The organism is Chelatococcus caeni, from assembly GCF_014196925.1.
In the GTDB taxonomy this organism is placed as follows: domain Bacteria; phylum Pseudomonadota; class Alphaproteobacteria; order Rhizobiales; family Beijerinckiaceae; genus Chelatococcus_A; species Chelatococcus_A caeni.
The window spans coordinates 280,891-336,073 of sequence record NZ_JACIEN010000004.1 but is presented as its reverse complement, the minus strand read 5'-3'; the positions used below and the strand labels follow the sequence as shown (position 1 = coordinate 336,073).

Here is a 55,183-nt window from a genome sequence, read left to right as displayed (position 1 = left end):
CCGCGCTGAGCGTGCTCCTGCCGGTCTACAATGGCGAGCGCTTCCTGGCCGCCGCCATCGAGAGCGTACTTGGCCAGACCTTCGAGGATTTCGAGTTCATCATCATCAACGATGGCTCGGGGGATGGCAGCGGAGAGATCATCGACGGCTATGCCGCGCGTGACGGGCGGATCCGCGCCTTTCATCAGGAGAACCGGGGGCTTGTCGCGACGCTCAATCGCGGGATCGAGCTCGCCGTCGCGCCTTTCATCGCGCGCATGGACGCCGACGACGTGGCCCTGCCGCGCCGCTTCGAGCTCCAGCTCGCGCGGTTCGAGGGACGGCCGGAGCTTGCCGTCGTCGGTGGCTTCGTCAACATCGTCGACGCTGAAGGCCTGCTTCTGCGGGTTGGGGATTATCCCACCGGCGGCGAGACACTGACGCGCTTCCTCACGTCGGATGCGCCGCCGCTCGCCCATCCCACAGTCGTCATGCGCCGTGATGTCGTTGTTCAGCTTGGCGGCTACCGTCCGCAATACAAGCATGCGGAAGACTACGATCTCTGGTTGCGCATCCACGATGCGGGCTATTCCATCGAGAACGTTCCGGTTCCGGTCCTCGATTACCGGCAGCACGACGCGAATGTCTCCTTCGTGCATCGGCGCCAGCAGGCTCTCGCGACCATCATTGCCCGTCTCGCCCACCGGACACGCGCTGCCGGCCTCGCCGATCCCACCAACGATGTCGACGTCATCGATGACACTACGATCGAGCTGATCCCGCCGCATCTGCGCAGCGACATCGAAGCGGAACTGTTTACGCACAAACACAACATGCTCTCCCTTGCCGACCTCGCGACGATCGAGCAGGCCCTGCGCGACTATGCTGAATTGCCTGTCGAAGCACGGCGGGATCCGCGTCTGGCGCATTTCCTGATGCGTGCTGCGCGCGGTTTGTGGGCGCAGCGGCGGCGGGGGGCTTCGCTCGGGCTGCTGGTGCGTGCGCTCGTGCGGCATCCGAGCGTCGCGCTGCAGCTCCTGCATGGAAAATTGCAGCGGGCCGGGGCAAGCGCTATTTCCAGGGGCGGCCGCTAGCCCGGCCTTGGCATCGGGGCAGGGCTGGCTTAGTAGCCTCGCAAGGCTGATGGAACCTTTCAAACCGATGCATCCCTCCGAGATCAGCGTCGTCATCCCCACCTACAACCGGGCGCACTGCATCGTGCGGGCGCTCGAGAGCGTCTTTGCGCAGTCGCTCGCGCCCGGGGAGATCATCGTGGTGGACGATGCCTCGCACGACGACACGGCGGCGGTGCTCGCGCCCTATGCCGGGCGGATCCGCGTCATCCGGCACGAGACGAACGCCGGGGCCTCGGCGGCGCGCAACACGGGGATCGCCGCGGCGCAAGGCACGTGGGTGGCGTTTCTCGACAGCGACGACGCGTGGCGGCCGGACAAGCTCGCGCGCCAGCTCGCGTTCATGGCCGCCCACGGCATCAACGTCTGCTGCACCAATTGTGATCTCATCTGGCCCGACGGGCAGGTGGAGCCGGCCTACCGGCCCTATCCGCCGCGCATGGAGATCGGTCACTACGTCTGGGGATGCTTCACCTGCCCGGGATCGACGCTGATCGCGCGGCGCGACCTCATCGCGGCCGTCGGCGGCTACGACCTGCGCTATCCGCGCTACGAGGACTGGGACCTGTTCCTGCGCCTCGCCGACCATCCGCAAGTCGTGCTCGGCTTCCTCAACGACTATCTCGCCGATGTCTGGCGCGACTCCTCGGCCAACACCGCCCTCGTCGACAAGGGCCTCGACCCGATGGTGGACGACCACCTCGAGCGCCTGTCCCGGCGGGAAGGGGCGCTCGGCCGGTCCTTCCGGGCCGCCATCGCCTTCGCGCGCTCGTCCAACGAGACCTCGCGCGGCCGATACCTGGCGGCGGTCGGGCACCTGATGGAGAGCTTCGTGCTCGCCCCGGTGCGCAACGAGGCCTTCCGCATCATCCTGTGGCCGTTCCTCAGGCGCAAATGCCTCGGCACGATGCCGCGCTGACGAACCTCGTGGGAGGCGGTTTCAGGCGCGCATCCCCGCGATCAGGGTTCGGACCAGCTTGGCGCCGACCTCGACCAGAGAAAAGGCGCGGTTGCTGCGCAGCCACTCGTTGAGAAGGCCGCCGAAGACGCATTGCAGGGCGCGGGCGGCCGTCTCCGGCTGCCAGCCGGGCGCCAGCGTGCCACCGCGCTCGGCGAGCTGCATGATGCGCAGCAGCCGGTCGGCGACGTCCCGGTTGATCTCCTCCACCTGCGCGGCGACCTCCGCCATCGGGCCGCTCGTCGCATAGGTGCGCGAGAGGATGGCGTGGATGCGCTGGCGGCGCTCGTCGGCGGCAACGATCTCCAGGATGGCGACACCGGCGGTCTCCAGGAGGCCGAGCGGATCCTCGTGCCCGTGCGCCAGCGCGTGCTCCAAAAGGTCCTCCTGCGGCAGGCGCGTGCTCTCGCGCAGGGCCTTCAGCACCTCGGCCTTGTCCTTGAAGTGCCAGTAGATGGCGCCGCGCGTCACGCCGGCGCGACGTGCGATCTGCTCCAGCGTCGCGCGTTCGGCACCGTGCTCGAAGAAAACCTCGGCAGCCGCATCGAGCACCGCCTCGCGCGTCTGTTCCGCTTCGGCCTTCGTCCTGCGCATTCATAATCCCCTGATCCGACCTTCGGCCTCTTTACAGACATTCATGAATGTATATATGCTGCACCGCAATGTCGACCAGCTCCGTCCGGTGATCCGCCATGGCCATTCCTACAGCTTTTCCCTCGTCAATCGCAAAGCCGCTCGCAGCGACCCTGGTGGCTGCGCTTCTCGCGGCCGCGCCGATCGGGCAGGCGGGGGCCCAGCAGGGCGCGCCGCCGCCGCAGGTCACCGTGGTCGAGCTCGCGGCGCGGGATGTGCCGCTCACCTTCCAGTACGCCGCCCGCATCTCCGCCTTCCGCGAGGTGCAGGTGCGGGCGCGCGTCGGCGGCATCCTGCTCGAGCGCAAGTTCACCGAGGGCGCCCGTGTTAAGGCCGGCGACATCCTCTTCGTCATCGATCCGGACCGCTACGAGGCGGCATTGGCCGAGGCTAAGGCGCGCCTGCAGCAGGCTGTCGCGCAGCATAACCAGGCGGTGCGCGACGCCGAGCGGGCGGCGAGCCTTTACGAGAAGAACATCGGCAGCGAGAAGGCGCGCGATGATGCCGTCTCCAACGAGGAGCTGACGCGCGCCGCCATGGCTGCGGCCGAGGCGGCGGTCAAGACGGCGCAGCTCAACCTCGACTATACGCAGGTGACGGCGCCGATCAGTGGCGTCACGAGCCTTGAGGAGGTGCCGGAAGGCAGCCTCATCGGCACCGGGTCGGATGCGAGCCTTCTGACCTCCATCACCCAGCTCGATCCGGTCTACGTCAACTTCTCCTTCTCCGATGCGGAGGCGGCCGACATTCGTCGCCTGCTCGCGCGGCAGGAGGAGAGGGGCGGGCATTCCACGGAGCTCAAGGTCGCCATCGCCTTCCGCGACGGAACGGCCTACGAGCGCGAGGGCACCATCGACTTCACCGCGAGCAGCATCGACGTCTCCACGGGGACGCTGCGCGCCCGCGCCGTCGTCGCCAATCCCGAGGGCCGGCTCATCCCCGGCCAGTTCGTGCGCGCGACGATCAAGGGGCTCACCCTGGACGGGGCCATCGTCGTGCCGGAGGGCGCCCTGATGCAGGGGCCGAAGGGGCAGTTCGTCTATACCGTCGACACCGAGGGCAAGGCGCAGGCGCGTCCGGTCACGACCGGCGCGCAGGTCGAGGGCGGCTTCGTCATCCTCTCGGGCCTTGCGGCGGGCGACAGGCTCATCACCGAAGGCGTCATCAAGGTGCGTCCCGGCGCGGCCGTCGCCGCGACCCCGCCCGTGACCAAGGCCGATCTGGCAGCAAGACAATGAACCGCTTCTTCGTCGACCGGCCGGTCTTCGCGGCCGTCATCTCCATCGTCATCGTGCTCGCCGGCATCGTCGCCATCCGCGTCCTGCCGATCGCGCAATATCCCGAGCTGCTGCCGCCACAGGTCGTCGTCTCCGCGACCTATCCGGGCGCGAGCGCGGAAACCGTCGCCCAGACGGTCGCCGCACCGCTGGAGCAGCAGATCAACGGCGTCGAGGGCATGCTCTACATGCAGTCCTCGAACTCCTCGAGCGGCCAGATGCAGCTCACCGTCACCTTCGCGCAGGGGACGGATCCGGACCAGGCCACCATCGACGTCAACAACCGCGTGCAACGGGCGACCTCCTCGCTGCCCGAGGCGGTGACGCGCCTTGGCGTCACGGTCGCCAAGCGCTCGACCTCGATCCTCGGCCTCGTCGCCATGTATTCCGAGGATGGCCGCTACGATTCCACCTATGTCGGCAATTATGCGCTGCTCAACGTCATCGACGATCTGAAGCGCATTCCCGGCGTCGGCGATGCCTCGCTCCTCGGCCAGCTCGACTATTCGATGCGCGTGTGGCTGCGGCCGGACAAGCTCGCTCAGTACAACCTGACACCGTCCGACGTCGCCGCCGCCATCCGCGAGCAGAACGCCCAGTTCGCCGCCGGCCGCTTCGGCGACGAGCCCAACGACAAGACGGTGGCCTTCACCTATTCGGCGACCACGGCCGGGCGCCTGCCGGACGCCACCGCCTTCGAGAACATCATCCTGCGCGCGGACGCGAACGGTGCGGCGCTCAGGCTGAAGGACGTGGCGCGCGTCGAGCTCGGCGCGGAGAGCTATGCCGTTCAAGGCAAGCTCAACGGCACGCCGGCGGTGCCGATCGCCGTCTACCTGCAGCCCGGCGCCAATGCGCTCGACACCATGTCGGCGATCAAGACGCGGCTCGACGAGTTGCAGCAGGGGTTCCCCGACGGCATCACCTATCGCATTCCCTATGACACGACGAAGTTCATCGAGGGCTCGATCGAGGAGGTGATCCACACCTTCGTCGAGGCCATCGTGCTCGTGGTGCTCGTCGTCTTCCTCTTCCTGCAGAACTGGCGGGCGACGCTCATTCCCGTCATCGCCGTGCCGATCTCGATCATCGGCACCTTCGCCGGCATGTATCTGCTCGGCTTCTCCATCAACCTGCTCACGCTCTTCGGCCTCGTGCTCGCCATCGGCATCGTCGTCGACGACGCCATCGTGGTGCTGGAGAACGTCGAGCGCATCATGACGAGCGAGGGCCTGAAGCCGCGCCAGGCCGCCATCAAGGCCATGGGCGAGGTGACCGGGCCGGTCATCGCCATCGTGCTCGTCCTCTGCGCGGTCTTCGTGCCCGTCTCCTTCATGGGCGGGCTCGCCGGCGAGATGTACAAGCAGTTCGCCGTGACCATCGCCATGTCGGTGACGATCTCCGGCATCGTGGCGCTGACGCTGACGCCGGCGCTCTGCGCCCTCATCCTGAAGCCGGGGCATCACGAGCCGGCGCTGCCCTTCCGCCTGTTCAACCGCGCCTTCGAGCGGCTGACGGACGGCTACGCGGCGGGCGTCACTTTCCTCGTGAAGCGCTTCGTCATCGGCCTCCTCATCTTCGCGGGTGTGTGCGGCGGGGCGGCCTATCTCTTCGCGACGGTGCCGGGCTCGCTGGTGCCGGACGAGGACCAGGGCATGCTCTTCAGCGTCGCCATCCTGCCGCCGGCGGCCTCGCTTGCCCGCACGGAGGCGGCCATGGAGGCCGCGACGACCAATATCGGCAACCATCCGGCGGTGGAGAACGTCTTCTCGGTCGCCGGCTTCGACCTCCTGTCGTCCGGCAGCAAGACGAGCGCCGGCACCGCCTTCGTCACGCTCAAGGACTGGAGCGAGCGCAGGACGCCGGAGCTCGACGCGCGCAACCTCGCTGGCCCCTTCATGGGCATGAATGCCGGCATCAAGGATGCGATGGTGCTCGCCTTCAACCCGCCGCCGATCATGGGGCTCAGCACGACCGGCGGCTTCGAGCTCTATGTCCAGGATCGAACCGGCGGCGGCATCGACGCGCTGGCGGCCGCGACCTCGAAGCTCGTCGAGGCGGCTGCGCAGCGGCCGGAGCTCACCAACGTGCGCACCACCTTCAGCACCAGCGTGCCGCAATATCGCATCGACCTCGACCGGGAGAAGGCGAAGGCCCTCGGCGTGCCGATCAGCTCCGTGTTCGAGGCGATGCAGGCGACCTTCGGCAGCCTCTACGTCAACGACTTCACGCTCTACGGCCGCAACTACCAGGTCAACCTGCAGTCGGAGGCGCCGTTCCGCCAGTCGCCGGACGACATGCGCCACGTCTTCCTGCGGGGCGACAACGGCAGCATGGTGCCGCTGAGCGCCCTTGCCCGGGCGGAGCGCATCATCGGGCCGGACCAGCTCGAGCGCTTCAACGCCTTCAATGCGGCCAAGGTGACGGGCGATCCGGCGCCGGGCCATACCTCGGGCGAGGCCATTGCGGCGATGCTGGCCGCGTCGCAGGAAGCGCTGCCGAGCGGCTTCCAGGTGGCCTGGACCGGATCGGCCTACCAGGAGCTGGCGACGAGCGGCACCGGCGCGCAGGCCATGATCTTCGGCATCATCATGGTCTTCCTGATCCTCGCCGCGCAGTACGAGCGCTGGAGCCTGCCGTTCGCGGTCATCACCGCCGTGCCCTTCGCGCTGCTCGGCGCGCTGCTTGCGGTGTGGCTGCGCGGGCTGACGAACGACGTCTATTTCCAGATCGGCCTCGTGACGCTCATCGGCCTCGCGGCGAAGAACGCCATCCTCATCGTGGAATTCGCCGTCCTGAAGCGCGAGGAGGGGATGAGCGCGGCGGAGGCGGCCATCGCCGCGGCGCGCCTGCGCTTCCGGCCCATCATCATGACCTCGCTCGCCTTCATCCTCGGCGTCGTGCCGCTCGCCGTCAGCTCCGGCGCCGGTTCGGCCAGCCGGCACTCCATCGGCACCGGCGTCATCGGCGGCATGCTGGCGGCGACCTTCCTCGCCACCTTCCTCATCCCGATGTTCTACCGCCTGATCGCCTGGAAGGCGCCGCGCGAGGAGGCTGAGAAGGACGATGACCATGTCATCATCGAAGAGGCCCGGCCGCCCGCCGCGGATACCACTTCCACGTAGCCCGCCGACCGTTCGTCACGGGCCATCACATGGCGAATCTCGTCTCTCGCGAAGCTGCGATGCCTCATAGAAGGGGACATTGGTATCGTCCGGCACGCCGAAGATGACCTCGACGCCCGTGGCCTGTCGGCATATCCATGAGGATCGCGGCACCGCGCATCCTGCTTCATCAAAGCAGCGATCCAGGGCATCGGGATCGCTGTTGGTCCTGCTTCGCGGCTGGCTGTTGCGGCAAGCCCGCAGGTCCGAGCGGCTGCCGACCGCATAAACGACGCCGCCGCGATCGTGTGTGATGATCTCTCCACTCCGGTTCGGGTGGAGAAACTCGCTGGCGCTCGGTTTGCAGGCGGATCGCTGGCGATCCTGGCCTCGCGCCCCCTCCGGAAGACGAAGCGATCGCTTGTGTTCAGCAGAACGGTGCAACCGCACGGGCTCCATTGTGCGCTGCAGCAACGATTCAACTTGGCACTCTATTCATCATACGTATTATGTAGCCAAGGCCGCACAGGTGGCCGCATTCAACGCGTGGGAGGAATGGATGAGCGAGATCCGGGGCGAAGCGCGCTCAAGGCGGCTGTCGGCGTGAAGGCCGAAGAGCCTCGTCGCATCCCCGCCATGCGCTCCCTGCACCAGGACGCCGTGGACCGGCTCGCCGGCTGGATCGTCGCCGGCCGGTTCGACGTTCACGATCCCCTCCCGAACGAGACGGAGATCGGCGCCGAGCTCGGCGTCAGCCGCACGGTGGTGCGCGAGGCCATGCGGACGCTCGCCGCCAAGGGCATCGTCAGCGTGCGGCGCCGACACGGCACGCGCATCGAGCCGCTCGACCGCTGGCACCTGTTCGACCCGCAGGTGATCGCCTGGCGACTCGAGTCCGGGGTCACCCGCGAATTCGTCAATGATCTAATCGATTTTAGGCTCGGCATCGAGCCCTATGCGGCGGAGCTCGCGGCGCGCAATCCCGATTTCCCCGCGGCGGCCCTCGATGAGGCCTTCAAGCAGATGACGGCAGCCGCCGTCCACGGCGAGGGGGATTATCACGCGGCGGACCTCGTCTTTCACGAGACCATCCTCAACGGCTCGCGGAACCAGTTCCTGCGCCATCTCGTGCCGATCGTCGCCAACGCTCTCAAGCTCTCGTTCCATCTCTCGGTGGTGGACATGGAAAGCGCGCGCAGGGCGCTGCCCCTGCACCGGGCCGTGGCCGACGCCATCATCGGCCACGACGGCGAAGGTGCCCGCCGGGCACTGACGCAACTCATCGAATCGGCGCGGCAGGACATCTACGTCGCACTCTCGACACGACATCTGGAGAATATCGTCCATGCAAGGATTGATCGACCGGACGTTCCGGCTGCTTGAAGTCCTCCTCGTAGGGCTTCTCGTCTGCATGGTCGTCATGGTGTTCGGCAACGTGGTGCTGCGCTACGGCTTCAACTCCGGCATCACGGTGTCGGAGGAGCTGTCGCGCTACTTCTTCGTGTGGCTGACCTTCATCGGCGCCGTCGTCACCTTTCGTGAGCGCGCCCATCTCGGCGTCGAGACCTTGGTCGGTATCTTTCCGCGCGCTGGCCAGCTCATCTCGATGATCCTGTCGGACCTCATCATCCTCCTGTGCTGCGTCGTCTTCTTCTGGGGCACCTGGAAGCAGTATCCGATCAACGCCACGATGACCGCGCCCGTCACGGGGCTGCCCCTCAGCTACGTCTTCGGCATCGGCTTCTTCACGGCGGGCGGCATCGGGCTCATCACGCTGGCGCGCATCCTGCGCGCGCTGACCGGCCGCATCACCGAGGACGAGATCCGCCTCTTCGCCGGCCACGGCACCAGCGAGATCCGGGAGCACGCCGAATGACCATCGTCGTCTTCCTCGCCTCGCTCCTCGGCTCCATGGCGATCGGCACCCCGGTCGCCTTCGCGCTCATCTTCTGCGGCATCGTGCTCATGACCTACATGGGCATCTTCAACACGCAGATCGTCGCCCAGAACATGATCATGGGCGCGGATACGTTCACGCTGCTCGCCATCCCCTTCTTCCTGCTCGCCGGCGAGCTCATGAACACGGGCGGCTTGTCGAAACGCATCATCGATTTCGCCGTCTCCTGCGTCGGGCACATCCGCGGCGGGCTCGGCATCGTCGCCGTCATCGCGGCCGTCATCATGGCGAGCCTCTCCGGGTCGGCCGCCGCCGATACGGCGGCGCTGGCGGCCGTCCTCATCCCGATGATGCGCGACGCCGGCTACAACGTGCCGCGCGCCGCCGGCCTCATGGCCTCCGGCGGCATCATCGCCCCCGTCATCCCGCCGTCGATCGCCTTCATCATCTTCGGGGTCGCCGCCAACGTCTCGATCATCCAGCTTTTCATGGGCGGCATCGTGCCTGGGCTCATGATGGCGATCGCGCTCCTCATCACGTGGAACATCCTCGTGCGTCGGGAGAAGGTTGCGGTGCTGCCGCGCCAGCCTGCCGCGGCGCGCCTCAGGGCGACCGCCCGCGCCGGCTGGGCGCTCGTCATGCCGCTCATCGTGCTCGGCGGCATCCGCTTCGGCGTCTTCACGCCGACGGAGGCGGCCGTCGTCGCCGCCGTCTATGCGCTCTTCGTCGGCATGGTGATCTACCGCGAGCTCAAGCCGCGCGATCTCTACGGCGTGCTGCTGCGCGCGGCGAAGACGACCTCGGTCGTCCTCTTCCTCGTCGCCTCGGCGCTCGTCTCCGCCTGGCTCATCACGAGCGCCAACATCCCGGCGGAGATCGGCGAATTGATCCAGCCGCTCATCGACCGGCCGAAGCTGCTGCTCTTCGTCATCATGCTGCTCGTGCTCGTGGTGGGCACGGCGCTCGACCTTGCACCGACGATCCTCATCCTGTCGCCGGTGCTCATGCCCATCATCAAGCAGGCGGGGATCGATCCGGTCTATTTCGGCATCCTCTTCGTGATGAACACCTGCATCGGCCTCATCACGCCGCCGGTGGGCATTGTCCTCAACGTGGTGAGCGGCGTCTCGCGCGTGCCCCTCGGCCAGGTGATCGGCGGCGTGGCGCCGTTCCTCCTGGCGCAGGTCGCCGTGCTGTTCCTGCTCGTCATGTTCCCTGAGCTCGTGCTCGTTCCCCTGTCCTGGCTGAGGTAGGCCCGGGTCGGTGCGAGACATTGTCTGTAACCCTATCGGGAGGAAGAAAATGAAGACGCGTATCCTCGCCCTCGCGGCCGTCAGCCTTCTGGCGCTCGCCCTGCCTGCGACAGCCGAGATCAAGGACCGCAACATCCGCGTGTCCAACGGCGTCAATGCCGACCATCCCGTCGGTGACGGCGTCAAGGCCATGACGCAGTGCGTGACCGATAAGTCCGGCGGCAAGATCAAGCTCACCGCCTTCTGGGGCGGCGCGCTCGGCGGCGACCTGCAGGCGACCCAGGCCCTGCGCTCCGGCACGCAGGAAATGGTCATCACCTCGACCTCGCCGCTCGTCGGCATCGCGCCGGCGCTCGGCGTGTTCGACCTGCCCTTCCTGTTCGCCAACGAGAAGGAGGCGGATGCCGTCCTCGACGGCGAGTTCGGCAAGCACGTCAGCGACATGCTGCCGAACTACGGCCTCGTGAACCTCGCCTATTGGGAGAACGGCTTCCGCAACCTGACGAACTCGAAGGTGCCCGTCGAGAAGTGGGAAGATCTCAACGGGATGAAGGTTCGGGTGATGCAGAACAACATCTTCCTCGATACCTTCAAGAACATGGGCGCCAACGCGACGCCGATGGCCTTCGGCGAGGTGTTCGCCGCGCTCGAGACCAAGGCGATCGACGCCCAGGAAAACCCCTTCGTCACGATCGACACCTCCAAGTTCTACGAGGTGCAGAACTACCTCTCCGTGACGCGCCACGCCTACACGCCCTTCATGGTGCTGTTCTCGAAGCCGATCTGGGACACCTATTCCCCGGAGGAGCAGACGATCCTCAGCGAATGCGCCGTGGTCGGCCGCGATGCGCAGCGCAAGGCGAGCCGGGAGCTCTCCGAGAAGTCGCTCGCCAAGCTGAAGGAGGCGGGCATGAAGGTGAACGAGCTGTCGCCGGACGAGCAGAACCGCATGCGCGAGAAGGCGCAGGTCGTCTACGAAAAGCACGCAGGCTCGATCGGCGCGGACGTGGTGAAGCGTATCCAGGACGCGCTCGCGGAAGTGCGCAAGAACTGACTGGCCTCTGAATCGGACGGGGAGGGCGGCGAGCCGCCCTCCCTGCCGGGGCCGATCACACACCACGACCGGGAATGTCGCGATGAAGATCACTGCCGTCGAGACGCTGCGGCTCGGAGAGTTCGCCAACATCGTCTGGATCCGCCTGCATACGGACGAGGGGCTCGTCGGGCTGGGCGAGACCTTCATGGGCGCGGCCGCGGTGGAAGCCTACGTGCACGAGACGGTGGCCCCGAGGCTCCTCGGCCGCGATCCCCGGCAGATCGAGGCCATCAACCGCGACCTTATCGGCTATCTGGGCTGGCGCGGCGCCGGCGTCGAGACGCGCGGCAACTCGGCCGTCGACATCGCGCTGTGGGACCTGTTCGGCAAGACGCTCGGGGTGCCGGTCTCGGTCGCGCTCGGCGGGCGCTCGCGCGAGCGGGTGCGTACCTACAACACCTGCGCCGGCTATCGCTACATCCGCGATGCCCGCGCCCAGGCGGTCGCCAACTGGGGCACCGGCGAGTCCGAAGGCCCCTACGAGGATCTCGACGCCTTTCTGAACAACGCCGATGAGCTCGCGCTCTCGCTCCTCGAGCAGGGCATCACGGGCATGAAGATCTGGCCCTTCGACATCGCGGCCGAGCGCACGGGCGGGCTCGACATCTCGGCGGAGGAGCTGAAACGGGCGCTCGAGCCGTTCGAAAAGATCCGCAAGGCGGTGGGCGAGCGTATGGACATCATGGTGGAGTTCCACTCGCTGTGGCAGCTCCCGGCGGCGCAGCGCATCGCGCGGGCGCTCGCCCCCTACGACACGTTCTGGCACGAAGATCCCGTGCGGATGGACTCGCTGGAGACGCTGAAGGCCTACGCCCCGCACTCGCGCGCCATGATCTGCGCTTCCGAGACGCTCGCCTATCCTCACGCCTTCCGCGACTATCTCGCCACCGGCGTGGCGGGCGTCGCCATGCTCGACCTCTCCTGGTGCGGGGGCCTCTCCGAGGCGCGCAAGATCGCCGGCATGGCGGAGGCGCACCACATTCCCGTCGCCCCGCATGACTGCACGGGGCCGGTCGTCTTCATGGCTTCCTGCCATTTCTCGCTGCACGCGCGCAACGCCATGATCCAGGAGAGCGTGCGCGCCTTCTACACGGGCTGGTATCGGGAACTGGTGACGGACCTGCCGCGTGTCGAGCGCGGCGAGATCACCGTGTCGGATGCGCCGGGCCTCGGCATCGAGCTGCTGCCCGACCTCGCAGCGCGCCCCGATGCCGTGGTCAGGATCAGCCGGCCGGACTGAGCCTGCGCTCTCGGCGCGGGATGGCCGCGTGGCCCCAGGTGCTAATGGAAGCAGTTGGTGCGGGCGAGGATCGTGAACGGGTCCAGCTCGAAATCGGCTTCGAGGCTCCTGCCGAAGAGCTGCAGCCAGCGCTCCTGCGCTTCAAAAGCCATCTTCTCCCGTTCCCCGGGACAGGCGAATTTCAAGCCGCCCATGTGCTGGAGGTGGTGGACCATCTCGTGCACCAGCATGGAAAGATCTGCCGGGGTCTTTCCCGACCATCTCTCCGGCAGATAGATCGTCCTCGCCACGGTGTCGTAGATGGCGAGGACATCCTCGCTAGTCTCGATGGGAAGACGAGAAGCCGTGTAGCCGGCTCCGGTGCTGGGCGACACCTCGCGATGGTGAAGGCTGCGCATGTGGCGTCTGGACGCCAGGTTGACAGCCGGCAGCTCCTCGACCGGCGGCAGACCGAACTCGGACGAGAGCCACGCCGCGATCGCCTGCAGCAGAGCTGTCGGCGAATGGCCGGACCCCGTCACGACAGGGGCGCCCGGTTCGACAACAAATCCTGTTCCCGGCAAGACGACCGGCCCGGGGGTGGTTCCGACGCCGGCACGGTGGGCCGGACGTTCCGGCAACTCGCCTTCGGAGGCAGAGCATGCGAGCGGTGCAGCGATCCCGAAAATCACGCCCGCTATGAGCCGTCTGGTTACACAAGTCATCTGTGCCACCATGCTCGTCGCGCCCGGCAAGCCGCCGCCGGTGCAGATCAATCCGTCACCTGCGCCTGATGGCTGCGTCGCTTGAATGGGTCTCTCGTGCGGAGGCTGCGCTCATTCAGGTGAAGCCGTCTTGGTCAGCGGCGCACTGCGGCCGGACCGGGATGTGCGCAATTGGCCGATAGCCGGCGCGGTGTGGTATAAAGGGGGTGCTGAGCCTGATGCCGTAGACAGAAATTCGGCAAGGGGCGTTGCGCCATGACAATGCAACGCGATGCGATCCGTCGATGGCGCGAGCAGTACGCCCGGCGCTCCCTCCGCATCGACTTCAGGCCGTTGACGGACGCACCGTTCAGCACCTCCTTCGAGCCGATCTATGATGACCTTCGGGTGGCACGTACGCGGTTCAGCCCCGGCATCACCTTCCGAGACGATGAACTCGTCAAGGATGGCGACGACGCCTTCAGCCTGGTGATCTGCCCGTCGAGAAGCCTCCATGTTACGCACCAGGGGCGCGAAGTCCGCCTGGGGCGAGGCGAGGCCGTTCCCATGCATGTCTGCGAGACGGGGACCGTCGGGTCTTCCGAGGATTTCGCATTCATCGCCGTACTGGTTCCGAGCGCGGAATTGCGTGCGCGGGTGGCTCATCCTGACGACGCTGTGATGCGACGCCTGCCGCGGAGCTCCGAAGCTCTGCAGTTGCTGCGCCACTACATCCATTCGCTGGAAAAGAGCCGCTTCAACGGTTCAGCGGAAGGTCGAGAACTCGTCAGGGGGCATATCATCGACCTGATGTCGCTGGCACTGACACAGGTTGGCAAGGTGGGCGAGAGCAGCCAGAGCGCCATCGTGGCGGCACGCACCGCATCCGTGCTTCAGGAAATCGCGGCCTCCTTCCAGAAGCCGGAACTCAGCGTCGGCCTGGTCGCGCGAACGCTCGGAATCTCGCCACGATACCTGCACCGACTGCTGGAGATGACGGGTGCCTCCTTCAGTGAGCGAGTGAACGAATTGCGGCTGCAGAAGGCCTTCTCGATGCTCGCGGACCCCTGCAATAGCCGCCGGCTGATTTCGGACATCGCGTTTGAAGTCGGGTTTTCCGACCTGTCGCACTTCAACCGCCTGTTCCGGGCGCGCTTCGGAGGGCCTCCCAGCAGCGTTCGACACCGCGCCAGCGGCGGCGCCTGCGAATGATCCGCCCCGGCCGCATCGGGGCAGGGCGGTCCTTCATGCGCGAGAGGACGGCCGCGGCTGCCGCCCGACAGGTGCGGCAGCCGCGGCGTCGCAGGCGCCCCTATACGAGTTCCACCTTGCCGGTCGCCAGATCGTAGAGCCCGCCGACGACCTTGACCTTGCCGTCGCTGACGAGGCGCGAGACGATCGGCTCGGCCTTGTTCAGCTCGGCCACGTTGTGGCGCACGTTCTCGATGATGGCGCGGTTGAGCAGGTCGTCGGAGCCTGCCTTCTTGGCCGCCTCCACCGCCGGCTTGATGGAATTGACGAGCTCCGGCAGGTGGCCGGGCAGCTCGGCATTGTCCTTCAGCACCTTGATGGTGGCGTCGACGGCGCCGCAATTGGTGTGGCCGAGGACCATGACGAGCGGAATGCCGAGGAACTTCACCCCGTATTCCAGGCTGGCGAGCCCGTCGGTGTTGACGAAATTACCGGCGACGCGGACGACGAAGAGCTCGCCCGGTCCCTGGTCGAAGGCAAGCTCGGGCGCGACGCGGGAATCGGCGCAGCTCACGATGGCGGCGAAGGGGTGCTGGCTCTCCGCCCGCGCCGCCCGGCCGGCGGAAAAGTCCTTGTTCGCGGCCGTGTTCGCCGCATAGCGGGCATTGCCGTCGACGAGCCGCTTCAGCGCCTCGTCAGGCCCGATGGCATTGGGCGGTGCGCCCGTCTGGGCCACGGCCGGGCCGAGTTGCATGCCGAGCCAGGTCGCGGCGCCGGCGGCCAAAAGTCCCCGCCGCGACAGGTGCAGGCGGTGCCCGCATCGTGGATCATTGCACATGTTCCGCCCCCTATTGATCCGAGATCCTGCGCCAGGCGACCGCCATGACACGCCGCGCCTGCGGGGCCCGCTCACGCATGGCTCCGCATCGACGCGGCATCGCACCCGGCAATAGCCGGATTGTTATACGTTGCGTGCAGGCTTGGAATGCCCAAACTTTGCATGTAGTGACGGGATCGCAAATAATATTGCGTTCATCGTTGCTGCATTTATGGAATATTTTAAGAAACTTTGAGCATAGGTGCCGTAGGTGGCGGGGGTACGCTTGAGCGCTGTATCGCAGGACGAACGGGGACCGCTCTCGGGGGAGGCGCTCGCCGACGCCGCAGAGCTCGCAGCGCTGGAGGAAGCTGCCGCGCGCCTGCGCCGGCATCCCGGCTTTCGCGCGGCGCTCGCCGCATATTGCCGGGGGATGAGCAGCCCGGCGCGCATCGACTGGCCGGTCTACAAGCTCTTCGACCAGATCGGCCGCTATATCGTCTGCTACATGCTGATCCACAACTACTACGCGTGGATCTGGGGCGCGGGGCCGGCGCCGACGCTCACCGCCCTGCAGAAGGTTTCCGGCGCCAGTGAGCGGCAGACGGCCGGGTTCGTGGCCGCCCTGAAGTCCGGCCGCCTCATCCTCACCGAGCCCTCACCGAACGATCGCCGGGTCAAGCACCTGCGGCCGGCTCCGCCGATGATCGCGGAAATCGGCCGCTCGGCGCGGCTGTTCATCGCTGCCTCGGATGCCCTTGCGGGCAGGGGCGAGGCGCGCGCTGCGCTGCTCGCGGACAATCACGATCTCCTCGGGGATGTGATCCGCCGGTCCGCCGCCTATGTGCTTGCGCACGGCACCATCATCCACCCCTTTCCGCGCGTTCTGCATTTCGCGGAACGCGACAGCGGCTACCTGTTGCTGACGGCGGTGTTCGCGGCCCATTTCGATGGCCTGTCCCCGTCCCCCGTGGAGGGCTCGCTGAGCTACCGGCAACTCGCGCGGCGCTTCCAGGTCTCGGCTGCCCACATCGGCAGCCTGATGAACGAGGCCCAGCGCGAAGGCTGGTTCCACACCGATGGACGCGGCCGGCTTGGCGGCATCGCCCCCGATCTCGTCGAGGAATTCGAGCAATGGGCCTCATGGCAGATGGTCCATTGCACCGGCCTCATCGAGGCGGCACTCGCCGCAACCGATTCGGCGCCGGTGGAGGTGAGGGGACCGGACGTTCCTGCCGACGCCGGTTAGCCGAGGGCCGCCGGGCTCTCTTGATGGTTGGGACGGATTCTCCGATCGGGCTCCAACCTGATCGGAACCGGCTCTAAGGCCGCAGGCCCTTCCGTTCGCTGCCGTCGGCATTCACCTCGACCCACGGGCTGCCGCAGGTCGGGCAGGCAGCGGGAGCGGGCGACGCGATCATGCCCATGGTGCGGCAGCGCGGGCAGCCGGCCAGCGCCGGCACCAGACGGGGCGGGCAGGTCCGCATGGCCTCGCTGCAGCGGACGATCGTCTCCATGGCAGCCTCCGGCAGCGGTTGACGCCCGGTGGCTTCTGCCCATCGGGCGAATGTTCAATTCTATCACCGATCGGAACCCCGGCGAAGCCGCAGGCGAGGCTGCATCGCTCTTTCGGCATCTTGACTGTTCGATCAGTCAGTGCATGCTGAGCGCACTTTCCGCCGGGAGCCTCAATGTCCGCACCGAACGCCAGCACAGCCATTCTCGACGCCGCCGAGCGGGTCTTCGCGCTGCACGGCTTCGACGGGGCGAGCATGCGCCAGATCGCGACCGGGGCGGGCGTCGCCCAGGCCCTGCTGCACTATCATTTCGGCTCGAAGGAAAAGCTGTTCGAGGCGGTGTTCGCCCGTCGCTCGGATGCCATCAACGCCGAGCGGGCGGCGCGGCTGGACAGCCTCTTCGGCGACGATGCCGGGCCTCGGCTCGAGGATCTCATCGAGGCGCTCTTCCGCCCCACCATGGAAGCAGGACACAGCGGGCAGGGCGGCAATCTCTTCTCGCGCATCCTCGCCGCCACGGCCAATGCCGACGACGAGCGCTCGCGCAGCCTCATCGGCGCCCACTACGACCCGATCGCCCTGCGCTTCATCGAGGCCTTCCGGCGCGTCGAGCCGCGCCTCGGCGAGGCCGATGCGGTCTGGGCCTACATGTTCGCCATCGGCGTCGGCATGACCATGATGGCGGCGACCGGCCGTGCCGGGCGCCTGTCGGGCGGCGCCTGCGACGACGGCAATGTCGACGCCATCATGACCCGCATCGTGCCTTTCATCGCCGCCGGCATCCGCGGGCTCGTCGAGACCGCCGGCGCGCCTTCCCCGCCCCGCGGGGGGAGGGCCTGACCACACCCGTTTCAGCCCAAACCGAAGACCGGATCGAACCGGCGCCATCCCTCAGGAGGAGACGTCAACCGTGCGTATGTTGTCAGCTGCCGCGCTCGCGGCCCTTATCGCCTCCGCCTCGCTGGCGCAGGCCGAGACCGTCACCATCACGCTCGTCAACGGCCACCCGCCGGTGTTCCGCTGGGTCAAGCACCTGCAGCAGACCTTCGTGCCCGCCGTCGACAAGGCGCTCGAAGGCTCCGGCATCACCGTCAACTGGAAGCAGCAGTACGGCGGCTCGCTCGCCAAGGTGGGCGAGGAGCTGGAGGCGACCCAGGAGGGCGTGGCCGACATCGCGCTCGTGCCGACCATCTTCGAGCCGGCCAAGCTGCCCCTGCAGAACGTGACCTATTACACCCCCTTCGTCTCCACCGACCCCGGCGTCGTCACCGAGGCGGTGCAGGTGGTGCAGAAGGAGGTCCCCGCCATGATGAAGGCGTGGGAAGACAACGACCTCGTCTATCTCGGCGGCGGCTTCGGCCTCGACGACTACCTGCTCTTCACCAAGTTCCCCATCAAGAGCGTGGACGATCTCAAGGGCCGCAAGATCGGCACGCCCGGCCCCTCGGTGAACTGGATGAAGGGCACAGGCGCCGTCGGCGTCGCCGGCAACCTGACCGAATATTATAACGCTTTGCAGACCGGGCTCTACGACGGCGTCGTCACCTTCGCCACGGCCGCTGTCCCCGCCAAGATCCAGGAGGTGGCGCCGCACATCACGCGTATCGGCTACGGCGCCCAGTATTCCGGCGGCATCGCCGCCAACCGCGACTGGTGGGAGGCGCAGCCCGAAGCCCTGCAGAAGGCGCTCATCGCCGGCGCGGATGCCTTCGAGAAGGCCTATCTCGACGACCTGCGCAAGGCGACCGAGCAGGCGCTGAAGGACCTGGCCGCCAACGGCGGCATCATCAATGCCGATTCCGAGGCGCTGAAGGCGGCCTACGTCAAGGTGATGGAGAACCCGACGACGGCCTGGGTGATGGAGCTGCAACAGCAGAAGCTGCCGGCTGCCGAGGTGCTGGAGCGGTACATGCAGGCCGTCCGCAACGGCGGCGCCGCCCCGGCTCGCGACTGGGGCAAGAACTGACGGCCCGGGATGGCCGGCGCGGATGAGCGCGCCGGCTGTCGCCCGCAAGGAGGTCGATCCATGGCCGAGACCGTCGAAGGGGCCGAGGGCAGGGCCGAGGACCTGCCCTTTGCCGGGGCATTCCTCGTGCGCATGCTCGATGCGGCGACTGCCGTGCTGAATGCCGCCGGCACGTTGCTCATCGTCGCCGTCATGCTCGCCATCAATGCCGACGTCCTCTCCCGGGCATTGTTCAACGCACCGATCTCCGGCGTGCCGGAACTCGTCGCCATGTCCATCGTCGCCATCGTCTTCCTGCAGGTGCCGCACGCCCTCAGGCTCGGCGGCCTGACGCGCGCGGGGATCCTCATCGAAAGCCTGCCCCCGCGCCTCAGGGCCGGGCTCGAGGTCATCTACTGCCTTCTCGCCGTCGGCTTGTGCATCGTGCTCTTCAACGGACTGATGCCGCTCTTCGAGCGCGCCTACACCCGCAACACCTTCGTCGGCGCCATCGGCGACTTCACCGCCCCGATCTGGCCGGTGCGGCTCGTCATGCTCGTCGGCACGGTGGCGCTCGGCCTGCAGTTCCTGATGCGCGCGGGGCGCGCGGCGCTCTTCGCCGCAGGGCTGGGCAGCATCGAGGAGGCGCGCCCATGAGCGACCTCGCCATCGGCGCCCTCGCGCTCGTCGGCATGATCGGCCTCATCTATGCCGGCATGCACGTGGCCATGGCGCTCGCGCTGTGCTCCTTCCTCGGCGTCTTCGCCATGAAGGGCAACATGGCCGTGTCGGGGCGCATGCTGGCGCTCGCCGCGACGGAATCGATCGAATCCTACATCTTCGGCGTCGTGCCGCTCTTCGTGCTCATGGGCTTCGTCGTCTCGCAGGCCGATATCGGGCGCGACGCCTTCGACGTCGCCAATCGTTTGATAGGGCGCGTGAAGGGCGGGCTCGGCATCGCCACCGTCGGCGCCAATGCGATCTTCGCCGCGATCACGGGCATCTCCATCGCCTCGGCCGCCGTGTTCACGCGCGTCGCCGTGCCGGAGATGCTGCGGCACGGCTATTCTAAGCGCTTCGCCTACGGCATTGTCGCCGGCAGCTCCGTGCTCGGCATGCTCATCCCGCCGAGCCTGCTGCTCATCCTCTACGGCGTGCTGACGGAACAGTCGGTCGGCGACCTCTTCCTCGCCGGGGTGGTGCCGGGCATCATTCTCGCCATCGCCTTCGGCATCGGCGTCTATGTGATGGCGCGGCGCTGGCCCGCCTTCGCCGGCGGCGAGATCTCGGAGGAGGTGACGCCGCTCTCGGCCATCGCGATGACGGGCAAGGCGGCGCCCATCGTCCTCCTCATCGCGCTCGTGCTCGGCGGCATCTACGGCGGCTTCTTCACGCCGACGGAGGCCGGCGCCGTGGGCGCGCTCGGCGCCGTCCTCATCGGCTTTGCCCGCCGCGCCCTGCCGCCCGGGCGCATCTGGCGCGTACTGACCGACACCGGCCAGGTGACGGCGGCCATCTGCTTCCTCATCATCGCCGCCAGCATGTATTCGCGCATGCTGTCGCTGAGCGGCCTGCCGGAGGCGTTGAGCGGGATGATCGCGGCGAGCGACATCGGCTACTGGGGCATCGTCCTCGCCTATGTCGCCCTCGTCATCGCCATGGGCATGCTGCTCGACAGCTCCTCCATCATGCTCATCGTCATCCCGCTCTTCATGCCGATCATGAAGGCGCTCGCCATCGACCCGATCTGGTTCGGCATCATCACCGTGCTCGCCGTCGAGGTCGGCCTGCTGACGCCGCCCTTCGGCCTGTCCGTCTACGTCATCAAGGGCACCTCGCCGGACAGGACGCTCAAGCTCGGCGAGATCTTCGCCGGATCGGCGCCCTTCGCGGCGATCATGCTCGCCGTCATCGCCCTTATCCTCGTCTTTCCGGGTCTCGCCACGGGCCTCGTCGGACGCTGACCTCAAGAACGCACCAGGGACGTCAAGCCATGGCCCGACGCATCGTCGACCTTTCCGTCGCCCTCGAGACCGGCATCGCCTCGGACCCGCCGGGCCACCTGCCGTCGATCGACTATCTCGACCACCGCGCGACGGCCGCCGACATGGCGGGCTTCTTCCCCGGCGCCACCGTCGACGACCTGCCGGGCGGCGAGGGCTGGGCCATCGAGCGGCTCGCGATCTCCACCCACAACGGCACCCACCTCGACGCGCCCTACCATTTCCATTCGACCATGGACGGCGGCAAGCGGGCCATCACCATCGACGAGGTGCCGCTCGAATGGTGCTTCAACCCGGGCGTGAAGCTCGACTTCCGCCACCTGCCGGACGGCCATGTCGTCAGCGCCGCCGAGGTGGAGGCGGAGCTCGCCCGCATCGGCCATCGGCTGCGCCCGCTCGACATCGTCGTCGTCAACACCTCGGCCGGCGCGCGCTACGGCGAGGCGGACTACGTCTCCTCCGGCTGCGGCATGGGGCGCGAGGCGACGCTCTATCTGACGGAGCGGGGCGTGCGCATCACCGGCACCGATGCCTGGAGCTGGGATGCGCCCTTCGTGCACACGGCAAGGCGCTTCGCCGTCGAGCACGACCCCTCGATCATCTGGGAGGGGCACCGCGCCGGGATGGAGCGGGCCTATTGCCACATCGAGAAGCTGGCGAACCTCGACCAGCTGCCGCCCACCGGTTTCACCATCGCCTGCTTCCCCTTCAAGATCCGCGGCGCCTCCGCCGGTTTCACGCGCGCCGTCGCGATCTTCGAGGACTGATGAGGCCCGCTAGAACGAGGACACGTCCCATGTCGCAGCAGACAACGCCGCAGCAGACAGCCACTCCGGCGAAGAAGGCCGCCGCCAAGGTCATCATCACCTGCGCGGTGACGGGCGGCATTCATACGCCCACGATGTCGGACGCCCTGCCGTATCGCCCGCAGGACATCGCCGAACAGGCGATCGCCGCGGCAGAGGCGGGCGCCGCCATCCTCCACCTGCACGCCCGCGACCCGGAGGACGGGCGCCCGACGCCGGATCCGGCCGTGTTCATGCAGTTCCTGCCGCGCATCAAGCAGGCGACGGACGCGGTGGTGAATATCACCACCGGCGGCGGCCTCAACATGACGGTCGAGCAGCGTCTCGCCGCTCCGCTCCAGGCACGGCCCGAGATGTGCTCGCTCAACATGGGCTCGATGAACTTCGGCATCTATCCGCTCGCCGACCGCTACAAGAGCTGGAAGTTCGACTGGGAGGAGCCCTATCTGCGCGGCACGGACGACTTCATCTTCCGCAACACCTTCCGCGATATCGAGCGCATCCTGAAGATGCTCGGCGAGGAGCACGGCACGCGCTTCGAGCACGAGTGCTACGACGTCGGCCATCTCTACAACGTCGCTCATTTCGTCGACCGGGGGCTCCTCAAGCCGCCGTTCTTCATCCAGATGATCTTCGGCATCCTCGGCGGCATCGGCGCCGATCCGGACAACCTCTCCTTCATGAAGCGCACGGCGGACAAGCTCTTCGGCGACGACTACCGCTGGTCGGTGCTGGCCGCGGGACGCCACCAGATCCCCTTCGCCACCCAGGCGGCGATGCTCGGCGGCTCGGTGCGCGTCGGCCTCGAGGACAGCCTCTATATCGGCAAGGGCAAGCTCGCCGCGAGCAATGCCGAGCAGGTGGCGAAGATCCGCCGCATCCTCGAGGAACTCGGCCTCGACATCGCGACGCCGGCAGAGGCGCGCGAGATGCTCGCGCTGAAGGGCGGCGACAGGGTCGGCTTCTGAGGTTGGCCGTGATGCGCCCCAACCCCATCGACGGCTTCATCGTCGACCGCGCGGCCATCCGCTATGTCGGCGAAGGGCTGCAGCGGCCCGAATGCATCCTTGCGGAGCGCGACGGCTCGCTGTGGTCGGCGGATGCGCGCGGCGGCGTCGTGCACATCCGGCCCGACGGCACGCAGCGCCTCGTCACCCAGCGCGTCGCGGAGGGCTTCGCCACGGCGGCCGACGAGGAGACCCGCTTCGTCGCCGGCACCCTGCCGAACGGCCTCGCCTTCGCCCGCGACGGCGACATCGTCATCTCCAACTTCGGCACCGACTGCCTCGAGGTGATGACGCGCGACGGCGAGACGCGCACCCTCGTCGACAGCATCGACGGCGAGCCCATCGGCAAGGTCAATTTCGTCCTGCGCGACAGCCGCGACCGCCTGTGGCTGACGATCTCGACACGGGTGAAGAACTGGATGCGGGCGATCAGCCCCAACATCGCCGACGGCTTCATCGCCCTCTACGACCGCGGCCGATTGCGTGTTGTCGCCGACGGCTTCCATTTCACCAATGAGATCAGGCTCGATGCGCGCGAGGAATGGCTCTACGTGGCCGAGACCTGCGGACGGCGCGTCACGCGCCTGCGCGTCGGCGACGACGGCAGCCTCAGCGACCGCGAGATCTTCGGCCCGACCGATCACGGCGCCTTCATCGACGGCATCGCCTTCGACGCCTTCGGCAATCTCTGGGGCACCCATGTGATGACGGACCGCATCTTCGCCATCACGCCCGGGGGCGACCTGCGCATCCTCCTCGACGACGACAACGACAGCGCCGCGGGCAGGGCGCTGATGGCGGCCTTTGCGCGCGATGAGGCGACACCCGAGCTGATGCTGGCGGCCGGCGGCACCATCGCCCCCTGGTTCGCCAGCATCACCTTCGGCGGCCCCGACCTGTCGACGGTCTATATCGGCAGCCTGAGGGCGGACAGGATCCCGTATTTCCGCTCGCCGGTGCCGGGCTTGCCGATGGTGCACTGGTAGACGTCGGTTCGGGCTTCCGGATTCGGGGGCTCGGCGGCGCTCCACGCGCCTGCCGGCCCTCGCATTTGCCGTGGGTATATGCCATTTGCGGCCTCTCGTTCGGCCGCTGCATGGATGGGCATTGCCTCGATGTCACCTGAACCCCCGCTTCCCGCCGCATATCTCGAACGTTGGCGACTTGTCCCCGACGGACCGCCGGTCATGACGCATACCAGCCTGCTCCTGCCCGTGCTGCAGAATGGCGTGCCGGCCATGCTCAAGCTGACGCGCGACGCCGAGGAGGTGCATGGCGGCAGGCTCATGCAGTGGTGGGACGGCGACGGTGCCGCGCGGGTGCTGGCGCGCGCCGACGGAGCGCTGCTCATGGAGCGGGCGCCGGGCAGCCGGTCGCTTCTCCCCCTTGCCGTCGACGGCGGCGACGATGAGGCGACGCGGATCATCTGCGCGGTGGCCGCGAGGCTCCACGCCCCGCGCGGCAATCTGCCGGACGGCCTCGTGCCGCTCGCGGAGTGGTTCGCACCCCTTTTCCCCGCAGCACGGGCCCACGGCGGCTTCTTCGCCCATGCCGCCGCGGCGGCCGAGGCAGTGCTGGCGTCCGAGCGCGAGATCACGGCGCTGCACGGCGACCTCCACCACGACAATATCCTCGATTTCGGGGCGCGCGGCTGGCTCGCCATCGATCCCAAGCGCCTCGTCGGCGAGCGCAGCTTCGAATATGCCATCCTCTTCTGCGACCCGGATCTCGGCGATCCGGCCATTCATCTCGCCCGGCGGCCCGACATCTTCGCGCGCCGCCTCGCCATCGTCAGCGAGGCTGCGCGGATCGAGCGGCGCAGGCTTCTCAAATGGATCCTCGCCTGGTGCGGCCTGTCGGCCGCCTGGGCGATCGGCGACGGCGAGAGCGCGCCGATCGAGCTCGCCGTGGGCGAGATGGCACGCGCGGCCCTCGCAGAACCCATCGCGATGAAAGGCGGCTGAACGTTGAGGGCGGACAACGTCCGGCCCGTCAGTCCTGATGCTACCCTCGGCGTGATCGGGACGATGCAAATCTCGTCTTGACACGTATATTCGAATTATCGTAGATTCGCAGCAATGAACATCGACAGCCAAACCATGCAGCGGGCTGCGGACGAGGCCAGCGAGCTTCTCAAGGCCCTGGCCAACCGGCATCGCCTGTTGATCCTGTGCCAGCTCATCGACGGGGAGAAGTCGGTCGGCCAGCTCGCGGAGTTCCTGGGTATCCGGGACTCCACCGTGTCGCAGCACCTGGCGCTCCTGCGCCGTGACCGGCTGATCGCCGGCCGGCGGGACGGGCAGACGATCTGGTACCGGATCGAGAGCGAACCGGCGCGGGCGATCCTGGTCGCCCTCTACCAGTCCTTCTGCGAGCCTCAGGTGCCGGAGGCCGCGGGCGCGGAGGGCTGAGCGGGACTGCGGAGTGGGCTGACGGTGGTGCTGACCGCCGCGGCCGGAGCGGGACGTCGAGACGGGACGCCGGCCTGCGCCCCTCGGGTGCGCGGGGTTTTTTATACCTTAACGATTGCAAATAGTCGCAATCGTTATCGTGAAAGTGTCAACCGAAGGCGATGGCCTTCACGCGAAAGGGCATGATCATGACGAGGAATATCGGAGGCATCGACCGGGCGGTCCGGATCATCGTCGGCCTCGCGCTGCTGTCGCTCGCCGCCTTCGTCGAAAGCGATGCGCGCTGGTGGGGGCTCCTCGGTTTCGTTCCGTTGCTGACGGGCCTGTTCTCGGTCTGCCCGCTCTACACGATCCTTGGCGTCAACACCTGTCCTGTCACGGGAGAGCGCAGGTGAAGCGCGTCTGGATCACCGAAGCCCTTGCCGTCGGCGAGCAGATCCGGCCCGAGGACGTCGAAACGCTCGCCGCCGCCGGCTTCGCGGCCATCGTCAACAACAGGCCGGATGGCGAGGCTCCGTGCCAGCCGGAGGCTGAAGCGATCGCCACGGCGGCGCGGCGGGCCGGGCTCGCCAGCATTCACCTGCCGGTTGTCGGCACCGACATCGGCGAGGACACGGTGCGGGCCTTCCAGCGGGCCTTGGCCGCCAGCCGGGGCCCGGTCCTCGCCTTCTGCCGCTCGGGGACGCGTTCCCTCACGCTCTGGGCCATCGGCGAAGTACTCGATGGCCGGATGGCGAAGTGCGATCTTGTTCCCTTCGGGGCCGAGCGCGGCTTCGATCTCTCCGCCGCAGTCGGCTGGCTGACGACAAGGGGCGTGCCGGACACCGGCCCTCAGACGCGTATCAGGAAAGGAACAGCCATGGCGCAGCAACCCGAAGTGACCGGCTTCTTCGATCCTCGCACCTGGTCGGTCCAGTATGTCGTTGCCGACCCGCAGACGAGGAAATGCGCGATCGTCGATCCCGTCTTCGACTTCGACGAGAAGTCGGGCCAGACGGCCTCGAAGAACGCCGATCGCATCCTCGCCTTCATCAGGGAGAAGGGCTACGAGGTCGAGTGGATCCTCGACACCCATCCCCATGCCGACCATTTCTCGGCCGCGGCCTATCTCAAGGAGAAGACGGGCGCCCCGACGGCCATCGGCGCGAAGGTGACGGAGGTTCAGAAGCTCTGGAAGGGCTTCTACAACTGGCCGGACTTTCCGGCCGACGGCTCGCAGTGGGACCGGCTCTTCGCCGACGGCGACACCTTCAAGGTGGGCAGCATCGACGCGCGGGTGATGTTCTCGCCCGGCCACACGCTCGCCTCGATCACCTATGTCATCGGCGATGCGGCCTTCGTGCACGACACGCTGTTCATGCCGGACAGCGGCACCGCGCGTGCGGATTTTCCCGGCGGCAGCGCCAGGGTGCTGTGGCGCTCGATCCAGGACATCCTGGCGCTGCCGGACGAGACCCGCATCTTCACCGGCCACGACTACCAGCCGGGCGGCCGCGAGCCGCGCTGGGAATCGACCGTCGCCGAGCAGAAGGCGAAGAACATCCATATCTCGGAATTCAGGACCGAGGAGGCCTTCGTCGCCGCCCGTGAAGCGCGCGACAGGACCCTGCCCATGCCCAAGCTGATCCTGCAGTCGCTGCAGATCAACACCAATGGCGGGCGCCTGCCGGAGCCGGAAGGCAACGGGCGGCGCTATCTCAAAATCCCGCTCGACCTCCTCGAGGGCGCGGCGTGGGAGTGAGGTCCGTGACGGAAAGGCCCTTCGACGAGTTGTCCGACATGAAGGAGAAGGTGGGCGATGCGTCCGCCTTCCTGAAGAAGATGTCGAACCCAGACCGCCTGCTGGTCTGCTGCGCGCTCGTCGAGGGCGAGCGCTCCGTGCGCGACCTCGAGGAGACGCTCGGCATCCGGCAGCCGGGCCTGTCGCAGCAGATCGCGGAACTGCGCGAAGCCGGCCTCGTCACCGGCCGCAAGGAGGGCAAGCACGTCTTCTACCGGCTCGCGGATCCACGCGTCCAGGCCTTCATCGAGACCATGCACCGGCTGTTCTGCGAGACCGGTGCGCCGCGCCGGCGTTCGCCGGCCTGACACGAGATCGACCCATGACAGAGTTCACGCCCGTCGCCTCCTTCCTCGGGGGCACGATGATCGGCCTTGCGGCCGTTCTCCTCATGGCCGTCCATGGCCGCATCGCGGGCATGACGGGCATCCTCGCCGGCCTCTTGCCGCCGCTCGCGGCCGACTGGGCCTGGCGCGCGGCCTTCATCGCCGGGGCCATCGGCGCGCCGGCGCTGATTGTCGCGCTGGCGGGCCGGTCCGCCATAGCCTTCGAGAGCGGCGTGCCGGCCCTCTGGCTCGTCGTGGGCGGGCTCGTCGTGGGCATCGGCGTCCATTTCGCCTCCGGCTGCACCTCCGGTCACGGCGTGTGCGGGCTCGCCCGCCTGTCGCCGCGCTCGATGGCGGCAACGGTGACCTTCATGGCCTCGACCGCCGCCACCGTCTTCGTCATCCGCCACGTCCTGGGAGGCTTGTGATGGCACGCATCGTCCTCGCCCTTCTCGCCGGCCTCGTCTTCGGCGCCGGCATCGCCGTGTCCGGCATGATCAACCCGGCCAAGGTGCTCAACTTCTTCGACCTTGCCGGATCATGGGACCCGTCGCTCGCCTTCGTGATGGGCGGCGCCCTCATCGTCACGGCGGTCGGCTACCGTTTCGTGCTGCGGCGGCCGCGCCCGCTCCTCGACGAGGCCTTCCATCTGCCGACGGCGCGGCGGATCGACCTGCCGCTCGTTTCCGGCGCGGCCGTGTTCGGCATCGGCTGGGGCATCACCGGCTTCTGCCCGGGCGGCGCCGTGCCGGCGCTCGGCCTCGGGCAGCCGAGCGCGCTCGTCTTCGTCGGCTCGATGCTCGCCGGCATCGCGCTGGCGCGTTTCGTCCGCGGCGGCCTTGCCGGGCGGGCCCGGTCGCGCGCCGCCTGACGGTCTTCCGGAGCGAGGCAACCATGCGCAGCGCCGCAGCAAGGCTTGAACGCTACCTGCCGATCCTGGCGTGGGGCCGGGCCTATGACCGCGCCAGCCTCGTGAGCGACCTCGTGGCGGCGCTGATCGTCACGATCATGCTCATTCCGCAGTCGCTGGCCTATGCCATGCTCGCCGGCCTGCCGCCGGAAGTCGGCCTCTATGCGTCGATCCTGCCGCTCGTCGCCTATGCGCTGTTCGGCACCAGCCGCACGCTCGCCGTCGGGCCTGTCGCCGTCGTCTCGCTCATGACCGCCTCGGCCGTCGGCGAGATCGTGGCGCAGGGGACGGCGGGCTATCTGACGGCGGCCGCGGCGCTGGCCCTCCTCTCCGGCGCGATGCTGGTGCTGATGGGGCTCCTGCGGCTCGGTTTCCTCGCCAATTTCCTGAGCCATCCGGTGATCTCCGGATTCATCACCGCCTCCGGCATCCTGATCGCGGCGAGCCAGCTCAAGCACATCCTCGGGGTTCCGGCCGGCGGCGACACGCTGCCCGGCATCATCGCCGCGCTCGCCGGCGCCGCCGCGGGCGTCAATCTCCATACCGCCGCCATCGGGCTCGGCGTCCTTGTCTTCCTGCTCTTCGCCCGCACGCGGTTGAAGCCCTTGCTGATCCGGCTCGGCCTCGGGCGGCGCGCGGCCGATCTCCTCACCAAGGCCGCGCCGATCCTCGCCGTCGCCGTCACGATCCTCCTGGCGAAGGGCCTCGACCTTGCCGCGCACGGTGTTGCGCTCGTCGGCGCCATCCCGCAGGGGCTGCCGGCGCTCGCCGCGCCGGACATATCGCTCGATCTTCTGGCGCAGCTCGCCGGGCCGGCCTTCCTGATCGGCATCATCGGCTTCGTCGAATCCGTCTCCGTCGCGCAGACGCTCGCCGCCAAGCGGCGCCAGCGCATCGTGCCGGACCAGGAGCTGATCGGGCTCGGGGCCGCCAATATCGCGGCCGGCCTGTCGGCGGGCTATCCGGTGACGGGCGGCTTCGCCCGCTCGGTCGTCAATTTCGATGCGGGGGCCGAGACGCCGGCGGCGGGCGTGTTCACGGCCGTCGGCATCGCGGTTGCGACCCTCTTTCTCACGCCGTTCCTTGCGGCCCTGCCGCAGGCGACGCTCGCCGCGACCATCATCGTCGCCGTGCTTTCGCTCGTCGACATCCGGGCGATCCGCCATGTGTTCGCCTATTCGCGGGCCGATTTCACGGCGATGGCGGCGACCATCGTCGTCACGCTGTCCCTCGGCGTGGAGCCCGGCGTCGTGGCGGGCGTCGGTCTGTCGCTCTTCCTTTTTCTCTATCGCTCGAGCAGGCCGCACATGGCCATCGTCGGCCAGGTGCCGGGCACGGAGCATTTCCGCAATGTCGCGCGCCATAGGGTGCTGACGGAGCCGCACATCCTCTCGCTGCGCGTCGACGAGAGCCTCTATTTCGCCAACAGCCGCTATCTGGAGGACCGGATCGCGCAACTGGTGGCGGAGCGGCCGCAGGTCCGCCACATCGTGCTGATGTGCCCGGCCGTCAACGAGATCGACGCGAGCGCGCTCGCCAGCCTCGAGGAGATCAACCGCCGCCTCGCCGATGCCGGCATCGCCTTTCATCTGAGCGAGGTGAAGGGGCCGGTCATGGACCGACTGCGGCGCTCCGATTTCCTCGACCAGCTGACGGGCGAGGTGTTCCTCAGCCAGTTCGCGGCTGTCAGCAGGCTGCGCGGTGCGGAGCACCGGCCGCTCGCGGTGGTCTAGGTCAGCGGCTTCCGATCCTGTCGGTGGCGGCAGGGTGCCTTTGATCGCCGTCAATGCAGCAAGGCGTGCCCCCGCGCAGCATCAGCCCGTTCACGACCAGAGGGTGGGGATCATGCCGTGCACGGGCCGAGGTTGCCGCCGCGCAAGGGGGCTCCAACGAATATTCGCACTTGCGCATATACGGCAGGCGGTGTATAGAATTTTCAGAAATTTCTGAAATTAATGTCCGGATGTGCGGCCATGAACCTTCCTCCCCTCGTCCAGTCCTTCGTGCTGCATTTCGGCGAGATGGGCAGTCGCTGGGGCATCAACCGCACGGTCGGGCAGATCTATGCGCTGCTCTATGTCTCGCCACAGCCGCTCTGCGCCGATGAGATCGTCGAGGCGCTCGGCATCTCCCGCTCCAATGTGTCGATGAGCCTGCGCGAGTTGCAGGCCTGGAACCTCGTCCTGCTCAAGCACCTGCCCGACGACCGGCGCGACTTCTTCACGACGCCGGACGACGTCTGGCAGATCCTTCGGACGCTCGCCGAGGAGCGCAAGAAGCGCGAGATCGACCCGACCCTCTCGGTTCTGCGCGAGATTCTGATGCAGAAGCCGGGCAATGACGACGAGCGCTTCGCCCAGGAGCGCATGGCCGAGATGCACGGGCTGATCGAGCGCCTGACGACCTGGTACGACGACGTCAAGCAGCTCGACACCGACCGGCTCGCCATGCTGCTCGGCCTCGGCTCCCGCATCACCAAGCTCCTCGAAGCCAAGGACAGGATCGTCTCCATCGGCCGCCGGAAACCGGCAGCGCGCGAACGCGAGGAATAGAGATGGCTCGGGCCGGCACGATCAGCACCGCTCCGACGACGGCCGCGCGGGCCGCCGTTCTTCCGGTGAGCGACGATCGTGCCGTCGCGCAGGGGGCGGGTGTCGGCGAAAGCCGCGCCACCACCCGCGCACAGCGAAACGCTGCGACGCGCACCGGCGCGATTCTCCAGGCGGCGGCCTCGCTCCTGTGGATCCCGCAGGCGGGATTGCTCGCTTTGTCGGTCGCGGACATCGCCGCCGGCGGCGGCGTCGACGCCGTTCTCCTCAATGCGGCCGGCGTCCTGCTCATCGGCATCGCGCGCGCGCTCCTCGATGGGCTCGGCGGCCGCATGGCCTTTCGCCAGGCGCGCGCCGTGCTCGCGGAGCGGCGCCGTGAGGCCGTGGCGGCGCTTGCCGCGTGTTCCCCCGTCGATGTCGGCCGCCCGGCGGCCGGCCTCGCCGCGAGCACGCTCGCCGAACAGGCCGAGGCCATCGTGCCCTATCTTTCGCGCTTCCAGCCGGCGCGGCTGCGGGCGAGCATCGTCCCGGTCGCCATCCTTCTCGTCGTGCTCGCCTGGTCCTGGGCCGCGGCGCTCGTGCTCCTCGTCGCCGCGCCGCTGATCCCCGTCTTCATGGCGCTCGTCGGCTGGCGTGCGAAAGCCGCGAGCGAGGCGCAGCTCGTCGAGCTCGGCGGCATGAACGCCTTCCTGCTCGACCGGCTGCGCGGCCTTGCCACCATACGCTCGCTCGATGCCGTCGATGCCACGGCGCGGCGGCTCAGGGCCGATGCCGAGAGCCTGCGCATCAGGACCATGGCGGTCCTCAGGATCGCCTTCCTGTCCTCGGCGGTGCTCGAGCTCTTCGCCGCCCTCGGCGTCGCCATGGTCGCCGTCTATGTCGGCTTCCACCTCCTCGGCCAGTTGCCGTTCGGCACCTGGGGCGATCAGCTCACGCTCGGGGAGGGGCTCTTCATCCTCCTGCTCGCGCCCGCCTTCTTCGAGCCGCTGCGCGACCTGTCCGCCGTCTGGCACGACCGGGCGGCGGGCGAGGCGGCGCTCGATGCGCTCGCGCGCCTGTCGCAGAAGGGCTGCGAACTTCCCGGCGCGGAAGACGGGCACCCGTTGCCCGGGCCGGTTGCCGGCGCTGCGCCGTCCGTCCGCATCGAGAAGCTGCGCTTCGGCCATGCGGGGCGGGGCGGGCCGGTCTTCGACGATTTCAACCTCGTGGTGGCGCCGGGCGAGCGCGTTGCGCTGCTGGCGCCGAGCGGCGGCGGCAAGTCGACGCTCATCGTCCTCCTCGCTGGCCTCGTCACGCCTGAGAGCGGCCGCATCCTCATTGCCGGTGAGGCCCTCACGGCCCGGAGCGCCGGGCGTCTGCGCCGCCGCATCGCCTGGATCGGCCAGCGTCCGCATGTCTTCGCGGGGTCGCTCGCCGCCAATGTCACGCTCGGCCGGGACGGGATCGGCCGGGATGCGGTCGAGGACGCGCTGGCTCTCGCCGGCCTCGCCGAGGTGGCGGAGCGGCGGGGCGCGGCACACGTCGGCGAGAACGGCGTCGGCCTGTCGGGCGGGGAGGCATCGCGCCTTGCGCTCGCGCGCGTCGCGGCGGCGCCGGAGGCCGGCCTCATCCTCGCCGACGAGCCGACCGCCCATCTCGACAGCGTGACCGCCGCGAGCATCACCGAGGCGCTCATCCGGCTTGCCGAAGGGCGGACGCTGATCGTGGCGACGCACGATCCGGTGCTCGCCGCCCGCATGGACCGCATCGTCCATCTCTCGGCGACACGCCTGGAGGACGCCGCATGACCGGGCTTGTGCGCCAGCTCCGTCCCGTCGCCGGGCTCTTCCTCTCCGGCAGCCGTGCCATGCTGCTCGCGGGTGTGCTGCTGTCGGTCGCGACGGCCCTCTGCGGCATCGCGCTTCTCGGCCTCTCCGGCTGGTTCATCACCGCGACCGGGATCGCAGGGGTCTCGGCCGCCACGGCGCTCGCCTTCGACGTCTTCGTGCCGTCCGCCGGCATCCGCTTCCTTGCGCTCGCGCGGACCGCGTCCCGCTACGGCGAGCGGCTGACGACACATGACGCTACGCTCGCCGTGCTCGCCGCGCTGCGTGAGCGCCTGTTCCGCGGCTGGGCGCAGCCCGGTGCCGCGCGGGACCTCGTCAAGCGGCCGGCGCGCCTCCTGTTCCGCCTGACGCTCGACATCGACGCTCTCGATTCGCTCTACCTGCGCGTCATCGTGCCCATCATCGGCGCTTGTGCCGTCGCGCTTGCGGCGGGTGTCGCGCTGGGGCTGATGCAGCCGCTCCTCGGCCTGTCTGCCGCCGGCTTCCTCATCCTCGCCGGTGCCGGCCTGCCGGCTGCTGCGGCCGTGGCGGCGCGGCGGCCCGCGCGGCGCCGCGCCCATGGGCTCGAGGTGCTGCGCTCGCGCGCCATCGACCTCGTGAGCGGCCAGACCGAGTGGATCATGGCCGGGCGGCTCGCCGCGCGGCAGGACGGCTTGGCGGCCGCCGACCGCTACCTGTCCGCGAGCGACGATGCGCTGAACCGCATCGAAGTGCGCACCGGCGCCGGTTTCGCCGTCGCGGGGGCACTGCTTCTCGCCGCCACCCTCGTCGCGGTCGCGCTGCTGGCCGAAAGGGGCGCCATCGGCGCGCCGGTCGCGGCGCTCGGCCTGCTGGTGGCCCTTGCGGCGATGGAGCCCTTCGCGGCGCTGCGGCGGGGCGCGGTCGAGCTCGGCCGCACTCTGCTCGCGGCCGGACGGATCGCGCCGCGGCTCGCTTCGCCCTTGGAAGCAGCAGGCCCCGTTGCGCCGCCCGCCGGCATCGCCGCCCGTCTCGATGGCGTCACGGTGCGGTATCCGGGCGCCGCGAGGCCGGCCCTCAGCGCCATCACCCTCACCATCGGCGAGGGCGAGCGCATCGCGCTCATCGGTGCGAGCGGTGCCGGCAAGTCGACCTTGCTCGGCCTGCTGGCCGGTGAGGTCGCTCCGCAGGCCGGCCAGGTCGCGCGCCGCGCGGCGACGCTGCTCACCCAGCGCACCGAGCTGTTCCAGGATTCCCTGCGCGACAACCTGCGCCTCGCCGATCCGCGGGCCGACGATGCCCGCCTGATCGAGGCGCTCGACGCCGCCGGCCTCCGGGACGACGTCGAGGCGCTGCCGAACGGGCTCGACACGCGCCTCGGCGAGGGCGGCCACGGCCTGTCGGGCGGGCAGGCGCGGCGGCTCGCCTTCGCGCGGCTGCTGCTGCGCCCGACATCGCTCTGGCTCTTCGACGAGCCGACCGAGGGGCTCGACGGGACGACGGCACGCGACGTTCTCGCCCGTCTTCGCACGCGCGCCGGTGACCGGACGATCGTCATCGCGACGCACATCAGGCGCGAGGCGGAGGCTGCCGACCGCCTCGTCATCATGGATCGGGGGACCATCACCGCCATCATCGCCCGCGGCGAGCCCGGCTTTCATGCCGCCCTCGCCGCGCTGCGACCCGACTGACGGTATTCGACCGCAGCAAGGCGCCGCCCCCAAGCGACGCCGCAAGCACAGGGGGCCCGGGCAAGCCGGACTTGAAGTCAAATGGAACTCGACATCGTCGCCCTATCGCGGCTGCAGTTCGCGATGACCGCGCTCTACCACTTCCTCTTCGTGCCCTTGACGCTCGGCCTGTCCGTGCTGCTCGCCATCATGGAAACGGTCTATGTCATGACCGGCCGGCCGATCTGGCGCCAGATGACGAAATTCTGGGGCACGCTGTTCGGCATCAACTTCGTGCTCGGCGTCGCCACCGGCATCGTCATGGAATTCCAGTTCGGCATGAACTGGAGCTATTACAGCCACTACGTCGGCGACATCTTCGGCGCGCCGCTCGCCATCGAGGGCCTGATGGCCTTCTTCCTCGAGGCGACCTTCGTCGGGCTGTTCTTCTTCGGCTGGGACAAGCTGTCCAAGGTCGGGCACCTGATGACGACCTGGGCGGTGGCGCTCGGCTCCAACTTCTCGGCGCTGTGGATCCTGATCGCCAACGGCTGGATGCAGAACCCGGTCGGCTCGGCCTTCAACCCCGAGACGATGCGCATGGAGGTGACCGACTTCTTCGCGGTGCTGTTCAACCCCGTCGCGCAGGCCAAGTTCGTCCACACGGTCTCGGCCGGCTACGTCACCGCCGCCATCTTCGTGCTCGGCGTCTCCGCCTGGTATCTCCTCAAGGGGCGATACACGGAGCTCGCCAAGCGCTCCATGACCGTGGCCGCGTCCTTCGGCCTCGCCGCCTCGCTGTCGGTCGTCGTGCTGGGCGACGAGAGCGGCTATCTCTCCACCGAGCACCAGAAGATGAAGCTCGCCGCCATCGAGGGCATGTGGGAGACGGAGCCGGCGCCGGCCGCCTTCACCCTCATCGGCTTCCCCGACCAGGAGGCGCGCGAGACCCATTACGCGGTCAAGATCCCGTGGGTGATGGGGCTCATCGGCACCCGCTCGCTCACCGAGCAGATCCCCGGCATCGACGAACTGGTCGCACGGGCCGAGGGGCGTATCCGGCAGGGCATCTCGGCCTTCGACGCGCTGCAGCAGATCCGCGCCGCCGGCGGGGCGGACAAGGTCGCTCCCGAGGTCCGTCAGGCCTTCGAGAACAACGGCCACGATCTCGGCTATGCGCTGCTCCTGAAGCGCCATGTCGACGATCCGCGTGCGGCGAGCGAGGCGGAGATCAGGCAGGCGGCCTGGGACATGGTCCCGCACGTGCCCACGCTGTTCTGGTCCTTCCGCATCATGGTCGGGCTCGGCTTCTTCTTCATCGGCCTGACCGCGCTGTTCTTCTACCTGTCGGCGCGGCGCCGGCTCGACCACTATCCCGGCCTGCTGCGCCTTGCGGTCCTCGCCATACCGCTGCCGTGGATCGCGGCCGAGATCGGCTGGGTCGTGGCGGAGTTCGGCCGCCAGCCGTGGATCATCGAGGGCGTGCTGCCGACCGCCGCCGCCGTCTCGAGCCTCGGCGCCTCGACGGTGCTCCTCACCATCATCGGCTTCGCCCTGATCTACACGGTCCTCATCGTCATCGAGATGGCCCTGATGGTCCGCGCTATCCGCAAGGGGCCGGAGGAGGACGAGGAGCCGGAGGCCGAACTCGTTCCCCAGTCTCTCGTCGCTGCAGAGTAAGCGCCATGATCCTGCATCAACTCATCGACTACGAAACCCTGCGTGTCGTCTGGTGGCTGCTGCTCGGCGTGCTGCTGATCGGCTTTGCCGTGATGGACGGCTTCGACCTCGGCACGGCCGCGCTGCTGCCCTTCGTCGCGAAGACGGACGTGGAGCGGCGCGTCGTCATCAATGCCGTCGGTCCCGTCTGGGAAGGCAACCAGGTCTGGCTCATCCTCGGCGGCGGCGCCATCTTCGCTGCCTGGCCGCCGCTCTATGCCGTGTCCTTCTCGGGCTTCTATCTCGCGATGTTCGCGATCCTGTTCGCGCTCATCCTGCGCCCGGTCGGCTTCAAGTACCGCTCGAAGCGCGACAGCGCGGCCTGGCGGGCCGGATGGGACTGGGCCCTCTTCGTCGGCGGGCTGGTGCCGGCGCTCGTCATGGGGGTCGCGGTCGGCAACGTCCTTCGCGGCGTGCCCTTCCGGCTCGATACGGACCTGCGCATCTTCTACGAGGGCACGACGCTCTTCGAGCTGCTGAACCCCTTCGGCCTCCTGTGCGGGCTCCTGTCTGTCGCCATGCTCGTCATGCATGGCGGCGCCTGGCTCGTGCTGAAGAGCGAGGGCCCGGTCGCCGAACGCTCGCGCACCTACGGCAGCATCGCGGCGCTCGTCACGGCCGTCCTCTTCGCGCTCGGCGGGCTGTGGCTGTGGCTCGGGGTCGACGGCTACCGCATCACCAGCGAGATCGCCACGACCGGCGCCTCGAACCCGCTCGCCAAGACCGTCGAGCAGGCCCCCGGCGTCTGGTTCGAGAACTACGGGCGCCACTCCTGGATGATGCTCGCGCCGCTCCTCGGCTTCGCCGGTGCCCTCGGCAGCCTCGCCTTCTTCAAGGCCCGGCGCGAGGTTCCGGCGCTGCTGGCCTCGTCGGTGTCGATCCTCGGCATCATTTCGACGGTGGGGCTGTCGATGTTCCCCTTCATCCTGCCCTCGTCGATCGACCCGCAGTCGAGCCTGACGGTATGGGACGCGTCCTCGAGCCATCTGACGCTCTTCATCATGCTCGTGGTCACCGTGATCTTCGTGCCGCTCGTCGTCGCCTACACCGCCTGGGTCTACCGCATCCTCTGGGGCAAGGTGGACGCCAAGGCGATCAGCGACGGCAGCGGCCACGCCTATTGAACGCGCAAGGAGAGTGCAATGTGGTACTTCGCCTGGCTTCTCGGCCTGCCGCTCGCAGCCGCCTTCGCCGTCCTCAACGCCATGTGGTACGAGCTCATGGACGACGCGGCGAAGCGGCGGACCGAGCCCGTCCTCGTTCTGGACGGCGAGCGCCCGTCCCGCTGAACGCGAGGAGACGCCGCCCCCGGGCGGCGTCTTGCCGTTGGTGGCCGGCCGAAGCTCAGCTGTAGGGCGACCAGCACGGCTGGCGCGGGCCGTAATGCGGCTGGTAGCTGTTGTCGTAGGCGCGGTAGGACCGATAGTGGGCATAGCACCAGCGGATGTGCGCGGCCGGCAGGGGCGGCGTGAGCGCCCGGCCGGCCGCAACGCCCGCGGCGAAGGCGGCCGGCGGGAACCAGTAGCCGTTGTGGTACCGGTAGCCGGGGCGGGCCACCACGAAGCCGCGGTAGCCGTTGTAGTAATAGATGCCGCCGACGGCGTAGAAGCCGCGGCGATGCACGATCCTCTCGACGAGATCGGCCTCCGCGACCGAAACGGGCATGAATGCGCCGGCGGGGAACGCGGGCGGCATGGCGGCGGCCGGCGTCGCCGCCGAAACGAGCGCGAGCGCGACGGCGCCGCCGGCTGTGAGCAGCCTGTGTCTCATTGGATCTCCCGGGGCTGGGGCTTGTGGGGAAGGGACTGGTCTAGCGCCTGAGCGCCCGCAGTTCGGAGAGCGACAGCGCGCGGTCGCCATCCGCGTCGGCACGCAGCAGGCGATCGGGAACGAACCGGGCGAACTCCTCCCGCGAGATGCGGCCGTCGCCGTTCGCGTCCATGCGCTCGGCCCTCGCCTCGAGCCCTTCCAGCGATGCGGCCTGGAACCTGCCGGCCTCCTTCAGGCGCGCGGCTGCCGCCTTCGCTTCCTCGGGGTCGAGAAAGCCGTTGCCGTTGCGGTCCATCCTGTCGAAGAAGCGCCCGCGGGCTTCCGCGATCTCCGAGAACTGCAGGGTCCTGTCGCCGTTGCGGTCCATCTGCCTGAACATCTGACGGGCTCCGGGGCCGTCGGAGGCGCAGGCGCTGCCCGTGACGAGCAGCAACATCGCCGCCGCGAGAGCTTTCCACTTCATGCCGATCTCCGTTCGTGAGGAGCGCTGTAGCGCTCCGACGACGGTTCTACGCAGGCCGGCGGGCGCTCCTACGCGGCGCGCAAGTTCGCTTGCAGCGCGTAGGACGAGACGCCGCGGACCGTATTGGTCGAGGCTGGCGCAGTTGCGGCTGCGCGGCTGGAACGGAGGGAAACTCGCCATGAACACTCTTATGAAGATGGCCCTTATGGCGCTCGCAACCCTGGGCGCGACATCCCTCGCGGTGTCACAGACCCGGCCGGCGCCGGATATGCGTTTCATCGAACGTCTCGACGCCGATGGCGATGGCGTCCTGTCGCAGGACGAGGTCGCCGCGGCGCGGCAGCGTCTCTTCGCGCGGCTCGACCGCGACGGCGATGATGCGATCGATGACAGGGAGATCGAAGCCCTGCGCGACGCCGTCATGGATCGCGCGGTCGCCCTGCAGGCGCGTCTCGGCCGCGCGTGGCGGCGGATGGATACGAACGGCGACGGCCGGGTCTCGGCAGAGGAATTCCGCGCCCGGACGATCCTGTTCGATGTTGCCGACCGCGACGGCGACGGCCGGCTGTCGTCCGCCGAAATCGCCTTCATGCGCGACCTCATCCTCGGCGGCCGCGGTTGACGACGGTCCTTTTCCGACGGCCACTGTCACGTTCAGGGAGTGCCTCCATGCGTTTCTCAGCCACGACTGTCCCGGTCCGGCTCTGTCTTGCCGTTCTCGGCCTCGTCGCGACGGGCGGGGTCGCGCCTGCAGCGGAGTGGACGCGCGGCACCGTCCACGGGGGCCAGGTCAGCCGCCATGTCACCGGTGACGGCCTCGTCTACAGCGGCCAGACGACACGCGTCGGCCCGAACGGCGGCACCTACAGCGCGAGCGCGACCTGCCTCAACGGCGTCGTCGACCGCTGCCGCCGAAGCTACTCGGCGACCGGGCCCGGCGGCCGGACCTATTCCGGCGAACGGGTGAGCGCGCGCGGGCCGTTCCGGGTGCGCTCGGTCGGCCGCATCACGGGTCCCGACGGCGGCGTCGCCGTCGGTGGCCGCCGGCGCTGGAGGTGAGGCGGGGTGGAGCGGGGGCAGGCGCGCGATGCCGCGGAAACGCCGGGACAGGGCGAGGACGAGCGCCTGCTCGCCCGCATCGCGGCTGGTGAGCAGGCGGCGCTCGTCCGGCTCATCGACCGCCATGGACGCGGCCTTCGCCTCTTCGCCATGCGCTATCTCGGCAGCGCGGACGACGCCGAGGACGCGGTGCAGGACGTGTTCGTCACGGTGTGGAAACGCGCTGGGCGGTTCGACCCCGCAAGGGGGCGGGCGACGACCTGGCTCTACCGGATCACAACCAACCGCTGCATCGACATGCGCCGGTGGCGCAGCCTGCGCGTCTTCGTCGGCCTCGACGAGGTGGCGGAGACGCTGCCGGCGACCGGCGTCGACGCCGACATCCGCCTGTCGGCGCGGCAGGAGCTCGCGGCAGTGCGCCAAGGCCTCGCGCGCCTGCCCGAGCGCCAGCGCATGGCGCTGCTGCTGCGGGCCGTGGCCGACCTCGACGTCCCGGCCATCGCCGAGGTCATGGGATCGAGCACGGGCTCGGTCGAGCAACTGCTCGTGCGGGCGCGGCGCACGCTGCGCGAACGCACGACGGACGTGAGCGCAGACAACAAACAAGAAGAAGGGACGTTGCGATGAACAGGGACGATTTCGAGCAGCTTCGGCGCCGCTTCGGCGAGGACGTGGCCGCATGGCCGCCGCCATACCGGCAGGAGGCAAGGTCCTTTCAGGAGGGGGGCGGCACAGACGACGACCTCGACCGCCTGCTGCGCGCAGCTATTGACGCCCCGGCCGACGAGCGGGCGCTGGCGCGCAAGGTCCTGTCGCGGATCGAGGGATCGCGCCAGCCGGCTCATGTCCTGTCCGCCTCCTTGCGGCATATGCCCTATTCCGCTGTCGCCGCTTGCCTGGCGCTGGTCCTCGTGGTGGCCGCCGCCGCCGGCTACTGGCTCGGCGGACGGGGCCCGGAGGCGGCGAACGACACGCTTCTTGCGTTTGCGGCGGGTGAGCCGGCGGGCCTCGACGATGTCGTGGAGAGCCTTGGATCCATCGGAGGCGAACTGTGAAACGCGTTGTCCCGATCCGGCTCCTTCTGGCCGCCGGCCTTGCGATCTCGCTCATCGCGAATGTCTTCCTCGTCGGCTTCATCGTCAGGGGCGAGCGCCAGGCGCGTGGCGCGGGTTTCCTCGCCGAGAGCATTGCCACGGCCTATCCTGAGGAGATTCGCGCCGGCTTCCGCCGTCAGCTGCGGGACAACCGGCCACGCGTGCTGGATGCCCTGCGCAACCTGCGCGATGCAAGGCGCACCCTTGCCGCAACGGCCAACACGCCGCCGCTCGACGAAGCGGCGGTGGAGCGGGCGATGGAGGACGTGCGCACCGCGACGGATGCGCTGCAGCGGCTCATGCAGGATCTCCTCCTCCAGACGCTGCGCGCCCAGCAGGGGGCGGACAGGCCCTGATGGGCCCGTCCGCGGATATGCACTCGCGTGGGCGACGCGGCGTGGCCGCATGCGCCCATCCGTGCTCCCGATGTGCATGAGAAGCCCTCCGCACGGCGCGGAACGGCCCCCACGCCTGCGGCGGCTCCGCAGATGTGCCGGGCCCGTTGATCCTCGTCAAGAGATCGCCGCGCGCGTTCCTTTAGTCTTCGGCCACCGATGCCTGCCCATGGTGCCGGCCACCTGCGGGTGCGGCGCGCAGGCGCAACGGAAGGAGCTGATCATGGCACGGAAGATGAAGGCGGCGATTTTCGTCGAACCGAACCGCATCGTCCTCGACGAGAAGCCGATGCCGGACGTCGGCCCGCTCGACGCGCTGATCCGCATCACCACCACTACGATCTGCGGCACGGACGTGCATATCCTCAAGGGCGAATATCCGGTGGCGCGGGGCCTGACCATCGGCCACGAGCCGGTCGGCGTGATCGAGAAGCTGGGCTCCGCCGTCGAGGGCTACCAGGAGGGCCAGAGGGTCATCGCGGGGGCGATCACGCCGAGCGGCCACAGCGCGGCCTGCCTGTGCGGCTGCCATTCGCAGGACGGGGCGGGCACGCGGCACGGCTTCAAGCCCATGGGCGGATGGCGCTTCGGCAACACGATCGACGGCGCCCAGGCGGAATACCTGCTGGTGCCGGACGCGATGACCAATCTCGCCCCCATCCCCGATGCACTCAGCGACGAGCAGGTGCTGATGTGTCCGGACATCATGTCGACCGGCTTCTCCGGCGCCGAGCGCGGGCGGGTGAAGATCGGCGACACCGTTGCCGTCTTCGCGCAGGGACCGATCGGCCTGTGCGCCACCGCCGGGGCACGGCTCATGGGCGCGACGCGGATCATCGCCGTCGACGCGGTGCCCGCGCGCATGGAGATCGCCCGCAGGATGGGCGCGGATCACGTCGTGGATTTCAGCAAGGCCGATCCGGTGGACGAGATCATGCGGATCACCGACGGGCGCGGCGTCGACGTGGCGATCGAGGCACTCGGCCGCCAGGAGACGTTCGAGGCCGCGCTGCGGGTGTTGCGGCCGGGCGGAACGCTCTCGTCGCTCGGCGTCTATTCCGGCGATCTGACGATCCCCCTCGGCCCCTTCCACGCCGGGCTCGGGGACCACACCATCGTCACCACCCTGTGCCCCGGCGGCAAGGAGCGCATGCGTCGGCTGATGGAGGTCATCGCCTCGAGCCGTCTCGACACGCGCCCGCTCGTCACGCATCGTTTCCCGCTCGACCGGATCGAAGAGGCCTACGATCTCTTCGCCAATCAGCGCGACGGGGTGCTCAAGGTCGCCATCGCACCTTGAGTCCGACCTTCATCGCCATCGGCCCACCGCGCCTGATGCCGCGGTGGGCGCTGCAGAGGAGCCCGACGGCATGCGCAGCCTGACTTCCACACCCGATGCCACGCCGTCGGCCCGTCCTGCCCAGGCCGGCGCCTGCGTGGAGCAGGCCGTGCTGGATCTCGACCGGGCCTGGCATGCCGTCACGCCGGCCGAGGCGCTGCAGGCGGCCGGATCGTGTCCGGACGGCCTCGGCGAGGCGGAGGTGGCGCGACGCCTCGAACGCTTCGGCCCCAACCGCCTGCCCCAGGGGCAGCGGCGCAGCGTGCTCACGCGCTTCCTGCTGCAGTTTCACAACCTGCTCATCTACGTGCTGCTCGGCGCGGCCGTGCTTGCGGCGGTGATCGGCCACGAGACCGACGCCCTCGTCATCGCCGCCGTCGTCGTCGTCAACGCGATCATCGGCTTCGTCCAGGAGGGCCGCGCGGAGGAGGCGCTCGAGGCCATCCGCGCGATGATCGATCCGCACGCCTCCGTGATCCGCGACGGCCGGCGCGTGACGATCGCGGCGGACGAGGCCGTGCCGGGCGACATCGTCCTGCTCGAGGCGGGCGACCGGGTGCCGGCCGACCTGCGCCTCGTCAAGGCGCGCAGCCTGCGTGTGGACGAGGCCATCCTTACGGGCGAATCCGTTCCGGTCGACAAGGCGCTGAATCCCGTCGACGTCGATGCGGCCCTCGGCGATCGCGTGTCGATGGCCTTCTCCGGCACCTTCGTCACCGCGGGCCAGGGCACGGGCGTCGTCGTCGCGACGGGCGCCGCGACGGAGCTCGGCCGCATCAGCACGATGATCGGTGCCGTCGAGCAGCTCACCACGCCGCTCGTGCGCCAGATGGACGAGTTCGCGCGGCAGATCTCGGTCGCGGTGCTCGGCATCTCGGCTCTCGTCTTCGGCTATGCCGTGCTCGTGCAGTCCTATGGCCTCGACGATGCCTTCATGGCGGTGGTGGGCCTTGCCGTCGCCGCCATCCCGGAAGGCCTGCCGGCCGTCATGACGATCACGCTCGCCGTCGGCGTGCAGCGCATGGCCCGCCGCAACGCCATCATCCGGCGGCTCCCGGCCGTGGAGACGCTGGGCTCGGTCTCCGTGATCTGCTCGGACAAGACCGGCACCCTGACCCGCAACGAGATGATGGTGAGCGCGGTCGTCACCGCCGACCGCGACATCAGGGTCGACGGCACGGGCTACCGGCCTGAGGGCGACTTCTGGGCGAAGGACGGGCGGGAACTCGATCCGGCCGCCGATCCGGTGCTGGAGGAGCTCTCGCTCGCGGCCTTGCTGTGCAACGACGCGCAGCTGCGGCGGCGGGACGGAGACTGGATCGTCGACGGCGATCCGATGGAAGGGGCGCTGGTGTCGCTCGCCATGAAGGCGGGGCACGACACAGCCGCGGCGCGCGCCGGCTTTGTCCGCCTTGACGAGGTGCCGTTCGATTCCCGTCACCGCTACATGGCGACCTTGCACGCCCGCAACGGGCACCCGCCCGTGGCCTATGTGAAGGGCGCGCCCGAGCGCATCGTCGCCATGGCGACGCGCGTGGCGACCCTCGATGGCGAACAGCCGATCGATCGCGCGGCCTGGCACGGCCGGATCGATGCCCTTGCGGCTGACGGGCAGCGCGTCATCGCGCTCGCGCGCCGCACGATGGGCGAGGGCGCCCGCGAGTTGGCGTCGGACGATGTCGAGCGCGACCTCACGCTGCTCGGTCTCGTCGGGCTGATCGATCCGCCGCGCCCGGAGGCGATGGCGGCCATCGCCGAATGCCGGGCGGCGGGCATCAAGGTCAAGATGATCACCGGCGACCATGCGGCGACCGCGCGTGCCATCGCGCTCCAGCTCGGCCTCGCGGACGACCCGAAGGCGGTGACCGGCCAGGACCTCGACGCCGCCGACGCCGACGAGTTTGGCAGGTACACGCGTGAGGCCACCGTCTTCGCCCGCACCAGCCCCGAGCACAAGCTGCGCCTCGTGGAGGCGCTGCAGCAGGACGGCTCCATCATCGCCATGACCGGCGACGGCGTGAACGACGCCCCGGCCCTGAAGCGGGCGGATGTCGGCGTCGCCATGGGCGGCAAGGGCACGGAAGCGGCGAAGGAGGCGAGCGAGATGGTCCTCGCCGACGACAATTTCGCCTCCATCGTCGCGGCCGTGCGCGAGGGGCGCACGGTCTACGACAATCTGACCAAGGTGATTGCCTGGACGCTGCCGACGAACGGCGGCGAGGCCTTCACCATCATCCTCGCCATCCTCTTCGGCCTCACCCTTCCCATCACGCCCGTCCAGATCCTGTGGATCAACATGATCACCGCGGTCGCTCTCGGCCTCACCCTCGCCTTCGAGCCGACGGAGCCCGGCGCCATGCGGCGCCCCGCGCGCCCGGCCGGCCAGCCGCTGCTGTCCGGGCGCCTGCTGTGGCGTATCCTCTTCGTCTCCTTCCTGATGGTCGCCGGCACCTTCGGCATCTATGCCTGGGCGAGCGCCCGGGGCCTCTCCGTCGAGACCGCGCGCACGATGGCCGTCAACACCATCGTCGTGATGGAGATCTTCTACCTGTTCAGCGTCCGCTACGTGCACGGCACGTCGCTGACCCTCCAGGGCGTCCTCGGCACGCCCGCCGTGCTCATGGGGCTCGCGACCGTCGTCGTGGCGCAGCTGGCCTTCACCTACCTGCCCTTCATGCAGACGGTCTTCGGCAGCAGCCCGGTATCCTTCACCGACGGGCTGGCGATCATCGCCGTCGGCGTGGCGCTCCTCGTGATCGTGGAAGTCGAAAAGCGCCTCGTCTCCCGGTGAGTTCTCCGGCGGGCCCGGGGCCTCAGGCCGCGCCGCCGGCAGACGGGCGGGGCAGCACGAAGGGGGTTGCCGGCACGGCACCGACGCTCAGCCGGACATCGAAGACGTCGCGCAGGAGCGCGTCGGTCAGGACCGTCTCCGGGGAACCGTCGGCGAAGACGGCGCCCGCCTTCATCACGACGAGCCGGTCGCCATAGGCGGCGGCGAGGTTGAGGTCGTGCAGGATGGCGAGCACGGCGACGCCCTCGCCGGCGAGGCGCCGGGCGTGCTCGAGCAGGCCGAGCTGATGCCTGAGATCGAGGCTCGCGACCGGCTCGTCGAGGAAGAGCGCGAGGTGCTTCTCCCGCCTGCCGCCGACCATGAGCTGGCCCAGCACGCGGGCGAACTGCACCCGCTGCTGCTCACCGCCAGAGAGGGTCTGGTAGTTGCGACCGGCGAGATGCGCGACATCGGCGGCGGCGAGCGCGCGGCGCATCATGTCCATCCGCTCGGCCGCATTGCCGGCCCCGTCGAGCCCCAGGCGCACCACCTCGGCGACGGTGAACGGGAAGGCGAGCTGCGCGCTCTGCGGCAGCACGGCGCGTTTCGCAGCGAGGCGCCACGGCGGCATCGCGGCGACCGGCGTTTCGCCATAGACGACCGTGCCGCTCGCCGGCGCGACCTCTGCGGCAAGAACCCTGAGCAGCGTCGACTTGCCGGCGCCGTTCGGCCCGATGACGACGGTGAGCTCGCCGGCAGCGAGTGCGAGATCCGTCGGCGCGAGGATCGTCCGGCCGGCGGCCTCGAGGCTGATGCCGGTGGCGGTGACGACGGCGGTCATAGGGCGAGGCTCCGACGGCCGGCGAGCAGCAGCCAGAGGAAGAAGGGCGCGCCGATAGCCGCGGTGACGATGCCGATGGGCAGTTCCGCGGGCTGGACGAGCGTGCGTGCCAGCATGTCGGAGAGCACGAGCAGCATGCCGCCGAGGAGGGCGCTCGCAGGCAGCAGCACGCGGTGGTCGGGGCCGATGGCGAGGCGCAGCAGATGCGGCACGACGATGCCGACGAAGCCGATGATGCCCGAGACGGCGACCGAGGCGCCGACGGCGATGGCGACCAGGAGGATCGCCACCTGCTTCAGCCGCTCGACGGCGATGCCGAGGTGAAAGGCCTCCGCTTCGCCCAGTGCCAGGGCGTTGAGCCCGCGGGCGAGGAACGGCACGGCAGCGAGCACGGGCAGGATGGCCGGAGCGACCGTCGCCGTCTTCGCCCAGGTGGCGCCGCCGAGGCTGCCGAGGGACCAGAAGGTGAGGTCGCGCAGCTGCCGGTCGTCGCTGAGGAAGGTGAGCACCCCCGTGAGCGCGCCGGCGAGCGCCCCGAGCGCGACGCCGGCGAGGAGCAATGTCGCGACGGAGGTGCGGCCGGCGCGGGTCGCGATGCGATAGAGCGTGAAGGTGGTGAGAAGCGCGCCGCCGAAGGCCGCCATCGGCAATGTGACGAAGGGCAGGGGGCCGGTCACGGCGACAAGACGCTCCCCGAGAACGATCATGCCGGCGGCGAAGAGGGCGGCCCCGGAGGAGACGCCGGCAAGGCCGGGATCGGCGAGCGGGTTGCGGAACAGCCCCTGCATCAACGCACCCGAGACGGCGAGCGCCGCCCCGACGAGGAGACCGAGCAGGGTCCGTGGGAGGCGGATGCCGACGACGACGAGTGCATCGCGCGCCATCTCCTCCGGCACCGCCCCGGTGAGCACGGCGCGCAGAACCGCGACAACCCGGGAGGGGGCGAGGGCGAGCGCCCCGGTGCCGATGGATAGCACCGAGACGATGACGACGCCGGCGCCGAGCAGGAGGAAGAGCACGAGCACGCGCAGCCGGCGCCGCGCCAATGCTGCGTCGATCGCATCGCCGGCCATGGCGGCATCTGTGCTCACGGCGCTTTCTCACCCGTCGCCAGCGCCGGATAGAAGGCGCGCATCAGTTCCCCGGCTGCCTGCGGTGCACGCGGGCCGAAGCCGAGGACGAGTTGCCCGTCCATGGTCACGAGCGCCCGCCGGCTCGCCGCCGGCGTGCCGGCGAAGGCGGGCGCGGCGAAGACCTCCTCGGCGCGACCGGCCGCATGGCCGCCGTTGGCCATCATGACGATGACGTCCGGCGCCGCGGCGATGATGGCCTCGTCCGTCATCGGCTTGAAGCCCTCGATGGCGCCGGCTGCGTTCTCCGCACCCGCGAGGCGCAGGATCGCGTCGGCCGAGGTGGCGTGTCCGCCGACGAGCGGCCGGCCATTCTGCATGGCGAGGACGAAGAGGGCCTTGACCGGCTTCTCGATGCGCTCCCGCGTCGCCGCGAGGTCGGCGAAGCTGCGGCGCACCTCGGCGGCAAGCACATCGGCTTTCGCCTCCGTTCCGGTCAGCCGGCCGATGGTCTCGATCTTCCCGACGATCCCCTCGGGCGTCGGCTCATCCGGGAGCTGCGTGAAGGGCACGCCCGTCTCCTTGATCAGCCTGATCGCGTCGGGCGGCCCGGCATTGCCGATGGCGATGACGTGCGACGGGTTGAGCGCGATGATGCCCTCGGCCGGCAGGGCGCGGACATAGCCGACGTTCGGCTTCTCCTTCAGCGCCTGCTCGGGAAATGTGCTGGTCGTGTCGACGGCGGCGATGCGCGCCTCGAGGCCGAGGGCGTAGAGGATTTCCGTGACCGCGCCGCCGACGGCGACGATGCGGTTGCCGCCCGGCGGTTCGCCCGCCTGCGCCAGTGCGAGCGGCGCGGGAGCGAGAAGGAGGGCGGTGGCGAGCAGTCCGTTCAAGGCGCGCCGTGACAGGAGGTGTTGCAGTCTGCCGGTCATGGCGGTCACTTCGTCAGGATGAGCTTGTCATTGGCCGTGATGCGCAGGTGATAGCGCTCGCCGTTGTGCAGCAGCACCACCTCGCGCCCGCCCGCGAAGAGCGAGCGCACATCGATGGCGGGCGGCTCGGTGGCCTTGAGCGGAGCCTGGCTCGGCGCGGAAGGCATGGATGGCGTGGACATGGCGGCGGCCGCTTCCTTTTAACTGTTCAAAATTTTGTTTTGAACGATTCTCAACTTTGCAGAAGTTTTGAATAGTACAAAACTACTGTCGATTTGCTTCGATTGACGTGCATACACAAGGCGTATAGGAAGCGCAAATGCGCTCCTCGGCAGGAGCGCGACAGCGCCAGCCAGCCGGGGCCCCGAAGCCCGCAGCCAGCCAGCCGAACCAGACAATTCGGACATTCGGGGGCTTCGATCACATGCGCGTTATGGCTCGCGCGGCGCTCTGCGCCACGGTTTCCTTCATGGCTCTGTCGGCCGCTCTGGCGCAGGAGGGGGCTGCCCAGCAGGCTGCCGCTCCGGGCGGGGAGGTGACGCTCGACGAGATCACGGTCACGGCGACGAAGACCGAGGACAGGGTCATCGATGCGCTGGCGGGCGTCAGCACGGTCAGCGAGCGCGACATCACCCGCCTGCAGCCCTCGCGCATCTCGGACGTGTTCCTCGGCGTGCCGGGCGTCACGACGTCGACGGACGTCAACGATCCGGGCCAGGCCATCAACATCCGCGGCATGCAGGATTTCGGCCGCGTGGCCGTGCTCGTCGACGGTGCCCGGCAGAACTACGGCAAGAGCGGGCACGGCGCCAACGGCAGCTTCTACCTCGATCCCGAGCTCGTCGGGGGCATCGACATCACGCGCGGTCCGGTGTCGACGATCTACGGCTCGGGCGCCATCGGCGGCGTCGTCGCCTTCCGCACGCGCACCATCGACGACGTCCTCGACGAGGACGAGCAGATCGGCGTCGTCCAGCGCCTCGGCGCCGGCACCAACGGCGCCAATTTCCTGAACAGCACGATGATCGGTGCGCGGCTCGGCACGGCGGCCGACATCTTCGGCCAGTTCGTCTGGCGCAACGAGACGCCCTACAAGGACGGCAGCGGCACGACCATCCGCGACACCGGCACGCAGATCTCGGCCGGCAACGTCAAGTTCAACCTGCGCCCGGCGGACGGCCACACCATCTCGGCGACCGCGCTGTTCCAGGAGTACAGCTACACCAACAGCGCCTACAACGATGCCGGCCAGGCCGTCGGTGCGCGCTTCGGCCACGAGGTGCAGACCGGCACCTATACGCTCGGCTACCGCTTCCAGCGGCCGGACGTGCCCTGGCTCGACCTGTCGATCAAGGGCTATTACGCCACGACGACGGACGACCAGCGCCTCATCAACCCGACCTCGGCCTACAGCTTCCTCGGCGCGCGTGCCGGCGCGGCGCGGCGCTTCGACATCGGCACCCTCGGCTTCGACGTCTACAACACGGCACGCTTCAGCACGGCCGCCGTCGACCATGCGCTGACCATCGGCTTCGATGCGTTGCGTGACGATGTCACCACCACCGACACGGCCGGCGGCTTCGCCTCGGCGCTGACGCCGTCGGGCCGGCGGCGCCTCGCCGGAGCCTTCGTCCAGGACGAGCTGCGCTACGGCGGCTGGCTGCGCGTCATCGGCGCCCTGCGCTTCGACGACTACAAGCTCGAGGGCGGGGGCAATGAATCGAGCGGCAGCCGCCTGTCGCCGAAGATCACCGTCGGCGTCACGCCGATCGAGGGCATCGAGCTCTACGGCACCTATGCCGAGGGCTATCGCGCGCCGACCGTAACGGAGACGCTGATCGCCGGCACGCACCCGTTCCCGGCCTTCAACATCCTGCCCAACCCCGGCCTGAAGCCGGAGGTCGCCAAGACCTGGGAAGCCGGCGTCAACGTGCAGTACGACGGCATCTTCACCGAGAACGACAAGTTCCGCGGCAAGGCCAACGTCTTCCTCAACAACGTCACCAACTTCATCGACATGGTCGAGGTCGGCGACCCCTACCGGATTCCGGTGGCGCCGGGCTTCCCGGCTGCGTTCTGCCGATTCCCCGGCACGCCTTGCGTCGAATTCTACGACCAGCAGTACCAGAACGTCGCCAAGGCGCGGCTCACCGGCGTCGAGCTGGAGGCCGCCTACGACTGGGGCGGCGGCTTCATCTCGCTGGCGGCGACGCATATCACCGGCAAGAACAAGCAGACGAACATGCCGCTCAACAGTGTCATGCCGGACCAGGTCAGCACGACGCTCGGTCTGCGCTTCCTCGACGACAAGCTGACGGTCGGCACGCGGCTCACCTTCGTCGACAATTCCAGCGAGGCGGTGTCCAACCCCACCAAGGGCTACGGTCTCGTCGACCTGTTCGCCTCCTATCAGTACAGCGACCGGATCCGGGGTGACGTCATCGTCAAGAACGTGTTCGATCGCCAGTACACGCAATATCTCAATTCCGAGCCGAGCCCGGGGCTGACAGCCAAGTTCGCGCTCACCGTCAAGTTCGCGGCGAAGTAGTTGCAGTCACAGCAGCCGGGGGAGCCGATGCCGACGATTCCGATGGATACCGCGATACCGGTTCTGCCCAGCCGCGATTTCGAGCGCACGATCGCCTTCTACGAGCGGTGCGGCTTCGCCCTCGCCAATCGCTACGAGGACTACCTGATCCTGCGCCGCGGCGGCATCGAGCTGCATTTCTTCGCCTTTCCCGAGCTGGAGCCGGCGAAGAACATCGCCGGCTGCTATCTCAGGGTGAGCGATCTTGCGCCCTGGCGGGAGGCTTTCGAGGCCGCGGGCCTGCCGCGGGAAGGTTGGCCGCGGCTCACGGATGTGGCCGACACCAGCTACGGATTGCGCGAATTCGCCGTGCTCGACGAGGATAACAACCTCGTCAAGTGCGGCGCGCCCCTGGCGCCGTAGGGCGCCTGCTCAGGTCCATCCAAGGAGAAGAAACCATGTTCATCGCCATGAACCGCTTCAAGGTTCATCCCGATTCCTGCGCCGACTTCGAGCGGGTCTGGCGCGAGCGCGACGTCTACCTGCATGAGGTGTCGGGGTTCGTCGAGTTCCACCTGCTGCGCGGGCCCCAGCACGACGACCACGTGCTCTATTCCTCGCACACGGTCTGGGCGAGCAAGGAGGCCTTCGAAGGCTGGACGAAGTCGGAAGCCTTCCGCAACGCCCACAAGGATGCCGGGCAGAACAAGGTGCTCTACCTCGGCCATCCGCAGTTCGAAGGTTTCGAGGTCATCCAGACCGTCACCAAGGACGGCGAGCGGGTGAACGCCGCCGCCTGAGAGCGAGAACCCCCATTCTGGAGACGGCAGAACGGGCGCGCTCCTGCCGGGGCGCGCCCGCTCCCGTTCCGTTCCGCTCAGGCCGCGGAAAACGGCTGAGGCACAGGTCGGCGCCAAAGCGGAAGACCCGCCGATTCAGGGAATGTTAGAGACCGGTGCGCATAGTGCCGGCCGCGGGCGGGCGCGTGCCCTGCGACGCCTGCATGGGCGGATCGACAGCGACAACACGTGAGGCGCTCCGGTGCTGGACCTTGTGACCGGCTTCGTCCTGTTCTCGGCCGCGGTCGCGACGGTCATGGCGGTGCTTCTGTATGTCTGGCTGCGCAACCGCCGCCATTACGGCAGCCTGTTCTGGGCCGCGGCCTTCGCATCGCTGGCGGCGGGCAGCCTGCTGATCGGCGCGCGCGGGCAGATCGCCGATCCCCTCTCCATCCATCTCGGCAATGCGCTGATGCTGCTCGGCTTCGCGCTGCTTCTGGCCGGCATCGCCAGCGTCAACCGGGAGCCGCTGCGCCTCGTCTTCCTGCTGCCGCTCGGCATCTGGCTTGTCGGCATGGCGGCGCCGCAATTCGCCGGCAGCGTCGCCTTTCGCATGGTGCTCTATCACGAGGCCGCGCTCGTCGCCTATGCCCTGATGGCCTGGAGCCTGTGGCGGAGCCGGCGCCGTTCGCCGGCAAGGCTCATGCTCTTCTATCTCAGCTGCGCCAGCGTCGCGACGAGCGCGGTCATCATCGCGGCCGTCGTGCTCTGGCCGCCCGAGGATTTCCTGACCTATCGCCTCGGTCCCTATGTCCTCATCGCCGGGACCATGGCGCTCATGGGCACGGTGCTCGTGGGCGGGCGGCTCCTGAACGAGGATGCCGACGTCACGCTCACGGTCCTCGCCGAGACCGACGACCTCACCGGCGTTCTCAACCGTCGCGGCGTTACTCGCCGGTTTGCGGCCCTCCGGCATGCGGCCGGACAGCCGCTCGTCGGCGTTCTGATGTTCGATCTCGACCATTTCAAGCGCATCAACGATGCTCACGGCCATGCGGTGGGCGACCAGGCGCTCGTTCACTTCGCGGCGGTGGCGCGGGCGCAGCTGCGGGACGGCGACATCTTCGGCCGGCTCGGCGGTGAGGAGTTCTGCGCCATCCTGGCGGTCTCGTCGGCCGGGGAAGCCGTTGCGGTGGCGGAACGGATCCAGTCGGCGCTCAAGGCGGTGCCGCTCGTCACCGCCGCCGGGCATGTCGGCGTCACCGTCAGCACGGGCGTCTGCGTAGAACCTGCCGGAGGCGCGACGCTCGAAGCGCTCCTCACCGCTGCCGATGCCGCGATGTACCGGGCGAAGTCGCGCGGCCGTGACTGTATCGTTGCCGATGTCGCCCGTGCCTCCCGGGATCTTCGCAGGGCTGCCGGCTGACAATCCCGGGAAGAGTGCTCTGGAATGGCGTCGCAGGCTGGCCATCCCGCCTGGCAACAGCCGTCCTTTGATCACACGTGCCGTCAGATCAATTCGCGATCCGAGCGAATTGCAGATCGTAATATTCATCGGGAAATACGGACGAGTTTTATGTCCTAACGATATAAATCATGCTATTCGGGTTCTTGGAAATTGTAATAATTACAAAATACGAGCTTTATATTGCCAGTACGGAGATGAAGTCATAAGACGCGCCATCCGCCGATGGTGGCGGACGCCCATTGGCGTGACATCCCTTCGTACGAGAGAATGGCCATTCCCGGTCTTGCAAGACATGCCGGCGCCGCCTGCGTCCTGATCGCCCTTTTGGCGGCGTGGTGGCTCGCTTCGGCGGGCGGGCTCGTCTCGGCCTTCCTGCTGCCGCTGCCCGAGACGGTGCTGGCGACGGGCTGGGAGCTCATCAGCGACGGCACGCTCGGCGCGCATGTCGCGGTGAGCATCGGGCGCATCCTTGCGGGTTATGGCCTTGCCGTGGCGCTCGCCCTGCCGCTCGCCTTCCTCTTCGGGGTCTCGCCGGCGGCCCGCCGGGCCTTCGAACCGGTGCTGGAGTTCCTGCGCCAGGTGCCGCCGCTCGCGATGATGCCGCTCCTCATCCTCTGGCTCGGCATCGGCGAGGCGCAGAAGATCGGCATCATCGTCCTCGCCTGCTTCTTTCCCATCTTCCTCGGCGCGCTCGGCGGCATCGCGCAGTGCGATCCGAAGCTCGTCGAGGTCGGCCGCGTCTGCGGGCTGCCGCAGCGGGACCTCCTGCGCCGCATTGTGCTGCCGGCGGCGCTGCCGTCGATCGTCATCGGCCTGCGCATCGCGCTCGGGCAGGGGTGGCGCGCGCTCGTCGGCGCCGAACTCGTCGCCTCAGCGGCGGGGCTCGGCTACATGATCGTCGATGCCGAGCAGCTGGCGCGCACCGACATCGTCATCGTCGGCATCTTCGTCATCGGCACGCTCGGCCTCCTCGCCGATTTCGGCGTGCGCCGGCTGATCGCGCGCACCGCGCCGTGGCTGCGCCAGCGCACCGAGATCACCCATGCTTGAGCTCCGTGGCCTCGGCAAGCGCTACACGGTCCGCGAGCGGGAGGTCGTGGCGCTGGCGGAGGTCGACCTCGCTTTGCCGCCCGGCAGCTTCACGGTCGTGGTGGGCCGCTCGGGCTGCGGCAAGTCGACCCTGCTGCGCCTGCTCGCCGGCCTGACCGCGCCGACGACGGGCGAGATCAGCCACAGCCGCGGGCGACCGACCGTCGGCTGCGTCTTCCAGGAGCCGCGGCTGATGCCGTGGCTCACCGTGACCGGCAATGTCGGCTTCGGCCTCGTGGGCAAGGTCGCGAAGGTCGAGATCGCCGCGCGGGTCGAGGCGGCGCTTGCGCTCGTCGGTCTCGCCGATTTCCGGCACGCCTATCCCGACCAGCTGTCCGGCGGCATGGCGAGCCGGGTGGGGCTGGCGCGCGCCCTCGTGCTCGAACCCGAATTGCTGCTGCTCGACGAACCCTTCGCCGCGCTCGACGCCTTCACGCGGCGCGGCCTGCAGGGCGAACTGACGGACATCTGGCTGGCACGCCGGCCGACCGTCGTCTTCGTCACGCATGACGTGGAGGAGGCCGTGCTGCTCGCGGACGAGGTCGTTCACATGGATGGCGGCCGCATCATCGGGCGCCGGCCGGTGCCGCTCCCGCGACCGCGCGATGCGACGGACCGGGAGCTCGTTGCCCTGCGCCGCGCCATCCTCGACGACCTTTCGGGTAGCGCGGGCCGGCGGCCGCAGCCCGCCCAGGACTTCTTGCACCGCGACCCCTTCTTGCACCGCGACCCCTTCTTGCAACAGGAGACGACTCCGTGATCCCGACGACCCGCCGCAGCATCATCACCGCCGCCCTGGCGCTTGCCGGGGCATTCTCGCTGGCCGGCGCGGCAGGCGTCGCCACGGCCGCCGAGAAGCCGAAGACGGTGCGCATCACCTATGTGGCATCGCCCTTCAACGTGCCCTCCATCGTCATGCGCGCCAAGGGCTACCTCGACGAAGCCTTCGCGCCCTTCGGCATCACCGTGGAATCGCCGGAGATCACCTCGGGCGCCCAGCAGGTGCAGGCCATCGCGGCGGGCGAGATCGACATCGCGAGCGTCCTCGGCGGCTCCTCGGCCATCCTCGGCAAGGCCAACGGCGCCGACGTCATGGTGATCGCCGCCTACAGCCGCAATCCGGAAGCCTACGGCATCCTCGCCGCCAAGGGCGGGCCGGCGGCGATCGCCGATCTCAAGGGCAAGACCGTCGCCGGTCCCAAGGGCACCGTTCTCAACCAGCTGCTTGCGGCGGCGCTCAAGGCGAACGGCATGACGCTCGCCGACGTCGACTACATCAACATGGACCTCGGCGCGGCCCGGGCCGCGCTGCTCGCCGGCAAGGTCGATGCCGCGACGCTCGCCGGCAACAACGCGCTCGCTGTGGAGCAGGCCGGCGGCCATGTCATCGTCAACGGCAAGGGCCTCCTCAACCCGACGACGGTCATCGGCGTGCGCGGTGCCTTCCTGAAGGAGCACCCGGATCTCGTCGAGGCCTATCTCGCCGCCCATCGCAAGGCGCTCGACTTCATGGCGAAGGAGCCGGAGGAGGCGCTGAAGCTCGCCGCCGAGGAGCAGAAGATCTCGCTCGAGGACGCCCGCCGCATGAACGCCTGGTACGATTTCACCCTGGCGATGACGGACGCCGACGTCGCCAATCTCGCCGCCGACCAGGAGTTCATGGTCGAGGCCGGCATGCTGAAGAAGACCATCGACGTGAAGGCCGACCTCATCGCGCCGATCGCCTTCGGCAAGTGAGGCGGCGATGATCGACGCTCTGCTTCTGGATTGCGAGCAGACCGAGGGCGGCGTCAACTTCCTCATGAAGAGCGTCGATCTCGGCTCGCGCCTCGACGTCGTGCCGCTCTACGAGCTCGGCGGCGTCGACCTTGCCGCCTATCGCGGCCTGCTGATCGG

57 protein-coding genes (2 of these 57 running past the window's edge) are annotated in these 55,183 nt (G+C 68.7%); 47 read left to right on the top strand and 10 right to left on the bottom strand.

Annotated features, from left to right (window positions below; all coding sequences use genetic code 11):
- Window positions 1–1,073 carry the 3' portion of a glycosyltransferase family 2 protein gene (locus tag GGR16_RS17745; RefSeq protein ID WP_183317462.1) on the top strand. Its footprint begins 10 nt before the window's first position, so only the last 1,073 of its 1,083 coding nucleotides appear in the window; its start codon lies beyond the left edge, outside the window; the stop codon is at window positions 1,071–1,073.
- 49 nt (window positions 1,074–1,122) lie between these two features.
- Window positions 1,123–2,031, top strand: coding sequence for a glycosyltransferase family 2 protein (locus GGR16_RS17740; RefSeq protein WP_183317461.1), 909 nt, complete (start codon window positions 1,123–1,125; stop codon window positions 2,029–2,031).
- Between the two features lie 21 nt (window positions 2,032–2,052).
- Here GGR16_RS17740 and GGR16_RS17735 read toward each other — a convergent pair whose 3' ends face one another.
- Window positions 2,053–2,664, bottom strand: a complete 612-nt coding sequence (locus GGR16_RS17735; RefSeq protein ID WP_019401835.1) for a TetR family transcriptional regulator — start codon at window positions 2,662–2,664, stop codon at window positions 2,053–2,055.
- Window positions 2,665–2,762: 98 nt separating this feature from the next.
- Here GGR16_RS17735 and GGR16_RS17730 point away from each other — a divergent pair, with 98 nt between their 5' ends.
- The 7 genes from GGR16_RS17730 (at window position 2,763) to GGR16_RS17700 (ending at window position 12,570) form a co-directional block, all read left to right on the top strand.
- Window positions 2,763–3,941, top strand: coding sequence for an efflux RND transporter periplasmic adaptor subunit (locus tag GGR16_RS17730; RefSeq protein ID WP_183317460.1), 1,179 nt, complete (start codon window positions 2,763–2,765; stop codon window positions 3,939–3,941).
- Entirely contained in the window at window positions 3,938–7,105 is a 3,168-nt protein-coding gene (locus GGR16_RS17725; protein ID WP_183317459.1) for an efflux RND transporter permease subunit, read from the top strand. Before GGR16_RS17730 ends, GGR16_RS17725 begins: the two co-directional genes overlap by 4 nt.
- Before the next feature lie 534 nt (window positions 7,106–7,639).
- A complete protein-coding gene (locus tag GGR16_RS17720; protein ID WP_246373154.1) occupies window positions 7,640–8,467 on the top strand; it encodes a FadR/GntR family transcriptional regulator in 828 nt (275 codons plus the stop codon).
- Window positions 8,430–8,960: a TRAP transporter small permease gene (locus GGR16_RS17715; protein WP_026014850.1), complete on the top strand. Its 531-nt coding sequence runs from the start codon at window positions 8,430–8,432 to the stop codon at window positions 8,958–8,960. The genes GGR16_RS17720 and GGR16_RS17715 overlap by 38 nt, the downstream gene beginning before the upstream one ends.
- Complete coding sequence (locus GGR16_RS17710; protein WP_183317458.1) at window positions 8,957–10,234, top strand: TRAP transporter large permease subunit; 1,278 nt, start codon at window positions 8,957–8,959, stop codon at window positions 10,232–10,234. The genes GGR16_RS17715 and GGR16_RS17710 overlap by 4 nt, the downstream gene beginning before the upstream one ends.
- A 49-nt stretch (window positions 10,235–10,283) precedes the next feature.
- The gene (locus tag GGR16_RS17705; RefSeq protein ID WP_183317457.1) at window positions 10,284–11,288 is read left to right on the top strand and encodes a TRAP transporter substrate-binding protein; all 1,005 of its coding nucleotides are present in this window, start codon (window positions 10,284–10,286) and stop codon (window positions 11,286–11,288) included.
- An 82-nt stretch (window positions 11,289–11,370) separates the two neighbouring features.
- A complete protein-coding gene (locus GGR16_RS17700; RefSeq protein WP_183317456.1) occupies window positions 11,371–12,570 on the top strand; it encodes a mandelate racemase/muconate lactonizing enzyme family protein in 1,200 nt (399 codons plus the stop codon).
- 41 nt (window positions 12,571–12,611) lie between these two features.
- Here GGR16_RS17700 and GGR16_RS17695 read toward each other — a convergent pair whose 3' ends face one another.
- On the bottom strand, window positions 12,612–13,325 hold the full coding sequence (locus GGR16_RS17695; protein ID WP_183317455.1) for a DUF6647 family protein: 714 nt from the start codon (window positions 13,323–13,325) through the stop codon (window positions 12,612–12,614).
- Between the two features lie 204 nt (window positions 13,326–13,529).
- Between GGR16_RS17695 and GGR16_RS17690 the strand changes: the two genes are divergently transcribed.
- A complete protein-coding gene (locus tag GGR16_RS17690) occupies window positions 13,530–14,465 on the top strand; it encodes an AraC family transcriptional regulator (RefSeq protein WP_183317454.1) in 936 nt (311 codons plus the stop codon).
- Between the two features lie 100 nt (window positions 14,466–14,565).
- Here GGR16_RS17690 and GGR16_RS17685 read toward each other — a convergent pair whose 3' ends face one another.
- A complete protein-coding gene (locus tag GGR16_RS17685) occupies window positions 14,566–15,282 on the bottom strand; it encodes a carbonic anhydrase (RefSeq protein WP_183317453.1) in 717 nt (238 codons plus the stop codon).
- 265 nt (window positions 15,283–15,547) lie between these two features.
- On the opposite strand from GGR16_RS17685, the gene GGR16_RS17680 reads away from it, so the two are divergent.
- A complete protein-coding gene (locus tag GGR16_RS17680; protein WP_183317452.1) occupies window positions 15,548–16,510 on the top strand; it encodes a hypothetical protein in 963 nt (320 codons plus the stop codon).
- A 73-nt stretch (window positions 16,511–16,583) separates the two neighbouring features.
- Here the strand turns inward: GGR16_RS17680 and GGR16_RS17675 are convergent, their stop codons facing one another.
- Window positions 16,584–16,778, bottom strand: coding sequence for a hypothetical protein (locus tag GGR16_RS17675; RefSeq protein WP_019400601.1), 195 nt, complete (start codon window positions 16,776–16,778; stop codon window positions 16,584–16,586).
- A 174-nt stretch (window positions 16,779–16,952) separates the two neighbouring features.
- On the opposite strand from GGR16_RS17675, the gene GGR16_RS17670 reads away from it, so the two are divergent.
- From GGR16_RS17670 to cydX, 21 genes are all read left to right on the top strand, one after another.
- The gene (locus GGR16_RS17670) at window positions 16,953–17,618 is read left to right on the top strand and encodes a TetR/AcrR family transcriptional regulator (RefSeq protein WP_019400600.1); all 666 of its coding nucleotides are present in this window, start codon (window positions 16,953–16,955) and stop codon (window positions 17,616–17,618) included.
- 76 nt (window positions 17,619–17,694) lie between these two features.
- Window positions 17,695–18,744 carry a C4-dicarboxylate TRAP transporter substrate-binding protein gene (locus GGR16_RS17665; protein WP_053194223.1) on the top strand — a complete coding sequence of 350 codons (1,050 nt, stop codon included), beginning with the start codon at window positions 17,695–17,697 and terminating at the stop codon, window positions 18,742–18,744.
- A gap of 60 nt (window positions 18,745–18,804) precedes the next feature.
- Complete coding sequence (locus GGR16_RS17660; protein ID WP_183317451.1) at window positions 18,805–19,380, top strand: TRAP transporter small permease subunit; 576 nt, start codon at window positions 18,805–18,807, stop codon at window positions 19,378–19,380.
- Window positions 19,377–20,687 carry a TRAP transporter large permease gene (locus tag GGR16_RS17655; protein ID WP_019400597.1) on the top strand — a complete coding sequence of 437 codons (1,311 nt, stop codon included), beginning with the start codon at window positions 19,377–19,379 and terminating at the stop codon, window positions 20,685–20,687. Before GGR16_RS17660 ends, GGR16_RS17655 begins: the two co-directional genes overlap by 4 nt.
- Window positions 20,688–20,716: 29 nt before the next feature.
- Complete coding sequence (locus tag GGR16_RS17650) at window positions 20,717–21,493, top strand: cyclase family protein (protein WP_183317450.1); 777 nt, start codon at window positions 20,717–20,719, stop codon at window positions 21,491–21,493.
- A gap of 29 nt (window positions 21,494–21,522) precedes the next feature.
- Window positions 21,523–22,500, top strand: a complete 978-nt coding sequence (kce, locus tag GGR16_RS17645; protein WP_183317449.1) for a 3,5-dioxohexanoate:acetyl-CoA acetone transferase — start codon at window positions 21,523–21,525, stop codon at window positions 22,498–22,500.
- Between the two features lie 11 nt (window positions 22,501–22,511).
- Complete coding sequence (locus tag GGR16_RS17640; protein WP_085952971.1) at window positions 22,512–23,525, top strand: SMP-30/gluconolactonase/LRE family protein; 1,014 nt, start codon at window positions 22,512–22,514, stop codon at window positions 23,523–23,525.
- Window positions 23,526–23,654: 129 nt separating this feature from the next.
- Window positions 23,655–24,503 carry an aminoglycoside phosphotransferase family protein gene (locus GGR16_RS17635; protein ID WP_040403518.1) on the top strand — a complete coding sequence of 283 codons (849 nt, stop codon included), beginning with the start codon at window positions 23,655–23,657 and terminating at the stop codon, window positions 24,501–24,503.
- 114 nt (window positions 24,504–24,617) lie between these two features.
- On the top strand, window positions 24,618–24,950 hold the full coding sequence (locus tag GGR16_RS17630; RefSeq protein ID WP_019400592.1) for an ArsR/SmtB family transcription factor: 333 nt from the start codon (window positions 24,618–24,620) through the stop codon (window positions 24,948–24,950).
- A 188-nt stretch (window positions 24,951–25,138) separates the two neighbouring features.
- Window positions 25,139–25,345, top strand: a complete 207-nt coding sequence (locus tag GGR16_RS17625) for a YgaP family membrane protein (protein WP_026014847.1) — start codon at window positions 25,139–25,141, stop codon at window positions 25,343–25,345.
- On the top strand, window positions 25,342–26,691 hold the full coding sequence (blh, locus tag GGR16_RS17620) for a bifunctional sulfur transferase/dioxygenase Blh (protein ID WP_019400590.1): 1,350 nt from the start codon (window positions 25,342–25,344) through the stop codon (window positions 26,689–26,691). Before GGR16_RS17625 ends, blh begins: the two co-directional genes overlap by 4 nt.
- Before the next feature lie 38 nt (window positions 26,692–26,729).
- The gene (locus GGR16_RS17615) at window positions 26,730–27,038 is read left to right on the top strand and encodes an ArsR/SmtB family transcription factor (protein WP_019400589.1); all 309 of its coding nucleotides are present in this window, start codon (window positions 26,730–26,732) and stop codon (window positions 27,036–27,038) included.
- Between the two features lie 14 nt (window positions 27,039–27,052).
- Entirely contained in the window at window positions 27,053–27,484 is a 432-nt protein-coding gene (locus tag GGR16_RS17610) for a YeeE/YedE family protein (protein WP_019400588.1), read from the top strand.
- The gene (locus GGR16_RS17605; RefSeq protein ID WP_183317448.1) at window positions 27,484–27,927 is read left to right on the top strand and encodes a DUF6691 family protein; all 444 of its coding nucleotides are present in this window, start codon (window positions 27,484–27,486) and stop codon (window positions 27,925–27,927) included. The genes GGR16_RS17610 and GGR16_RS17605 overlap by 1 nt, the downstream gene beginning before the upstream one ends.
- A gap of 23 nt (window positions 27,928–27,950) precedes the next feature.
- Window positions 27,951–29,699, top strand: a complete 1,749-nt coding sequence (locus tag GGR16_RS17600) for a SulP family inorganic anion transporter (RefSeq protein WP_183317447.1) — start codon at window positions 27,951–27,953, stop codon at window positions 29,697–29,699.
- Window positions 29,700–29,939: 240 nt separating this feature from the next.
- The gene (locus GGR16_RS17595) at window positions 29,940–30,518 is read left to right on the top strand and encodes a GbsR/MarR family transcriptional regulator (protein WP_019400585.1); all 579 of its coding nucleotides are present in this window, start codon (window positions 29,940–29,942) and stop codon (window positions 30,516–30,518) included.
- A 2-nt stretch (window positions 30,519–30,520) separates the two neighbouring features.
- Complete coding sequence (gene cydD, locus GGR16_RS17590; protein ID WP_183317446.1) at window positions 30,521–32,302, top strand: thiol reductant ABC exporter subunit CydD; 1,782 nt, start codon at window positions 30,521–30,523, stop codon at window positions 32,300–32,302.
- On the top strand, window positions 32,299–33,990 hold the full coding sequence (cydC, locus tag GGR16_RS17585; protein ID WP_183317445.1) for a thiol reductant ABC exporter subunit CydC: 1,692 nt from the start codon (window positions 32,299–32,301) through the stop codon (window positions 33,988–33,990). The genes cydD and cydC overlap by 4 nt, the downstream gene beginning before the upstream one ends.
- An 81-nt stretch (window positions 33,991–34,071) precedes the next feature.
- Window positions 34,072–35,649, top strand: coding sequence for a cytochrome ubiquinol oxidase subunit I (locus GGR16_RS17580; RefSeq protein ID WP_183317444.1), 1,578 nt, complete (start codon window positions 34,072–34,074; stop codon window positions 35,647–35,649).
- A gap of 5 nt (window positions 35,650–35,654) precedes the next feature.
- Window positions 35,655–36,812, top strand: a complete 1,158-nt coding sequence (cydB, locus tag GGR16_RS17575) for a cytochrome d ubiquinol oxidase subunit II (protein WP_019402075.1) — start codon at window positions 35,655–35,657, stop codon at window positions 36,810–36,812.
- A gap of 18 nt (window positions 36,813–36,830) precedes the next feature.
- A complete protein-coding gene (gene cydX, locus GGR16_RS17570; protein ID WP_019402074.1) occupies window positions 36,831–36,977 on the top strand; it encodes a cytochrome bd-I oxidase subunit CydX in 147 nt (48 codons plus the stop codon).
- A gap of 55 nt (window positions 36,978–37,032) precedes the next feature.
- Here the strand turns inward: cydX and GGR16_RS17565 are convergent, their stop codons facing one another.
- Both GGR16_RS17565 and GGR16_RS17560 read right to left on the bottom strand, forming a co-directional pair.
- Window positions 37,033–37,458, bottom strand: a complete 426-nt coding sequence (locus GGR16_RS17565) for a BA14K family protein (protein ID WP_019402073.1) — start codon at window positions 37,456–37,458, stop codon at window positions 37,033–37,035.
- Window positions 37,459–37,498: 40 nt separating this feature from the next.
- Window positions 37,499–37,921, bottom strand: a complete 423-nt coding sequence (locus GGR16_RS17560; protein ID WP_019402072.1) for an EF-hand domain-containing protein — start codon at window positions 37,919–37,921, stop codon at window positions 37,499–37,501.
- 205 nt (window positions 37,922–38,126) lie between these two features.
- On the opposite strand from GGR16_RS17560, the gene GGR16_RS17555 reads away from it, so the two are divergent.
- From GGR16_RS17555 to GGR16_RS17525, 7 genes are all read left to right on the top strand, one after another.
- Entirely contained in the window at window positions 38,127–38,543 is a 417-nt protein-coding gene (locus tag GGR16_RS17555) for an EF-hand domain-containing protein (protein WP_245258887.1), read from the top strand.
- 47 nt (window positions 38,544–38,590) lie between these two features.
- Window positions 38,591–38,980: a hypothetical protein gene (locus GGR16_RS17550; RefSeq protein WP_183317443.1), complete on the top strand. Its 390-nt coding sequence runs from the start codon at window positions 38,591–38,593 to the stop codon at window positions 38,978–38,980.
- 6 nt (window positions 38,981–38,986) lie between these two features.
- Window positions 38,987–39,607, top strand: coding sequence for an RNA polymerase sigma factor (locus GGR16_RS17545; protein ID WP_019402069.1), 621 nt, complete (start codon window positions 38,987–38,989; stop codon window positions 39,605–39,607).
- The gene (locus tag GGR16_RS17540; RefSeq protein WP_019402068.1) at window positions 39,604–40,035 is read left to right on the top strand and encodes a hypothetical protein; all 432 of its coding nucleotides are present in this window, start codon (window positions 39,604–39,606) and stop codon (window positions 40,033–40,035) included. The genes GGR16_RS17545 and GGR16_RS17540 overlap by 4 nt, the downstream gene beginning before the upstream one ends.
- Window positions 40,032–40,430: a periplasmic heavy metal sensor gene (locus GGR16_RS17535; RefSeq protein WP_019402067.1), complete on the top strand. Its 399-nt coding sequence runs from the start codon at window positions 40,032–40,034 to the stop codon at window positions 40,428–40,430. Before GGR16_RS17540 ends, GGR16_RS17535 begins: the two co-directional genes overlap by 4 nt.
- A 262-nt stretch (window positions 40,431–40,692) precedes the next feature.
- A complete protein-coding gene (locus GGR16_RS17530; protein WP_183317442.1) occupies window positions 40,693–41,769 on the top strand; it encodes an NAD(P)-dependent alcohol dehydrogenase in 1,077 nt (358 codons plus the stop codon).
- A 70-nt stretch (window positions 41,770–41,839) separates the two neighbouring features.
- Window positions 41,840–44,599: a cation-transporting P-type ATPase gene (locus GGR16_RS17525; RefSeq protein ID WP_183317441.1), complete on the top strand. Its 2,760-nt coding sequence runs from the start codon at window positions 41,840–41,842 to the stop codon at window positions 44,597–44,599.
- Window positions 44,600–44,621: 22 nt separating this feature from the next.
- Here the strand turns inward: GGR16_RS17525 and GGR16_RS17520 are convergent, their stop codons facing one another.
- Genes GGR16_RS17520 through hemP form a run of 4 tightly spaced genes read right to left on the bottom strand, consistent with a single transcriptional unit; the run spans window position 44,622 to window position 47,606 of the window.
- Window positions 44,622–45,419: a heme ABC transporter ATP-binding protein gene (locus GGR16_RS17520; protein WP_183317440.1), complete on the bottom strand. Its 798-nt coding sequence runs from the start codon at window positions 45,417–45,419 to the stop codon at window positions 44,622–44,624.
- Window positions 45,416–46,492 carry a FecCD family ABC transporter permease gene (locus tag GGR16_RS17515; protein WP_183317535.1) on the bottom strand — a complete coding sequence of 359 codons (1,077 nt, stop codon included), beginning with the start codon at window positions 46,490–46,492 and terminating at the stop codon, window positions 45,416–45,418. Before GGR16_RS17515 ends, GGR16_RS17520 begins: the two co-directional genes overlap by 4 nt.
- A 14-nt stretch (window positions 46,493–46,506) precedes the next feature.
- Window positions 46,507–47,424, bottom strand: coding sequence for a heme/hemin ABC transporter substrate-binding protein (locus GGR16_RS17510; RefSeq protein ID WP_019402062.1), 918 nt, complete (start codon window positions 47,422–47,424; stop codon window positions 46,507–46,509).
- A 5-nt stretch (window positions 47,425–47,429) separates the two neighbouring features.
- Window positions 47,430–47,606, bottom strand: a complete 177-nt coding sequence (gene hemP, locus GGR16_RS17505) for a hemin uptake protein HemP (RefSeq protein WP_183317439.1) — start codon at window positions 47,604–47,606, stop codon at window positions 47,430–47,432.
- A 242-nt stretch (window positions 47,607–47,848) separates the two neighbouring features.
- Between hemP and GGR16_RS17500 the strand changes: the two genes are divergently transcribed.
- The 8 genes from GGR16_RS17500 to GGR16_RS17465 form a co-directional block, all read left to right on the top strand.
- On the top strand, window positions 47,849–49,972 hold the full coding sequence (locus tag GGR16_RS17500) for a TonB-dependent hemoglobin/transferrin/lactoferrin family receptor (protein WP_343059828.1): 2,124 nt from the start codon (window positions 47,849–47,851) through the stop codon (window positions 49,970–49,972).
- A 27-nt stretch (window positions 49,973–49,999) separates the two neighbouring features.
- Window positions 50,000–50,374 carry a bleomycin resistance protein gene (locus GGR16_RS17495; RefSeq protein ID WP_183317438.1) on the top strand — a complete coding sequence of 125 codons (375 nt, stop codon included), beginning with the start codon at window positions 50,000–50,002 and terminating at the stop codon, window positions 50,372–50,374.
- A 35-nt stretch (window positions 50,375–50,409) separates the two neighbouring features.
- Window positions 50,410–50,751, top strand: coding sequence for a heme-degrading protein HmuQ (gene hmuQ, locus GGR16_RS17490; protein ID WP_183317437.1), 342 nt, complete (start codon window positions 50,410–50,412; stop codon window positions 50,749–50,751).
- Window positions 50,752–50,992: 241 nt separating this feature from the next.
- Complete coding sequence (locus tag GGR16_RS17485; protein ID WP_183317436.1) at window positions 50,993–52,156, top strand: diguanylate cyclase; 1,164 nt, start codon at window positions 50,993–50,995, stop codon at window positions 52,154–52,156.
- Between the two features lie 309 nt (window positions 52,157–52,465).
- On the top strand, window positions 52,466–53,248 hold the full coding sequence (locus tag GGR16_RS17480) for an ABC transporter permease (RefSeq protein ID WP_183317435.1): 783 nt from the start codon (window positions 52,466–52,468) through the stop codon (window positions 53,246–53,248).
- Window positions 53,241–54,047, top strand: a complete 807-nt coding sequence (locus GGR16_RS17475) for an ABC transporter ATP-binding protein (protein ID WP_183317434.1) — start codon at window positions 53,241–53,243, stop codon at window positions 54,045–54,047. Before GGR16_RS17480 ends, GGR16_RS17475 begins: the two co-directional genes overlap by 8 nt.
- Entirely contained in the window at window positions 54,044–55,024 is a 981-nt protein-coding gene (locus tag GGR16_RS17470) for an aliphatic sulfonate ABC transporter substrate-binding protein (RefSeq protein WP_183317433.1), read from the top strand. Before GGR16_RS17475 ends, GGR16_RS17470 begins: the two co-directional genes overlap by 4 nt.
- Before the next feature lie 7 nt (window positions 55,025–55,031).
- Window positions 55,032–55,183, top strand: the 5' end (the start) of a protein-coding gene (locus tag GGR16_RS17465) for a hypothetical protein (RefSeq protein WP_183317432.1). Its footprint extends 466 nt past the window's final position; 152 of the gene's 618 nt are visible here — the first part of the coding sequence; its start codon is at window positions 55,032–55,034; its stop codon lies off the right edge, out of view.

What these genes read in the sequence shown, in the direction of transcription:
- GGR16_RS17740 (WP_183317461.1), top strand. Translation starts at nt 1,123, where the DNA reads ATGGAACCTTTCAAACCGATGCATCCCTCCGAGATCAGCGTCGTCATC.
- GGR16_RS17735 (WP_019401835.1), bottom strand. Translation starts at nt 2,664, where the DNA reads ATGCGCAGGACGAAGGCCGAAGCGGAACAGACGCGCGAGGCGGTGCTC.
- GGR16_RS17730 (WP_183317460.1), top strand. Translation starts at nt 2,763, where the DNA reads ATGGCCATTCCTACAGCTTTTCCCTCGTCAATCGCAAAGCCGCTCGCA.
- GGR16_RS17725 (WP_183317459.1), top strand. Translation starts at nt 3,938, where the DNA reads ATGAACCGCTTCTTCGTCGACCGGCCGGTCTTCGCGGCCGTCATCTCC.
- GGR16_RS17720 (WP_246373154.1), top strand. Translation starts at nt 7,640, where the DNA reads ATGGATGAGCGAGATCCGGGGCGAAGCGCGCTCAAGGCGGCTGTCGGC.
- GGR16_RS17715 (WP_026014850.1), top strand. Translation starts at nt 8,430, where the DNA reads ATGCAAGGATTGATCGACCGGACGTTCCGGCTGCTTGAAGTCCTCCTC.
- GGR16_RS17710 (WP_183317458.1), top strand. Translation starts at nt 8,957, where the DNA reads ATGACCATCGTCGTCTTCCTCGCCTCGCTCCTCGGCTCCATGGCGATC.
- GGR16_RS17705 (WP_183317457.1), top strand. Translation starts at nt 10,284, where the DNA reads ATGAAGACGCGTATCCTCGCCCTCGCGGCCGTCAGCCTTCTGGCGCTC.
- GGR16_RS17700 (WP_183317456.1), top strand. Translation starts at nt 11,371, where the DNA reads ATGAAGATCACTGCCGTCGAGACGCTGCGGCTCGGAGAGTTCGCCAAC.
- GGR16_RS17690 (WP_183317454.1), top strand. Translation starts at nt 13,530, where the DNA reads ATGACAATGCAACGCGATGCGATCCGTCGATGGCGCGAGCAGTACGCC.
- GGR16_RS17685 (WP_183317453.1), bottom strand. Translation starts at nt 15,282, where the DNA reads ATGTGCAATGATCCACGATGCGGGCACCGCCTGCACCTGTCGCGGCGG.
- GGR16_RS17675 (WP_019400601.1), bottom strand. Translation starts at nt 16,778, where the DNA reads ATGGAGACGATCGTCCGCTGCAGCGAGGCCATGCGGACCTGCCCGCCC.
- GGR16_RS17670 (WP_019400600.1), top strand. Translation starts at nt 16,953, where the DNA reads ATGTCCGCACCGAACGCCAGCACAGCCATTCTCGACGCCGCCGAGCGG.
- GGR16_RS17665 (WP_053194223.1), top strand. Translation starts at nt 17,695, where the DNA reads ATGTTGTCAGCTGCCGCGCTCGCGGCCCTTATCGCCTCCGCCTCGCTG.
- GGR16_RS17660 (WP_183317451.1), top strand. Translation starts at nt 18,805, where the DNA reads ATGGCCGAGACCGTCGAAGGGGCCGAGGGCAGGGCCGAGGACCTGCCC.
- GGR16_RS17655 (WP_019400597.1), top strand. Translation starts at nt 19,377, where the DNA reads ATGAGCGACCTCGCCATCGGCGCCCTCGCGCTCGTCGGCATGATCGGC.
- GGR16_RS17650 (WP_183317450.1), top strand. Translation starts at nt 20,717, where the DNA reads ATGGCCCGACGCATCGTCGACCTTTCCGTCGCCCTCGAGACCGGCATC.
- kce (WP_183317449.1), top strand. Translation starts at nt 21,523, where the DNA reads ATGTCGCAGCAGACAACGCCGCAGCAGACAGCCACTCCGGCGAAGAAG.
- GGR16_RS17640 (WP_085952971.1), top strand. Translation starts at nt 22,512, where the DNA reads ATGCGCCCCAACCCCATCGACGGCTTCATCGTCGACCGCGCGGCCATC.
- GGR16_RS17635 (WP_040403518.1), top strand. Translation starts at nt 23,655, where the DNA reads ATGTCACCTGAACCCCCGCTTCCCGCCGCATATCTCGAACGTTGGCGA.
- GGR16_RS17630 (WP_019400592.1), top strand. Translation starts at nt 24,618, where the DNA reads ATGAACATCGACAGCCAAACCATGCAGCGGGCTGCGGACGAGGCCAGC.
- GGR16_RS17625 (WP_026014847.1), top strand. Translation starts at nt 25,139, where the DNA reads ATGACGAGGAATATCGGAGGCATCGACCGGGCGGTCCGGATCATCGTC.
- GGR16_RS17615 (WP_019400589.1), top strand. Translation starts at nt 26,730, where the DNA reads ATGAAGGAGAAGGTGGGCGATGCGTCCGCCTTCCTGAAGAAGATGTCG.
- GGR16_RS17610 (WP_019400588.1), top strand. Translation starts at nt 27,053, where the DNA reads ATGACAGAGTTCACGCCCGTCGCCTCCTTCCTCGGGGGCACGATGATC.
- GGR16_RS17605 (WP_183317448.1), top strand. Translation starts at nt 27,484, where the DNA reads ATGGCACGCATCGTCCTCGCCCTTCTCGCCGGCCTCGTCTTCGGCGCC.
- GGR16_RS17600 (WP_183317447.1), top strand. Translation starts at nt 27,951, where the DNA reads ATGCGCAGCGCCGCAGCAAGGCTTGAACGCTACCTGCCGATCCTGGCG.
- GGR16_RS17595 (WP_019400585.1), top strand. Translation starts at nt 29,940, where the DNA reads ATGAACCTTCCTCCCCTCGTCCAGTCCTTCGTGCTGCATTTCGGCGAG.
- cydD (WP_183317446.1), top strand. Translation starts at nt 30,521, where the DNA reads ATGGCTCGGGCCGGCACGATCAGCACCGCTCCGACGACGGCCGCGCGG.
- cydC (WP_183317445.1), top strand. Translation starts at nt 32,299, where the DNA reads ATGACCGGGCTTGTGCGCCAGCTCCGTCCCGTCGCCGGGCTCTTCCTC.
- GGR16_RS17580 (WP_183317444.1), top strand. Translation starts at nt 34,072, where the DNA reads ATGGAACTCGACATCGTCGCCCTATCGCGGCTGCAGTTCGCGATGACC.
- cydB (WP_019402075.1), top strand. Translation starts at nt 35,655, where the DNA reads ATGATCCTGCATCAACTCATCGACTACGAAACCCTGCGTGTCGTCTGG.
- cydX (WP_019402074.1), top strand. Translation starts at nt 36,831, where the DNA reads ATGTGGTACTTCGCCTGGCTTCTCGGCCTGCCGCTCGCAGCCGCCTTC.
- GGR16_RS17565 (WP_019402073.1), bottom strand. Translation starts at nt 37,458, where the DNA reads ATGAGACACAGGCTGCTCACAGCCGGCGGCGCCGTCGCGCTCGCGCTC.
- GGR16_RS17560 (WP_019402072.1), bottom strand. Translation starts at nt 37,921, where the DNA reads ATGAAGTGGAAAGCTCTCGCGGCGGCGATGTTGCTGCTCGTCACGGGC.
- GGR16_RS17555 (WP_245258887.1), top strand. Translation starts at nt 38,127, where the DNA reads ATGGCGCTCGCAACCCTGGGCGCGACATCCCTCGCGGTGTCACAGACC.
- GGR16_RS17550 (WP_183317443.1), top strand. Translation starts at nt 38,591, where the DNA reads ATGCGTTTCTCAGCCACGACTGTCCCGGTCCGGCTCTGTCTTGCCGTT.
- GGR16_RS17540 (WP_019402068.1), top strand. Translation starts at nt 39,604, where the DNA reads ATGAACAGGGACGATTTCGAGCAGCTTCGGCGCCGCTTCGGCGAGGAC.
- GGR16_RS17530 (WP_183317442.1), top strand. Translation starts at nt 40,693, where the DNA reads ATGGCACGGAAGATGAAGGCGGCGATTTTCGTCGAACCGAACCGCATC.
- GGR16_RS17525 (WP_183317441.1), top strand. Translation starts at nt 41,840, where the DNA reads ATGCGCAGCCTGACTTCCACACCCGATGCCACGCCGTCGGCCCGTCCT.
- GGR16_RS17520 (WP_183317440.1), bottom strand. Translation starts at nt 45,419, where the DNA reads ATGACCGCCGTCGTCACCGCCACCGGCATCAGCCTCGAGGCCGCCGGC.
- GGR16_RS17515 (WP_183317535.1), bottom strand. Translation starts at nt 46,492, where the DNA reads ATGGCCGGCGATGCGATCGACGCAGCATTGGCGCGGCGCCGGCTGCGC.
- GGR16_RS17510 (WP_019402062.1), bottom strand. Translation starts at nt 47,424, where the DNA reads ATGACCGGCAGACTGCAACACCTCCTGTCACGGCGCGCCTTGAACGGA.
- hemP (WP_183317439.1), bottom strand. Translation starts at nt 47,606, where the DNA reads ATGTCCACGCCATCCATGCCTTCCGCGCCGAGCCAGGCTCCGCTCAAG.
- GGR16_RS17500 (WP_343059828.1), top strand. Translation starts at nt 47,849, where the DNA reads ATGCGCGTTATGGCTCGCGCGGCGCTCTGCGCCACGGTTTCCTTCATG.
- GGR16_RS17495 (WP_183317438.1), top strand. Translation starts at nt 50,000, where the DNA reads ATGCCGACGATTCCGATGGATACCGCGATACCGGTTCTGCCCAGCCGC.
- hmuQ (WP_183317437.1), top strand. Translation starts at nt 50,410, where the DNA reads ATGTTCATCGCCATGAACCGCTTCAAGGTTCATCCCGATTCCTGCGCC.
- GGR16_RS17480 (WP_183317435.1), top strand. Translation starts at nt 52,466, where the DNA reads ATGGCCATTCCCGGTCTTGCAAGACATGCCGGCGCCGCCTGCGTCCTG.
- GGR16_RS17475 (WP_183317434.1), top strand. Translation starts at nt 53,241, where the DNA reads ATGCTTGAGCTCCGTGGCCTCGGCAAGCGCTACACGGTCCGCGAGCGG.